This is a genomic window from Tranquillimonas alkanivorans, assembly GCF_900115595.1.
In the GTDB taxonomy this organism is placed as follows: domain Bacteria; phylum Pseudomonadota; class Alphaproteobacteria; order Rhodobacterales; family Rhodobacteraceae; genus Tranquillimonas; species Tranquillimonas alkanivorans.
In genome coordinates this window covers 278,113-333,538 of sequence record NZ_FOXA01000002.1, presented here as the reverse complement: position 1 = coordinate 333,538, position 55,426 = coordinate 278,113, and the positions used below count along the sequence as shown (strand labels likewise).

The 55,426-nt window shown below is 68.2% G+C and carries 52 protein-coding genes and 1 tRNA gene (2 of these 53 running past the window's edge); 25 read left to right on the top strand and 28 right to left on the bottom strand.

What is annotated here, in order from left to right:
* The 4 genes in view from BM162_RS05115 to BM162_RS05100 are tightly spaced (at most 3 nt apart) and all read left to right on the top strand, a layout consistent with a single transcriptional unit that may run on beyond the window.
* Nucleotides 1–317, top strand: the 3' portion of a protein-coding gene (locus BM162_RS05115; protein WP_093418602.1) for a GNAT family N-acetyltransferase. 127 nt of this gene lie to the left of the window's left edge; 317 of the gene's 444 nt are visible here — the last part of the coding sequence; its start codon lies off the left edge, out of view; the stop codon is at nt 315–317.
* Nucleotides 314–1,690, top strand: a complete 1,377-nt coding sequence (locus tag BM162_RS05110) for a DUF2927 domain-containing protein (protein WP_093418599.1) — start codon at nt 314–316, stop codon at nt 1,688–1,690. Before BM162_RS05115 ends, BM162_RS05110 begins: the two co-directional genes overlap by 4 nt.
* Nucleotides 1,687–1,854: a hypothetical protein gene (locus BM162_RS22720; protein WP_093418597.1), complete on the top strand. Its 168-nt coding sequence runs from the start codon at nt 1,687–1,689 to the stop codon at nt 1,852–1,854. The genes BM162_RS05110 and BM162_RS22720 overlap by 4 nt, the downstream gene beginning before the upstream one ends.
* A 3-nt stretch (nt 1,855–1,857) precedes the next feature.
* A complete protein-coding gene (locus tag BM162_RS05100) occupies nt 1,858–3,045 on the top strand; it encodes a vWA domain-containing protein (RefSeq protein ID WP_093418594.1) in 1,188 nt (395 codons plus the stop codon).
* On the opposite strand, the gene BM162_RS22715 is transcribed toward BM162_RS05100, so the two are convergent.
* Both BM162_RS22715 and BM162_RS05095 read right to left on the bottom strand, forming a co-directional pair.
* Nucleotides 3,042–3,215 carry a hypothetical protein gene (locus BM162_RS22715; RefSeq protein ID WP_177215064.1) on the bottom strand — a complete coding sequence of 58 codons (174 nt, stop codon included), beginning with the start codon at nt 3,213–3,215 and terminating at the stop codon, nt 3,042–3,044. The genes BM162_RS05100 and BM162_RS22715 overlap by 4 nt on opposite strands.
* A gap of 182 nt (nt 3,216–3,397) precedes the next feature.
* Complete coding sequence (locus BM162_RS05095; protein WP_177215062.1) at nt 3,398–3,907, bottom strand: DUF421 domain-containing protein; 510 nt, start codon at nt 3,905–3,907, stop codon at nt 3,398–3,400.
* An 87-nt stretch (nt 3,908–3,994) separates the two neighbouring features.
* On the opposite strand from BM162_RS05095, the gene BM162_RS05090 reads away from it, so the two are divergent.
* Nucleotides 3,995–4,681 carry a M48 family metallopeptidase gene (locus BM162_RS05090; protein ID WP_093418589.1) on the top strand — a complete coding sequence of 229 codons (687 nt, stop codon included), beginning with the start codon at nt 3,995–3,997 and terminating at the stop codon, nt 4,679–4,681.
* A gap of 55 nt (nt 4,682–4,736) precedes the next feature.
* Here the strand turns inward: BM162_RS05090 and BM162_RS05085 are convergent, their stop codons facing one another.
* The 3 genes from BM162_RS05085 to BM162_RS22710 all read right to left on the bottom strand — a co-directional run bounded on the left by BM162_RS05085 (nt 4,737) and on the right by BM162_RS22710 (nt 6,744).
* Nucleotides 4,737–5,279 carry an RSP_2648 family PIN domain-containing protein gene (locus BM162_RS05085; RefSeq protein ID WP_093418587.1) on the bottom strand — a complete coding sequence of 181 codons (543 nt, stop codon included), beginning with the start codon at nt 5,277–5,279 and terminating at the stop codon, nt 4,737–4,739.
* A complete protein-coding gene (locus BM162_RS05080) occupies nt 5,276–6,469 on the bottom strand; it encodes an RSP_2647 family RNA methyltransferase (RefSeq protein ID WP_093418584.1) in 1,194 nt (397 codons plus the stop codon). Before BM162_RS05080 ends, BM162_RS05085 begins: the two co-directional genes overlap by 4 nt.
* 113 nt (nt 6,470–6,582) lie before the next feature.
* On the bottom strand, nt 6,583–6,744 hold the full coding sequence (locus BM162_RS22710) for an RSP_7527 family protein (RefSeq protein ID WP_177215060.1): 162 nt from the start codon (nt 6,742–6,744) through the stop codon (nt 6,583–6,585).
* 210 nt (nt 6,745–6,954) lie between these two features.
* Between BM162_RS22710 and edd the strand changes: the two genes are divergently transcribed.
* The gene (gene edd, locus BM162_RS05075) at nt 6,955–8,760 is read left to right on the top strand and encodes a phosphogluconate dehydratase (protein ID WP_093418582.1); all 1,806 of its coding nucleotides are present in this window, start codon (nt 6,955–6,957) and stop codon (nt 8,758–8,760) included.
* A 109-nt stretch (nt 8,761–8,869) separates the two neighbouring features.
* The gene (locus BM162_RS05070) at nt 8,870–9,511 is read left to right on the top strand and encodes a bifunctional 4-hydroxy-2-oxoglutarate aldolase/2-dehydro-3-deoxy-phosphogluconate aldolase (RefSeq protein ID WP_093418579.1); all 642 of its coding nucleotides are present in this window, start codon (nt 8,870–8,872) and stop codon (nt 9,509–9,511) included.
* Here the strand turns inward: BM162_RS05070 and BM162_RS05065 are convergent.
* Both BM162_RS05065 and BM162_RS05060 read right to left on the bottom strand, forming a co-directional pair.
* Nucleotides 9,502–9,771, bottom strand: a complete 270-nt coding sequence (locus tag BM162_RS05065) for a hypothetical protein (protein WP_093418577.1) — start codon at nt 9,769–9,771, stop codon at nt 9,502–9,504. The genes BM162_RS05070 and BM162_RS05065 overlap by 10 nt on opposite strands.
* A gap of 16 nt (nt 9,772–9,787) precedes the next feature.
* Nucleotides 9,788–12,580, bottom strand: a complete 2,793-nt coding sequence (locus BM162_RS05060; protein ID WP_093418574.1) for a [protein-PII] uridylyltransferase family protein — start codon at nt 12,578–12,580, stop codon at nt 9,788–9,790.
* A 97-nt stretch (nt 12,581–12,677) separates the two neighbouring features.
* Here BM162_RS05060 and BM162_RS05055 point away from each other — a divergent pair, with 97 nt between their 5' ends.
* The 4 genes from BM162_RS05055 (at nt 12,678) to BM162_RS05040 (ending at nt 15,122) form a co-directional block, all read left to right on the top strand.
* Nucleotides 12,678–13,148 (top strand): YbaK/EbsC family protein, encoded by a 471-nt coding sequence (locus tag BM162_RS05055; protein ID WP_093418571.1) that lies wholly within the window; start codon nt 12,678–12,680, stop codon nt 13,146–13,148.
* A 115-nt stretch (nt 13,149–13,263) separates the two neighbouring features.
* A complete protein-coding gene (locus tag BM162_RS05050; protein ID WP_093418568.1) occupies nt 13,264–13,683 on the top strand; it encodes a DUF2852 domain-containing protein in 420 nt (139 codons plus the stop codon).
* 66 nt (nt 13,684–13,749) lie between these two features.
* Nucleotides 13,750–14,202 (top strand): RDD family protein, encoded by a 453-nt coding sequence (locus tag BM162_RS05045; RefSeq protein ID WP_093418565.1) that lies wholly within the window; start codon nt 13,750–13,752, stop codon nt 14,200–14,202.
* Nucleotides 14,203–14,288: 86 nt separating this feature from the next.
* The gene (locus BM162_RS05040; protein ID WP_093418562.1) at nt 14,289–15,122 is read left to right on the top strand and encodes an arginyltransferase; all 834 of its coding nucleotides are present in this window, start codon (nt 14,289–14,291) and stop codon (nt 15,120–15,122) included.
* Between the two features lie 174 nt (nt 15,123–15,296).
* On the opposite strand, the gene BM162_RS05035 is transcribed toward BM162_RS05040, so the two are convergent.
* The 3 genes from BM162_RS05035 to BM162_RS05025 form a co-directional block, all read right to left on the bottom strand.
* On the bottom strand, nt 15,297–17,651 hold the full coding sequence (locus tag BM162_RS05035) for a TRAP transporter large permease (RefSeq protein WP_093418560.1): 2,355 nt from the start codon (nt 17,649–17,651) through the stop codon (nt 15,297–15,299).
* Between the two features lie 15 nt (nt 17,652–17,666).
* A complete protein-coding gene (locus BM162_RS05030; protein WP_093418557.1) occupies nt 17,667–18,557 on the bottom strand; it encodes a TRAP transporter small permease subunit in 891 nt (296 codons plus the stop codon).
* Nucleotides 18,558–18,643: 86 nt separating this feature from the next.
* Entirely contained in the window at nt 18,644–19,729 is a 1,086-nt protein-coding gene (locus tag BM162_RS05025) for a TRAP transporter substrate-binding protein (RefSeq protein WP_093418555.1), read from the bottom strand.
* A gap of 209 nt (nt 19,730–19,938) precedes the next feature.
* Between BM162_RS05025 and BM162_RS05020 the strand changes: the two genes are divergently transcribed.
* The 4 genes from BM162_RS05020 (at nt 19,939) to BM162_RS05005 (ending at nt 24,801) form a co-directional block, all read left to right on the top strand.
* Nucleotides 19,939–21,366 carry a cache domain-containing protein gene (locus BM162_RS05020; RefSeq protein WP_439332816.1) on the top strand — a complete coding sequence of 476 codons (1,428 nt, stop codon included), beginning with the start codon at nt 19,939–19,941 and terminating at the stop codon, nt 21,364–21,366.
* A 73-nt stretch (nt 21,367–21,439) separates the two neighbouring features.
* Nucleotides 21,440–22,087, top strand: a complete 648-nt coding sequence (locus BM162_RS05015) for a response regulator transcription factor (RefSeq protein ID WP_093418552.1) — start codon at nt 21,440–21,442, stop codon at nt 22,085–22,087.
* A 96-nt stretch (nt 22,088–22,183) separates the two neighbouring features.
* A complete protein-coding gene (locus BM162_RS05010; protein WP_093418550.1) occupies nt 22,184–23,101 on the top strand; it encodes a calcium/sodium antiporter in 918 nt (305 codons plus the stop codon).
* Between the two features lie 59 nt (nt 23,102–23,160).
* A complete protein-coding gene (locus BM162_RS05005) occupies nt 23,161–24,801 on the top strand; it encodes a glycoside hydrolase family 13 protein (protein WP_342741142.1) in 1,641 nt (546 codons plus the stop codon).
* Here the strand turns inward: BM162_RS05005 and BM162_RS22705 are convergent.
* Nucleotides 24,771–24,920, bottom strand: a complete 150-nt coding sequence (locus BM162_RS22705; RefSeq protein ID WP_177215058.1) for a hypothetical protein — start codon at nt 24,918–24,920, stop codon at nt 24,771–24,773. The two genes, BM162_RS05005 and BM162_RS22705, sit on opposite strands and share 31 nt — an antisense overlap.
* Nucleotides 24,921–25,359: 439 nt before the next feature.
* Between BM162_RS22705 and BM162_RS05000 the strand changes: the two genes are divergently transcribed.
* Complete coding sequence (locus BM162_RS05000) at nt 25,360–27,114, top strand: acetolactate synthase 3 large subunit (protein WP_093418696.1); 1,755 nt, start codon at nt 25,360–25,362, stop codon at nt 27,112–27,114.
* A 62-nt stretch (nt 27,115–27,176) separates the two neighbouring features.
* Nucleotides 27,177–27,740, top strand: a complete 564-nt coding sequence (gene ilvN / locus BM162_RS04995; RefSeq protein WP_093418547.1) for an acetolactate synthase small subunit — start codon at nt 27,177–27,179, stop codon at nt 27,738–27,740.
* Between the two features lie 35 nt (nt 27,741–27,775).
* Here ilvN and BM162_RS04990 read toward each other — a convergent pair whose 3' ends face one another.
* The 6 genes from BM162_RS04990 to pdxH all read right to left on the bottom strand — a co-directional run bounded on the left by BM162_RS04990 (nt 27,776) and on the right by pdxH (nt 34,382).
* Nucleotides 27,776–28,036 (bottom strand): EF-hand domain-containing protein, encoded by a 261-nt coding sequence (locus BM162_RS04990; protein WP_093418544.1) that lies wholly within the window; start codon nt 28,034–28,036, stop codon nt 27,776–27,778.
* A gap of 389 nt (nt 28,037–28,425) precedes the next feature.
* Nucleotides 28,426–32,097: a vitamin B12-dependent ribonucleotide reductase gene (locus BM162_RS04985; RefSeq protein ID WP_093418540.1), complete on the bottom strand. Its 3,672-nt coding sequence runs from the start codon at nt 32,095–32,097 to the stop codon at nt 28,426–28,428.
* Nucleotides 32,098–32,549: 452 nt separating this feature from the next.
* Nucleotides 32,550–32,626 (bottom strand) — tRNA-Pro (locus BM162_RS04980).
* Between the two features lie 41 nt (nt 32,627–32,667).
* Entirely contained in the window at nt 32,668–33,144 is a 477-nt protein-coding gene (locus BM162_RS04975; RefSeq protein WP_093418537.1) for a DUF192 domain-containing protein, read from the bottom strand.
* Nucleotides 33,117–33,647, bottom strand: a complete 531-nt coding sequence (locus tag BM162_RS04970) for a cold-shock protein (RefSeq protein ID WP_093418693.1) — start codon at nt 33,645–33,647, stop codon at nt 33,117–33,119. Before BM162_RS04970 ends, BM162_RS04975 begins: the two co-directional genes overlap by 28 nt.
* 132 nt (nt 33,648–33,779) lie before the next feature.
* Nucleotides 33,780–34,382, bottom strand: coding sequence for a pyridoxamine 5'-phosphate oxidase (gene pdxH, locus BM162_RS04965; RefSeq protein ID WP_093418535.1), 603 nt, complete (start codon nt 34,380–34,382; stop codon nt 33,780–33,782).
* Between the two features lie 102 nt (nt 34,383–34,484).
* Here pdxH and fabI point away from each other — a divergent pair, with 102 nt between their 5' ends.
* On the top strand, nt 34,485–35,291 hold the full coding sequence (fabI, locus tag BM162_RS04960; protein ID WP_093418532.1) for an enoyl-ACP reductase FabI: 807 nt from the start codon (nt 34,485–34,487) through the stop codon (nt 35,289–35,291).
* A 5-nt stretch (nt 35,292–35,296) separates the two neighbouring features.
* Nucleotides 35,297–35,821, top strand: a complete 525-nt coding sequence (gene gpt / locus BM162_RS04955; protein WP_093418530.1) for a xanthine phosphoribosyltransferase — start codon at nt 35,297–35,299, stop codon at nt 35,819–35,821.
* A gap of 36 nt (nt 35,822–35,857) precedes the next feature.
* Here the strand turns inward: gpt and BM162_RS04950 are convergent, their stop codons facing one another.
* Together BM162_RS04950 and BM162_RS04945 are read right to left on the bottom strand one after the other, a co-directional pair.
* A complete protein-coding gene (locus BM162_RS04950) occupies nt 35,858–37,867 on the bottom strand; it encodes a PhoX family protein (protein ID WP_093418528.1) in 2,010 nt (669 codons plus the stop codon).
* A 148-nt stretch (nt 37,868–38,015) separates the two neighbouring features.
* The gene (locus BM162_RS04945; protein WP_093418526.1) at nt 38,016–38,888 is read right to left on the bottom strand and encodes an NAD(P)-dependent oxidoreductase; all 873 of its coding nucleotides are present in this window, start codon (nt 38,886–38,888) and stop codon (nt 38,016–38,018) included.
* A 77-nt stretch (nt 38,889–38,965) separates the two neighbouring features.
* On the opposite strand from BM162_RS04945, the gene BM162_RS04940 reads away from it, so the two are divergent.
* Nucleotides 38,966–41,425, top strand: a complete 2,460-nt coding sequence (locus BM162_RS04940; protein WP_093418524.1) for a penicillin acylase family protein — start codon at nt 38,966–38,968, stop codon at nt 41,423–41,425.
* Nucleotides 41,426–41,517: 92 nt separating this feature from the next.
* On the opposite strand, the gene ispG is transcribed toward BM162_RS04940, so the two are convergent.
* The 4 genes from ispG to BM162_RS04920 all read right to left on the bottom strand — a co-directional run bounded on the left by ispG (nt 41,518) and on the right by BM162_RS04920 (nt 46,079).
* Nucleotides 41,518–42,651, bottom strand: coding sequence for a flavodoxin-dependent (E)-4-hydroxy-3-methylbut-2-enyl-diphosphate synthase (gene ispG, locus BM162_RS04935; RefSeq protein WP_093418521.1), 1,134 nt, complete (start codon nt 42,649–42,651; stop codon nt 41,518–41,520).
* A gap of 75 nt (nt 42,652–42,726) precedes the next feature.
* Nucleotides 42,727–44,004: a helix-turn-helix domain-containing protein gene (locus BM162_RS04930; RefSeq protein ID WP_093418519.1), complete on the bottom strand. Its 1,278-nt coding sequence runs from the start codon at nt 44,002–44,004 to the stop codon at nt 42,727–42,729.
* Between the two features lie 112 nt (nt 44,005–44,116).
* Complete coding sequence (gene hemA, locus BM162_RS04925; RefSeq protein ID WP_093418516.1) at nt 44,117–45,340, bottom strand: 5-aminolevulinate synthase; 1,224 nt, start codon at nt 45,338–45,340, stop codon at nt 44,117–44,119.
* Between the two features lie 154 nt (nt 45,341–45,494).
* Nucleotides 45,495–46,079, bottom strand: a complete 585-nt coding sequence (locus BM162_RS04920; RefSeq protein ID WP_093418514.1) for a hypothetical protein — start codon at nt 46,077–46,079, stop codon at nt 45,495–45,497.
* A gap of 89 nt (nt 46,080–46,168) precedes the next feature.
* Between BM162_RS04920 and BM162_RS04915 the strand changes: the two genes are divergently transcribed.
* The 3 genes from BM162_RS04915 (at nt 46,169) to BM162_RS04905 (ending at nt 48,999) form a co-directional block, all read left to right on the top strand.
* A complete protein-coding gene (locus BM162_RS04915) occupies nt 46,169–47,542 on the top strand; it encodes a M20/M25/M40 family metallo-hydrolase (protein WP_093418511.1) in 1,374 nt (457 codons plus the stop codon).
* A gap of 72 nt (nt 47,543–47,614) precedes the next feature.
* Entirely contained in the window at nt 47,615–48,553 is a 939-nt protein-coding gene (locus tag BM162_RS04910) for a nucleoside hydrolase (protein WP_093418509.1), read from the top strand.
* Complete coding sequence (locus BM162_RS04905; protein ID WP_093418506.1) at nt 48,550–48,999, top strand: GNAT family N-acetyltransferase; 450 nt, start codon at nt 48,550–48,552, stop codon at nt 48,997–48,999. Before BM162_RS04910 ends, BM162_RS04905 begins: the two co-directional genes overlap by 4 nt.
* Here the strand turns inward: BM162_RS04905 and BM162_RS04900 are convergent.
* A complete protein-coding gene (locus BM162_RS04900; RefSeq protein WP_093418504.1) occupies nt 48,996–49,535 on the bottom strand; it encodes a CBS domain-containing protein in 540 nt (179 codons plus the stop codon). The two genes, BM162_RS04905 and BM162_RS04900, sit on opposite strands and share 4 nt — an antisense overlap.
* 133 nt (nt 49,536–49,668) lie before the next feature.
* Between BM162_RS04900 and BM162_RS04895 the strand changes: the two genes are divergently transcribed.
* Complete coding sequence (locus BM162_RS04895) at nt 49,669–51,084, top strand: protein adenylyltransferase SelO (RefSeq protein ID WP_093418501.1); 1,416 nt, start codon at nt 49,669–49,671, stop codon at nt 51,082–51,084.
* On the opposite strand, the gene BM162_RS04890 is transcribed toward BM162_RS04895, so the two are convergent.
* The 4 genes from BM162_RS04890 to BM162_RS04875 form a co-directional block, all read right to left on the bottom strand.
* The gene (locus BM162_RS04890; protein ID WP_093418690.1) at nt 51,063–51,965 is read right to left on the bottom strand and encodes a DMT family transporter; all 903 of its coding nucleotides are present in this window, start codon (nt 51,963–51,965) and stop codon (nt 51,063–51,065) included. The two genes, BM162_RS04895 and BM162_RS04890, sit on opposite strands and share 22 nt — an antisense overlap.
* A gap of 179 nt (nt 51,966–52,144) precedes the next feature.
* Nucleotides 52,145–53,110, bottom strand: a complete 966-nt coding sequence (locus tag BM162_RS04885; RefSeq protein WP_093418499.1) for a DUF3179 domain-containing protein — start codon at nt 53,108–53,110, stop codon at nt 52,145–52,147.
* An 89-nt stretch (nt 53,111–53,199) separates the two neighbouring features.
* Entirely contained in the window at nt 53,200–53,745 is a 546-nt protein-coding gene (locus BM162_RS04880) for a peptidylprolyl isomerase (protein WP_093418496.1), read from the bottom strand.
* Nucleotides 53,738–54,244 (bottom strand): peptidylprolyl isomerase, encoded by a 507-nt coding sequence (locus BM162_RS04875; RefSeq protein WP_093418493.1) that lies wholly within the window; start codon nt 54,242–54,244, stop codon nt 53,738–53,740. The genes BM162_RS04880 and BM162_RS04875 overlap by 8 nt, the downstream gene beginning before the upstream one ends.
* Nucleotides 54,245–54,771: 527 nt before the next feature.
* Here BM162_RS04875 and BM162_RS04870 point away from each other — a divergent pair.
* Nucleotides 54,772–55,426, top strand: the 5' portion of a protein-coding gene (locus BM162_RS04870; RefSeq protein ID WP_093418490.1) for a phosphoglycerate kinase. The gene runs 524 nt beyond the window's last position; the window shows 655 of its 1,179 coding nt (coding positions 1–655); its start codon is at nt 54,772–54,774; its stop codon lies beyond the right edge, outside the window.

Genomic DNA, 55,426 nt, shown 5'->3' with positions numbered 1-55,426 from the left:
TTCTCGCCAACGACACGAACGACTACCACGGCCTGATCGCCGAGCAGGACGGCCGGCCCGTCGGGCTCGCGCACTACCTTTTCCACCGCCACGGATGGAAGGCCGAAAGCGTGTGCTACCTTCAGGATCTCTACGCCGACCCGCAGGTGCGCGGCCAAGGCGTGGGCCGCGCACTGATCGAGGGCGTCTACGCCGCCGCCGATGCCGCCGGGGCGCCAGGCGTCTATTGGCTCACGCAGGACTTCAACGAACCGGCGCGTCGGCTGTATGATCGCGTCGGCCGCCTCACCCCGTTCATCAAGTACGAGCGCCCATGACCCTTCGCTCCGCCGCCTTCCTGTGCGCAGCCCTCCTCGCCGCCTGCGCCCCGGCCGGCGCGCCCGAGGTGGCCGAGCGGCGGGCGATGTATACCGGCGACCTGCCGCCGATGAGGGTGTTCCCGGCCGCGCGCGCCACCGCGCCTGCCCGCTCGAACGCCGCCATCGCCGAGGACTTCCTCGACCTGACGTTCCAGCTTGAAAGCGGGCGTGCCCTGCCCGTCTTCACCCGCTTCGAGGGGCCGATCACGGTGCGTGCCACCGGCGACTTGCCGCCCAGCCTGTCGCCCGACCTCGACCGGCTGATCACCCGGCTGCGGCGCGAAGCGGGGCTCGACATCCGGCGGGTCGACGCCGGCCGCCGCGCCTCGATTACGGTCGAGGCCGTGCCGCGGGCCGAGCTTCAGCGCGCGGTGCCGCAGGCCGCCTGCTTCGTGGTGCCCCGCCTGCAAAGCTGGGACGAGTTCCGGCGCGAACGGCGCGGCGCGCGGGTCGACTGGACCACGCTGCGCGCGCGCGACCGCATGGCGGTCTTCATCCCCGCCGACGTCAGCCCGCAAGAGGTGCGCGACTGCCTGCACGAAGAGGTCGCGCAGGCGCTCGGCCCGCTCAACGACCTGTACCGGCTGACCGACAGCGTGTTCAACGACGACAACTTCCACACCGTGCTGACCGGCTTCGACATGCTGATCCTTCGCGCCACCTACGCGCCCGAGCTGCACTCCGGGATGAGCCGGGCGCAGGTGGCGCGGGCGCTGCCCGGTGTGCTGACCCGACTGAACCCGAACGGCCGCTCCGGCGGGCGCGAGGCGCGTGGCCCCACCCCCCGCGCCTGGATCGACGCGATCGAAACCGCGCTCGGCCCCTCCACGTCCGAGCCGCGCCGCCGCGCCGCCGCGCGCGAGGCCGTCGAGATCGCCCGCGACCGCGGCTGGCGCGACAACCGGCTCGCCTTCAGCCTGTTCGCGCTGGGGCGCCTGTCGCTGGGAGCCGAGCCCGAAACAGCGCTCGCCGCCTTCCTCCAGGCCGGCGGCCTCTATGCCCGGACGCCGCAGACCGAGGTGCACGAGGCTCACGTCGCCATGCAGCTTGCCGCGTTCGCCCTGTCCTCCGGGCAGGCCACCGCCGCCATCGACATCGTCGACGCCAACACCGATGCCGTGGCGCGGGCCGAGAATGCCGCGCTGCTCGCCTCGCTCCTGATGATCAAGGTCGAGGCGCTCGAGCTCATCGGCCGCACCGCCGAGGCGCGCGCTCTGAGGCGCGAGGCGCTCGGTTGGGCGCGTTACGGCTTCGGCCCGGATGCCGAGGTGCGCGCGCGCATCGGCGAAATCACCGCACTCAATCCCCGCAACCGCAGGAGACCCTCTTGATCGTACTCCTCTTCGCCGCCATCGGCGCCGTCTGGGGCGCCCTTCTCGCCCGCCGCCGCGGCGGCAAACCTCTCGACATGGCGCAGTACGGCGGCGGCATGGCGATCCTCGGCGCGCTGATCGGCCTGTTCGTCACCATCTTCATCACCCGCGCGGTGTCCTGACCGGTGTTCCTGCGCTTCTTCGATAATCTGCGGTCGGCCGGCGTGCCGGTCAGCCTGCGCGAGTACCTGACCTTCCTCGAAGGCGTGCGCGCGGGGCTCGTGACCTATGACGTCGAGGGGTTCTACTACCTCGCCCGCGCCGCGATGGTGAAGGACGAGCGCAACATCGACCGCTTCGACCGGGCCTTCGCGCAAAGCTTCAAAGGGCTCGAGGCGATCACGCTCGACCAGGTGCTGGACGCGGTGGACCTTCCGCGCGACTGGCTCGAGAAGATGGCAGAGAAGCACCTGAGCGCCGCCGAAAAGGCCGAGATCGAGGCGCTCGGCGGCTTTGACAATCTGATGGAGACGCTGCGCGAGCGGCTTGAGGAACAGAAGGGCCGCCACCAAGGCGGGAACAAGTGGATCGGCACCGCCGGCACATCGCCCTTCGGCGCCTACGGCTACAATCCCGAGGGCGTGCGCATCGGGCAGGACGAAAGCCGCCACCGCCGCGCCGTGAAGGTTTGGGACAAGCGCGAGTTCCGCGACTTCGACGACACGGTCGAAATCGGCACGCGCAACATCAAGGTCGCGCTGAAACGGTTGCGGAGCTGGGCGCGCGACGGCGCGCGCGAAGAACTGGACCTAGGCGGGACGATCCGCGCCACGGCCGAGCATGGCTATCTCGACGTCAAGACCCGCCCCGAGCGGCGCAATGCCGTGAAGGTGCTGCTGTTTCTCGACGTGGGCGGCAGCATGGATCCGCACGTGAAGGTGGTGGAGGAGCTGTTCTCGGCCGCGCGGGCCGAGTTCAAGCACCTCGAACACTTCTATTTCCACAATTGCCTGTACGAGGGCGTCTGGCGCGACAACCGCCGCCGCTGGGACGCGCAGACCCCGACATGGGAGGTGCTGCGCACCTTCGGTCCGGACTACAAGTGCATCTTCGTCGGCGACGCCTCGATGTCACCTTACGAGGTGGCGATGCCAGGAGGCGCGAACGAGCACTGGAACGAAGAGGCGGGTCAGGTCTGGCTAGGCCGTGCGCTGGAACACTGGCCGTCCTGCCTGTGGATCAACCCGGTGCCCGAAAAGTACTGGCCCTATACCCAGTCGATCGAAATGATCCGCCAGATACTGGGTGAGGATCGCATGGTGCCCATGACGCTCGACGGGATCGAGCGGGGGATGCGCCTGCTCGGACGCTAAGCGGCGCCGCGCCGGTCCTCCTGCCGGTCACTCTGGGCCAGCCGTTCGAGAAGTACGTCGAACTGGTCCGGCGCCTTCTTGTCGGTCGCGGGTTGCTCGGCACCGGCGCCGTTGAAGGCGCGCCGCATTGCCTCGCGGATCAGTTCGCCGTCATCAAGTTCTTCGTACATCGTCGCTCACCTCTGCTCGCCGGGTCAAACGTCAGTGGCCCCGGTTGGTTGCACTTTTTTGGGTCGGCTTCACGCGAATGCGACATTTTTGCAAAGCAAGATTTGCAACACACTGTCACGCAGGCCTTGAGAAGGCGTTAAGCCACGGAACGGCCTCAAGAAGATTCTCACGCGCCGCGCGGTCACGGGTGTCGGCGCACACCCTCCAGCAGCACGTCTTCCACCGGACCGCTTCCGGTCATTACGCTGATGTCACCGGTCGTCTCGAACACCACCGCACGCACCTCGGACAGCGTCTTCACGTTCTGCGCGCGCAGCTTCGAATACACATCCCCGCGCGTCAGCCGCGCGGCCCGCAGCGCATCTTCGCGGATCTCGCCATGCTCCATAACCAGGATGGGGGCGTTGTCGATGGCATTCTTCGCCGGCGCCAGAAACGTCCTGAGCGTGACCGAAAGCCCTTGGATCAGGAACAGCGCCACCAGCGCGGCGACGCCGGTCCAGAACGGCGTGTCGGGCAAGAGCACCGTGCTGGCGATGGTCGAGCCGATGGCGACCGTGACCACGAAGTCGACGGCCGACATCTTCGAGAAGCTGCGCAGCCCCAGAAGCCGCACCAGCAAGATGGTGGCCGGCACCACCACCAGCGTGTCGAGGAACGGCAGGATCATCGCGCCGACGGAACTGTTCATCTCGGTTCTCCGGACAGGGGTCGGAAAAGGGACGCGGGCGACGCGGATGCGGTTCCCAAACGCCGGCCTGCGCCCCATATTCGGGGTATGCTGAAGGTTCTGCCGATCCTGCTCGCCATCCTCTACGCGCTCGCCATGTACCGCTTCTCGGTCTGGCGCACGAAGAGGGAACTCGATGCGCGCTCGACCGAGCTCGCCGATCCGCGCCTGCGCGAGTTGTGCGATCGGATGGCCAAGGCGCTGGACCTCGCCCGGATCAAGGTTCACATCTACGAGATCGACCCCGTCAACGGGCTCGCCGCACCCGACGGACGCATCTTCATCACGCGCGGATTCTACCGGAAATACCGCAACGGCGACGTCAGCGCCGAGGAGATGGCCAGCGTTATCGCGCACGAGCTCGGCCATGTCGCGCTCGGCCATTCGCGCCGACGCATGATCGATTTCTCGGGCCAGAACGCTCTGCGCACCGCGTTGGCCATGGTCCTCGGCCGGATCATTCCGGGCATCGGCGTCTGGATCGCGAGCGGCCTGACCTCGCTGCTCGCCGCGCGGCTGTCGCGCTCGGACGAGTACGAGGCCGACGCCTATGCCTCGGCGCTACTTACGAAGGCCGGGATCGGCACGGCAGCGCAGAAATCGCTTTTCGGCAAGCTTGAGGCGCTGACGCAAAGCCGCTCGGGCGCGGTCCCGGCGTGGCTGATGAGCCACCCAAAGACCGCCGACCGCGTCGCCGCGATCGAGAAGCTCGAAGCGAAATGGCTGGCCACCTGACGCGATTCTTCATCGAAGGATCACGCCGGCGAATTTTCGTCGAAAACCTGCTGGATCAGGCCGCCAGCGCCTTGCCCAGCCGAGGCAGGCGCGCCCGCTTGAGCAGCTTGCGCAGGTCGAGCGGCTCACCCGACAGTCGGCACGCCTCGGCGTGAACGGCTGCGACGGCCGCCTCCACCTGCTCGGGATGCTCCAGCCACAGCGCCATCAGGAAGCCGTCCGGGTCCGCCCGCTCCAGCCCCTCCTCGGCCAGGATGTGCCGGGGAAAGTCGCGCGCGTTCATCGTCAGGATCACGTCCGCCGAGCCCGCGATGGCAGCGGCCAGCACGTGCACGTCGTGCCGGTCGGGCAGCCACAGCCGCGACAGGTCCCTCTCTCGCGGCTGCACCGCCGCGCCGGGCCAGGCCGCCGACAGCGCCGCGATCTCGCCGCGCGCCACCGTCTCGCCCTCCGGCCCCAGCTTCACCGCCGCGCGCGCCCATTCCTCGAGGATGCGGGGCGACCAGAGCGGCCGGAACAGGCCCGCCCGCGCCACGCCCAGCACGATCTCGCGCAGGACGGTGGGATAAAGCACGTTGGCGTCGATGAGGACCTTCACGACAGCAGGCGGAAGGTCAGCGCCTTCAGATACCCGCTCTCGGCCAGATGCGGATGCTGCGGATGGTCCGGCCCGGCAAAGCCCGTCCGGATCAGCTGCGCCTGCCGCCCGCCCCGGCCGATTCCGCGGATGCAGGCGGTGCGGAACTTTGCAAGGTCCGCGGCGTGCGAGCATGAACAAAGCGTAAGGTACCCGCCCGACGCCACCAGCGGCGCCGCCAGCCGCGCCACGCGCTCATAGGCACGCAGCCCCGCGTCCAGCGCGGGCTTGGCCGGCGCGAAAGCCGGCGGATCACAGACCACCACGTCGAAGCGCTCCCCCGCCTCGCCCAGTTGGCTTAAGGCGTCGAAGGCATCGGCCTTCATCGTGGTGAAGCGCGCCTCGCTCCCGGAGGCCCGCGCCCCCGCCTCGGCCAGGTCCAGCGCCGCCGCCGAGCCGTCCACCGCCAGCGCCGAAACCGCTCCACCGGCCAGCCCGGCCAGTGCGAAGCCGCCCACGTGGCTGAACACGTCCAGAACCCGCGCGCCCCGCGACAGCCGTGCCACGAAGGCATGGTTCGGCCGCTGGTCGAAGAACAGGCCGGTCTTCTGCCCGCCTGTCAGGTCGGCCATGTAGACGGCCCCGTTCATCGGCACACCCACCGGCCCGTTCACGCCGCCGCGCAAAACGACGGTCTCGTCCTCCAGCCCCTCGAGCCCCCGCGCCCGTCCGGTGCCGTTCTTGATCAGCGTGGTGCAGCCCGTCACCTCGGCCACCGCCTCGGCCAGCGGCTCGATCAGCATCTCGGCCCAGGCGGCGTTCGGCTGGATCACGCAGGCGTCGCCAAACCGGTCGATCACGACGCCGGGCAGCCCGTCTGCCTCGGCATGGACCAGCCGATAGAACGGCGCCTCGTAGAGCCGCGCGCGCATCTCCAGCGCCGCCGCGAGCCGCCCGGCCAGCCACGCACGACCGATCTCGGCCTCCGTGTCACAGTCGAGCATCCGCGCGATGATCTTCGAGTTCGGGTTGACCGCGACCAGCCCCAGCGGCTGCCGGTCGGCATCCTCCAGCACCGCCACGGTGCCGGGGGCGAGCGCCTTGGTGCGTCGGTCGGTGACAAGCTGGTCGGCGAAGACCCACGGCGCGCCGTGGCGCAGCGGGCGCGGGTCGATCTTGGGGCGAAGGCGGACGGTGGGGCGCGTGTTCATGCGCCGCCTCCTACCCTGTTCCGCGGGGGCCGGGAAGCCCGCGCGGCGGCGCAAAAAAGAAACTCCCGGCCGGGACCGGGAGTTTTCTGTCCACTCACGATGGAGGGGAAGGATCAGGCCGTGCGGCGGGCGCCGATCAGCGAGATGTGCGACAGCCGCTCCGAGATCCAGCGGCGCGCGGCGCGCAGGCCCTGGGCGGTCGCCTGCGCACGCAGCACGCGGGCCTGGCGTTCGATCTCGTACAGGTCGAGGGGTTCGATACGGTTCTCGGTCATGTCTTTGTCCTTGCCTTCGAATTTCTTCGGACCGCCGTGCGGCCCGTTCGAGCGGACACCTAGTCGCTGCAGCGCAGCACAACCACGCACAAAGTGGAAACCCCGCCATGCACCAGAGGAAACCCCCGCGCCGCCCGCTGGACCGATAGCGCTAACGACCCTATGGTCCGCCGCAACGCAGATCCCGCCACTCGCCACGAGGATACAGCCATGACGCTCAACGCCACCATCGCCGCCGTGACCGAGCGGATCGTCGAGCGCAGCCGCGACACCCGCGCCACCTATCTCGACCGCATGGCCCGCGCGGCCGAGGACGGCCCGCGCCGCGCGCACCTGAGCTGCGGCAACCAGGCCCACGCCTATGCCGGCGCGGGTCCCGACCAGGACGCGCTGGCCACCGAACGCGCGCCGAACCTCGGCATCGTGACCGCCTATAACGACATGCTCTCGGCCCACGCCCCCTATGAACGTTTCCCCGACCTGATCCGCGCCGCCGCCCGCGCCAACGGCGCCACGGCGCAGGTCGCAGGCGGCGTCCCCGCCATGTGCGACGGGGTCACCCAGGGCCAGGTGGGCATGGAGCTCTCGCTCTTCTCCCGCGACGTGATCGCGCTGGCCACCGGCGTGGCGCTGTCGCACAACGTCTTCGACTCGGCCGTCTATCTCGGCGTCTGCGACAAGATCGTGCCGGGGCTGGTGATCGCGGCGGCCACCTTCGGCTATATCCCCGGCGTCTTCCTGCCCGCGGGGCCCATGACCAGTGGTCTGCCCAACGACGAGAAGTCGCGCATCCGCCAGCAATTCGCCGCCGGCGAGATCGGCCGAGACGAGCTGATGAAGGCCGAGATGGCGTCCTATCACGGCCCGGGCACCTGCACCTTCTACGGCACCGCCAACTCGAACCAGATGCTGATGGAGTTCATGGGCCTGCACCTGCCCGGCGCCTCTTTCGTCAACCCCGGCACGCCGCTGCGCGACGCGCTGACCGAGGCCGGGGCAAAGCGCGCGCTCGAGATCACGGCGCTCGGCAACGACTACCGCCCGGTCTCCGAGATCCTCGACGAGAAGGCCTTCGTGAACGGCATCGTCGGGCTCATGGCCACGGGCGGCTCGACGAACCTCGTCCTGCACCTGCCGGCCATGGCCCGGGCGGCGGGCGTGATCCTCGACATCCAGGACTTCGCCGACATCTCCGAGGTCACTCCGCTGATGGCCAAGGTCTATCCCAACGGGCTGGCCGACGTGAACCACTTCCACGCCGCCGGCGGGCTGGGCTACATGATCGGCGAACTGCTGGGCGCGGGCCTGCTGCACCCCGACACCAGGACCGTCGCCGGCGACGGCCTGTCGCTCTACACCAGGGAGCCGAAGCTTGAGGGCGACAGCCTCGTCTGGGCCGACTGCCCGGGCACCAGCCATAACGACAAGATCCTGCGTCCCGCCACCAACCCGTTCCAGGCCACCGGCGGACTGAAGGACCTGCAAGGCAACCTAGGCCGGGCGGTGATGAAGGTCTCCGCCGTCGCCCGCGACCGGCAGGTGGTCGAGGCCAAGGCGCGCGTCTTCCAGGATCAGGAAGAGGTCAAGGCCGCCTTCAAGCGCGGCGAGTTCACCGAGGACACGGTGGTCGTCGTCCGCTTCCAGGGCCCCAAGGCCAACGGCATGCCGGAACTGCACTCGCTGACCCCCACCCTCGCGGTGCTACAGGACCGGGGCCTGAAGGTCGCGCTGCTGACCGACGGGCGGATGTCCGGCGCCTCGGGCAAGGTCCCCGCCGCCATCCACCTCGCCCCCGAGGCCGCCGATGGCGGGCCCATCGCGCGGGTGCGCGACGGCGACCTGATCCGGGTCGACGCGGTTGCGGGCCGCATCGAGGTGCTGGCCGAGGGCTTCGAAGCGCGTGACCCCGCCATCGCCGATTTGTCGAACAACGGCCACGGCGTCGGCCGCGAGCTGTTCGAGGTCTTCCGCCAGAACGTGGGCCTGGCCAGCCAGGGCGCGGGAGTGGTGGTTTGACAGCTGTCAACTCTCGACGCCCGAGCGCCTTGGTGTTTCCTCTTGCCCAAAATACTCTCGCCGAAGGCGGCCCCGCCCCCTCGGCCGCCGCAACGATTGGAGTGACGACATGACCCCGCAAAACGCCTCCGCCCGCGCGCTCGAGATCGCGCGCCTCGCCCCCGTGATCCCCGTGCTGGTGATCGACGACGCCTCGAAGGCGCGCCCCTTGGCCCAGGCGCTGGTCAAGGGCGGCCTGCCCGCGCTCGAGGTCACGCTGCGCACGCCCGCCGCGCTCGACGCGATCCGCGAGATGGCGCAGGTCGAGGGCGGCGTCGTGGGCGCGGGCACGCTGCTGACCCCCGACGACGTGAAGGCCGCGAAGGAGGCCGGCGCGACCTTCGGCGTCTCGCCCGGAGCGACGGACCTCCTGCTCGACGCGTGTGAGGACATGGAGCTTCCGCTCCTGCCCGGCGCGGCCACATCGAGCGAGGCGATGAAGCTGCTGGAACGCGGTTACACGATGCTGAAGTTCTTCCCGGCGGAAGCCTCGGGCGGCGCACCGGCGCTGAAGTCGATCGCGGGGCCGCTGCCGCGCATCTCGTTCTGCCCCACCGGCGGGGTCAGCCTGAAGAATGCGCCCGACTACCTGTCGCTGCCCAACGTCGTCTGCGTCGGCGGCAGCTGGGTCGCGCCCGCCGACAAGGTGCAGTCCGGCGACTGGGACGGAATCGAGATGCTAGCGCGCGAGGCCGCTGCGCTTCAGCGCTGAGAGCGCGCCCGGTGCCCGCCGCGCCGCCCGGTGCGCGCGGGCATCTCCAGCCCCTCGCGCAGGACCTGCGTCATCGGATGGCCCCGGGGCGCGCCGTGGCGATCGAGCAGCGCCCGGATGGCGGCGCGCGCATCCGCCTCGGGGGGTAGCGACAGCGCCCAGTCCAGAAAGATCGACCGGCACTCGGCCTCGGTCACCGCCTCCATCCGGAATGCCTCGCGGATCAGGCCCTTGGGATCTTGGGGATCGCTCTCTCTCATGGTGCCTTCCCGGTCCCTAGGCCCCGTTCACGCCCAGAACGCGGGCGACCGTCTCGGCCGCGCGCGCGGCGGTGTCGTCCATCTTCCCGCTCAGCGCCTCCGGGCTCTCGGCTTCTGCATTCCGGGTCAGGAAAGCCGCCGCTCCCGCGCCCATCTGGTCGTTCTTCAGCGCCTCCCGGGTGATCAGCCGCGTCGCGGCATGGACCTCCCACAGCAGGGCGTGCGCCGCCGTCAGCGTCGCGGCGTCTTCCTCCGACACCAGCCCCTCGCCGCGCCCTGCCGCAAGCTGCTCGGCCGGATCGCGCACCGGCGCGCCCGCCAGCAGCGCGAGGGCCGAGGCCGCGAGCTCGATATCCTGCAACCGCCCCGGCCCCTGCTTGGCTTCCCACGGCGCGCCGCCGGGCTTGGCGGCCAGCAGCCGCTCGCGCATCTCGGCCGTGTCCGAAAGAACCCGGTCGCGGTCGCGCGGCGCCGTGAGAACCTGCCCCCGGAAGCGCTCGATCTCGTCGCAAAGCTCGGCGCTGCCCGCGACGGGGCGGGCGCGGGTCAGCGCCAGATGCTCCCACGTCCAGGCCTCGTTCTCCTGGTAGTTCCGGAACGACTGGAGCGAGGTCGCCACCGGTCCTTGCCGCCCCGAGGGCCGCAGGCGCATGTCCACCTCGTAAAGCTTGCCCTGCGCCATGGGGGCCGACAGCGCGGTGACCAGGGCCTGCGTCAGCCGCGCATAGTAGGGCCGCACGCCCAGGGGTCTGCGCCCCTCCGACGATTCGGCGTCGCCGGCGTCGTAGATCACGATCAGGTCGAGGTCCGAGCAGGCGTTCAGCTTGCGCGCGCCCATCGCACCCATCCCAAGCACGGCGGCCCCGCGGCCCGGCGGAGGCCCGTGGCGCTCGGCGAAATCGGCGACCACCACGGGATGCACTGCCTCGAGCACCGCGCCGGCCAGGTCGGCGTATTGCGCCCCCGACTCCGCGCCGTCGATCAGCCCGCGCAGGTGATGCACGCCGATGCGGAAATGCCAGTCCTTCGCCCAGGCCCGCGCGGCGTCGAGCTTCTCCTCGTAATCCTCGGCCGCCTTCATGCGCTCGACCAGTTCCCTGGTCAGCGCCGCCTCGCCCGGCCATTCGGCGAAGAAGTCGCCGCCGATCACCGCCTCGAACACCCCGGCATTGCGGCTGAGGTAACGGGCGAGGTCGGGCGCGGTGTCGGCCACGTCGATCACCAGGTCGACAAGCTGCGGGTTGGCCTCGAACAGCGAGAACACCTGCACCCCCGCCGGAAGCCCATGCAAGAAGCCATCGAGGTGCAGCAGCGCCTTGTCCGGTTGCGTCGCCTTCTGCAACTTTTCCAGCAGCACCGGCTTCAGCCGCTCGAAGATCGTCTGCGCCCGCTGCGACCGCAAAGCCGGATAGCTCGGCCAGCGCGCCACGATCTCGGCCTGGCTCTCGGTCAGCTCGGGCGTCGACTCGGGCGAGACGTTGCCCGTCCCGGGCGCGAAGAAATCCTCGGTCAGGTCCGCCACCCGCTCCAGCCGCTCGGCCAGGCCGGCGCGCAGGTCCCCGACGCTTTGCCCCGTGAAGGCGGCCAGCCGCTCGAAGCCCTCGTCGTCCTTGGGCAGAAGGTGCGTCTGCTGGTCGTTGACCATCTGCAGCCGGTGCTCGATCTCGCGATGCGCGCGATAGTCGTCGGTCAGCTGCCGCGTCACCTCCTCGGGCACCCAGCCGGACCCGGCCAGCCGCGCCAGCGCCTCGACCGTGCCGCGCACGCGCAGGCTTTCGTCGCGGCCCCCGGCGATGATCTGGCGGGTCTGGGTGAAGAACTCGATCTCGCGGATGCCGCCGCGGCCCAGCTTCATGTCGTGCCCTTCCAGCACAAGCGGCCCGCCCAGACCCTTGTGACTGCGGATGCGCAGGCGCATGTCGTGCGCGTCCTGGATGGCCCAGAAATCGAGGTGCCGCCGCCAGACGAAGGGCCTGAGCCGCTCAAGATATGCCTCTCCCGCCGCGATGTCCCCGGCGCAGGGCCGCGCCTTCACGTGCGCCGCGCGTTCCCACGTGCGGCCCAGGCTTTCGTAGTACCGCTCGGCCGCCTCCATCGCCAGGCACACGGGCGTGGTCGAGGGATCGGGCCGCAGCCGCAGGTCGGTGCGGAAGACATAGCCACCCGGCCCCGTCTCGGTCAGCGTCGCAGCCATCTTCCGCGTCGCGCGGATGAAGCCCGTGCGCACGTCGAGGTAATCGTCCGGCGCGAAGCGGTCCTGGTCGAACAGGCAGATCAGGTCGATGTCCGAGGAATAGTTCAGCTCGAACGCGCCCATCTTGCCCATGGCGAGCACCGTCATGCCGCAATTCTCCGGCACGTCGCCCGCGCCAAGGTCGGGTATCTTGCCGCGCCCCACCTGTTCGGCCAGCGCGGTGGCAAGCGCCTTGTTCACGGCGAGGTCGGCGAAGCGGGCCAGCGCGCCCGTCACCTCCTCCAGCGTCCAGACCCCGCCGAGGTCGGCCAGCGCCGCCAGCAGCGCCACCCGCCGCTTCGCCGTGCGCAGCCCCTCGGGCACCGCCTTGTCCTCGAGCCCCGCCGCCGTGTCCATGACACCGGCCAGCGCATCCTCCGGCTCGCCCGCAAGCGCCTCGGCCAGCCACTCGGCCTCGCGCTCGATCAGCGTCTTGAGATACGGCGCGCACCCGGCGGTGCCGCGCAGCAGGCCCGCCAGCTCGGGCGGCAGGCCGGGCACTGCGGCAGCGCCCTCCTCGCCTCGGTCGCGGTCGAAGGGGTCGGGAGAGCGGGTCAGTCGGCTGGCGAAGGTCATGCGGGGACATGAGCCCCGGAGCGCACGGCCGTCAAGCGCCCTTGCGCCCCGCCCCACGTCTTGCCAGACCGGCACCAAAGCAAGGGGGACTGCATAAATGTCGAAAAGCCTCGCCCGCGTGAAGCGGGCCCTCGCCGATGCCGGGATCGCCAGCGACGTGCTCGAGATGGGAGCCGAGACCCGCACCGCCGCCCAAGCGGCCGAGGCCGCTGGCTGCGACATCGACCAGATCGCCAAGTCGATCATCTTCAAGGGGCTGGAAAGCGGCGAGGCCGTCCTGTTCCTCACCGCCGGCGGCAACCGCGTGGACGATGCGAAGGCGGCAGCGGCAGCGGGCGAGCCGCTGGGCAAGGCCGACGCGGCGCTGGTCAGGGCACAGACCGGCTTTGCCATCGGCGGGGTCGCGCCGCTGGGCCACACATCTCCGATGCGCGCCTTCTGCGACCTGCGGCTGACCGAGTTCGCGCGGATCTGGGCCGCCGGCGGCACACCCCGGCACATCTTTCCGCTGACCCCGCACCAACTTCTGCGCGTGACGAATGCGCAAGTAATTGATTTCACGGGTTGAATCGGAGGATGTAAAAAACATTCACATTCATCCTTGAAGGCGGGCGAAGGGCTTCCGATCTAGGGGATGTGAAAGCAATTCACATCGACCGATCAACACGAACCCGGAGAGAGCAATGACCGCCTATGCCTACCCCGCCACCGCGCCGCGCCTGTCGTGGCTTCGGCGTGCCGAGGCCTGGATGGACGACAGGGGCAAGGGTGCCTGGATCGCCGCCATGGTGCTCGGGTTCATCGTCTTCTGGCCCCTGGGGCTCGCCCTTCTGGCCTACATGATCTGGAGCAAACGCATGTTCAACGAAAACTGCGGCATGAAACGCGCCCGCCACGCCCACCACGCCTTCAAGTCGACCGGCAATTCGGCCTTCGACGCGTACAAGGCCGAAACGCTGCGCCGGCTCGAGGAAGAGCAGGACGCCTTCGAAAGCTTCCTCAAGCGCCTGCGCGATGCCAAGGACAAGGCCGAGTTCGACCAGTTCATGGCCGAACGCTCGAAAAAGGCCCGGAATGGCGACGAGGCCCCGACCGAGGCCTGAGCCGGACAGGCGGCCCGCCCCGCGGCGGGCCGCGCCCACCCCGACGAAGCGGTGAGACAGATGACGATGCTCGACGACACCTATCCCGGCCTTCCCGACCCCGAGCGCGAGGCCGAATTCTACGCCGACGTGCCGATGAAGCGGTTCTTTGCCTGGCTCGTCGACGTGGTGCTTATCACGCTGCTCACGGCGCTTCTGGTGCCGCTGACGCTGTTCACGGCGCTCTTCTACCTGCCGCTGCTCTATTTCGTCGTCTCGTTCCTGTACCGCACGGTGACGCTGGCGCGCGGGTCGGCCACGCCGGGCATGCGGCTGACGGCGATCGAGATCCGCGACCGCGCGGGCCGGCCGCTCGACCTAATGGGAGGCTTCCTGCACACGACGGGCTACGCGATTTCCTGGGCGGTCTTCCCGCTTCAGCTGATCTCGGGCGGCCTGATGCTCGGCACCTCGCGCGCGCAGGGGTTGACCGACCACGTGCTCGGCACCGCCGCGATCAACCGCGCCGCGCGGTACTGACGGAAACTCTCTGCCGAGCCGGGTCACAGGTCTTGGCGGAGCCCCGGGTCGTTGCTACCTTTCGCGGCGGAACACCTGGGATCCTCATGCGCCACACCCTTCCCATCGCGCCGCAGTTCTACGTGACGGCACCGCAACCCTGTCCCTACCTCGAGGGACGGATGGAGCGGAAGCTGTTCACTGCGCTGCAGGGCGAATACGCCGAAACGCTGAACGATGCGCTGTCGAAGCAGGGCTTCCGGCGCAGCCAGAACGTGCTCTACCGGCCCTCCTGCGCCGAGTGCTCGGCGTGTCTGTCGGCGCGTATCCGGGTCGCGGATTTCGAGCCGAACAAGACCCAGCGCCGTCTCCTGCGCCGCAACCGTGGCCTGCGCCGGCGCACGACCTCGCCCTGGGCCACCGAGGAGCAGTACGCGCTGTTTCGGACCTATCTCGACCGGCGCCACGCCGATGGCGGGATGGCCGACATGGACATCTTCGAGTTCGCCGCGATGATCGAGGAGACGCCGATCCGCTCGCGCGTGATCGAGTACGCCCGGCGGGACGAGGATGGCCACGGCGAGGATCTGACGGCGGTCTGCCTGACCGACGTGCTCGATGACGGGCTGTCGATGGTCTACTCGTTCTATGACCCCGACCGCCCGAGGGACTCGTTGGGCACCTACATCATCCTCGACCATATCGAGATCGCGCGCGAGGCCGGGCTGCCCTACGTCTATCTCGGATACTGGGTGCCGGGGAGTCCGAAGATGGGTTACAAGGCGCGCTTCAACTCGGTCGAGGTCTATCACCGCGGCCGCTGGCAGGGCTTGGGCGATCCAGATTCGTACACGGCCGAAACACACCCGCTCTCGACCGACCCGATTGCCGAGCAGGTGGCCAAGATCAGCCTGCCCGACACCCGCCCCACCCGGGGCTGAGCGCGGGTGCGCCGCGCACCCCCTGCATCTTCGGCCCCGAGTTATCCTCGCCGAAGGCCCCGAGTTATCCTCGCCGAAGGCCCCGATTTTTCGGCGAAAAATCGGCACCCGCGCCGCAGGCGCGGCCCCCGCTCTGACGGAAGCGGGGGCCCGAAGGCCCCCGCGCAGTCTTTGTCAGTTCGGCATCAGGTCCGGGATGATGGTGACCACCCCCGGCACGAACCACAGCAGCGCGAGCCCCAGCACCTGGATCAGCACGAAGGGAATGATCCCGCGGTAGATGTGGCCGGTCGTCACGCTCGGCGGTGCGACGCCGCGCAGGTAGAAGAGCGCGAAGCCGAAGGGCGGTGTCAGGAACGACGTCTGCAGGTTCACGGCGATCATGATTGTCACCCATTTCGGATCCATCGTGCCGCCGTAGATGACCGGCCCGACGATCGGGATCACGATGTAGATGATCTCGAGGAAGTCGAGCACGAAGCCCAGGATGAACAGCACCAGCATCACGATCAGGAACACCACCCACTCGCGGTCGAAGGACCGCAGGAACGACTGGATGTATTCCTCACCCCCGAACGAGATCACGACGAGGTTGAGAAGCTGCGAGCCGATGAGGATGGTGAACACCATGCTCGTGACCTTCGCCGTCTCGCGCACGATGGGCTTGAGCACGCCGCTCGCGAATAGCACCCAGCACGAGTAGAGGATGCCGAAGATCGCGAAAAGGTAGCTCGCCTGAGCCACGATGAAAGCGACCCATTGCTGGAACGTCGTCTCGCCCGAGGCGACGCGCAGATCGAAGTTCACGCCCACGAGCAGCATGATCACGATGGCGAAGGCGGTGTAGAGGATGATGTTCCCCGACCGCCCCTGGTCCTGCCGCTTGCGATAGGCGGCGAGCATGATCGCGCCGCCCGCCCCAAGCGCCGCCGCCGGCGTGGGGTTCGTGATGCCACCCAGGATCGAGCCCAGCACGGCGACGATCAGCACCAGCGGCGGGAAGACCACCCGCAGCAGGTCGTTCTGCCCCAGGAGTCCGGCCGCGTACCGGCAGCCGTAAAGCGCCAGCAGCGTCGGGATCGCCAGGATCAGCACGGTCGTGCCCGGCGTCGTGGTCGGTGCGATGAACAGCAGGTCGAACAGCAATGCCAGCGCCACGCCCACGGCCCCGACGATCAGCGGCCGCGGCTCGGCGCTTGGCGAGACGCCGCGCGCCGTGGTCAGCACCAGCGCGAGCAGCAGGAAGGCCACCGCGATGCCCGTGCCGATGGGCGCGCGCGTCGCGATCTTCTCGGCCTGCGCCGCGGCGACCTGCTCGTCCGTCAGTTCTTCGCTTTCGGCGAAGCCGCCGGCTTCCTGGATCGCCTCCTGCTCGGCCACGGCGCGGTCCCACGCCAGCTGGCCGTGCAGTTCGATCATCGACTCCTGGCACTGCGGCGAGACGTTAGTCCGCAGCGAGGCGGTGTCTCCGGCCTCGGAGTAGCGGGCAACGGTCACGTCCTGGCTGCCGACGAGCCCAACGGCGCCCGACAGCACGACGGCGGCGATCAGCGCGGCGGGCACGGCCAGGAACCAGGTCAGCGCCTCGTTGCGGGTGACGACTTCACCAGTCGCCTCTTCGCTCAGCACCGGGGGGGCCTTGCGCGGGTTCAGAACTGCGTAACCCAAGGCATAGGCCGCGTAGAGGCCGGCCAACAGGATGCCCGGCAGCAGCGCCGCCTGGAACAGCGTGCCGACCGAGACGACCGCAGCCTCGCCCAGATAGGTCAGCGCGTCCGAGCAGCCCGCCGCCACGGCCCGCGTCTCCTGCGCGGTGGAATAGATGTCGCCCGCCAGCGTGCCCAGAAGGACGATGACGATCGAGGGCGGGATGATCTGGCCCAGCGTGCCCGACGCGGCGATAACGCCGGTGGACAGCTCGGGCGAGTAGCCGTTGCGCAGCATGGTGGGCAGCGACAGCAGGCCCATGGTCACGACCGTGGCACCGACGATGCCGGTCGAGGCCGCGAGGAACGCGCCCACCACCACAACCGACACGGCCAGGCCGCCCGGCAGCGGGCCGAAGACCCGCGCCATCGTGGTCAGCAGGTCGTTGGCGATCTTCGAGCGTTCCAGCGTGATGCCCATGAGCACGAACATCAGCACCGCCAGCAGCGTCTCGATCGACTGGCCGGCGAAGACGCGCTCGTTCATCCGGTTGACGATGAAGCTGATGTTGCGGTCCAGCGCGAGCTCCCAGCCGCCCTGAAACACCGGCTCGGCGTAGCGCGGCAGGTCCGGGAAGCGGAACTTCGAAATGTCGAGCGGGTTGACCCCCGAGTTCACGAGGTCGCGGTAGGCCTGGCTGGTCTCGTCCACCGCCTGGTGAACCAAGAGCCCCGCGCTATCGAGCGCCGCGATGATCCCGAACGAGATGACGGCCGCACCGCCGATGGCGAAAGCCACCGGAAAGCCCGACAGGATGCCTCCGAAGAGGCAGAGAAAGACGATGATCAGGCCGAGTTCGACCCCGTCCAAACCGAAAAGCATATGTCCCCTGCCCCTTTAGTGTGTGCCTTCGTAGGCTTCCTCGCCCGCGCCTAGGGTATCGCGGTCGAGGTATTTGCCTTCGCTCTCCGGGCCTTCCTTCCACTCGAGATACGAGCGGTAGAAGAAGGCGACGGCCTGGAGGAAGACCATGGCGGTGAAGGCGACCATCAGCACCTTGAACAGGAAGTAGCCGTTGAAGCCATTGGGCGAAAAGCCCACCGTTTCCACGTTCCAGCGGATGATCGACGCCTTGCGCATCAGAAGTTCCAGCGAGTCGCTAGCGGATACCTTCGGCGTGATCAGGTGGCGCCACATGAAGTACCAGGCGTAAAGCCAGATCAGGATTGCCGCCGGCATCATGAACAGAAGCGAGCCGGCCATGTCGATCACGCGCTTGGTGCGGAAGCTCACTGCCGAATACACGAGATCGACGCGCACGTGGCCGCGCTGCACGAAGGTGTAGGTGCAGCACAGCGCCACGACCATCGCGTTGTAGAGCTTGAGTTCCTCGGACCACCACGACACGTCGAGGCTGAGCGACGACCCGAACCCGAGCGAGATCTGCGACGCCGCGAAGACGCGCTGCATGAACACGATCACGATCTGCTGCAGCACCATGATCAGGCCGGCCCAGGCGAAGAAGCGACCCACGCCGTTGGCGAACCCTTCGAGCACGCGCACGCAGCCCCACATGAAAGCGTTCTTCCAGATGCCGATGCCGGTCACGATCAGGAACGTCGTGAGCACGACGAAGAACATCTCGGCCGAGGCACCGTGATAGATGAAGCGCATCAGCGCCTCGCCGTTCGACCAGTCCAGCCACAGGCCCGGATGCGTGACTGCATAGATCACGTTCCAGAAGGACATGGCGATGTTGGCGAAGAACCAGAGGATGAAGTCAAGCATGCACGCCCCCAGAGTGTCGTGAGGCCGGAGCCGGCAAAGCCGGCCCCGGCCGTGGGCGCCTTTCGCGGCGCCTGGTGTTCAGCGGATCAGCGGCCGATGACGCGGTCGCGCTGCGTGGTGTACGTGCCTTCCGAACGGTCGATCCAGCTGGCCGAGTTCTGCAGCGACGTCATGTAGCTGTCATAGGTCCGCTTGTAGAGGTCGTCGCCCATGTACTGCTGGTAGACCTCGTTGGCGGCCTGGCCGAACGCGTCCCAGACGGGCTCGGGGAACTCGGCGAGCTGCACGCCGCTGGCCTGCAGACGCTGGAGCGCCGACGCGTTGTTGGCCAGGAACAGCGACAGCGTCCACAGGTTCGACGCGGTCGAGACCTCCTGAATGATGGTCTGCTGCGCCGGCGTGAGGCTCTCGAACACCTCGAGGTTGGTCGCCAGCGTCAGGCCCGGCCCCGGCTCGTGGAAACCGGCGGGGTAGTAGATCTTGGTGATCTCCTGGAAGCCCGCCTTCTCGTCGGCCCAGGGGCCGATCCACTCGGTGCCGTCGATCGCGCCCGAGGACAGCGCCTGGTACACTTCGCCGCCGGGCAGGTTCTGCACCGACGCGCCCAGCTTCGACAGCACCTCGCCGCCCTGACCGGGCATGCGGAAGCGCAGGCCCTGGAAGTCCTGCGGGCTTTCGATGCGCTTGTTGAACCAGCCGCCGGACTGCGCGCCCGTGTTGCCGGCCAGGAACGGCTTCATGTTGAAGATCGTGCCCAGCTCGTGGTGCAGCTCCATGCCGCCGTCGTGGTAGTACCAGTTGTTCAGTTCCATCGCCGTCATGCCGAAGGGCAGCGAGGCGAAGAACTGGTAGGCCGGGTGCTGGCCGGTGAAGTAGTAGTCCACGCCGTGGTACATGTCGGCCTGGCCCGACGCGACCGCGTCGAAGACCTCGAACGCGCCGACGAGTTCGCCGGCCGCCTTCAGGTCGACCGTGAGTTGGCCGTCGGTGGCGGCGGTGATCTTGTCGGCGCAGTATTGCGCGCTGTCATGCACACCCGCCAGGCCGCGCGACCAGGTGGTCACCAGCGTCAGCGTGCGGCGGCCCTGCGCGTAAACCGGCGCGGCCAGCGTCGACGCGGCGGCGGCCGAGCCACCCAGCGCAGACGTTCTCAGAAACGAACGGCGATCCATACATATCCTCCCATGCATAACGCCCGCCTCTTCGGGCGTTCCGTCATCAGTGGGCGCACATTAGCGACGCGATGTGCGGGAATAAATACCGGATACTGCGTATAACGGGCGCTGTTGCTCATGTCCTTGCGGCAGCTTCGGCACCCTGCGCCTTCCCTTGCCCCGGCCGCGGCTTCGGGCAATGGTTGGCACGGGCAGGACCGGCACGCATGATCCCATCGACACTTCTGCGGATGCTTCGCACGGGACGGGGCTATCGGCTGCGCTTCGCGCTGATGGCCGCGGTGCCGCTCGTGCTTGCGGTGGGGGCGATATCGCTGCTGGTCGCCCAGCAGTCCCGCGCGCTGGCCGAGCGCGAGATCGCGGCGCTCGAACGTCAGCTGATCGAGGCGAAGAAGGACGAGCTGAAGAACTACATTTCGATCGCGCGCACGGCCTATGCCTCGATCTACGGCAACGCACCCCCGGACGACGCGGCGGCGAAGACGCGGGTCATGCAGATCCTCGCCGCCATGATCTTCGGGCAAGACGGGTATTTCTTCGTCTTCGACTACGACGGCACGAATCTCGTCGCGCCGCGCCAGACCCACCTGATCAACCGCAACTGGGCGGGGCTGACCGACAGCGAGGGCACGCCCATCACCGACCGCTTCATCGAGCTTGCCCGCTCGGGCGGCGGCTATCACCAGCATCTTTGGTGGAAGCCCTCGACCGGCGAGGAGGCGGCGATGATCTCGTACGTCGTGGGGCTTCAGGACTGGCGGTGGGCGGTGGGGACCGGCATCTTCATCGACGACGTGCTCGACACCGTCGCCGCCGCGCGCGCCGAGGTCGAGGCGCGTATCCAGCGGGTGTTCCATTACATCGGGGGGATCACGTTGGCGGCACTGTTGCTGGTGTTCCTGTCCGGCCTGCTGCTGAACCTGCGCGAACGCAGCGTGGCAGACGCCAAGCTGAAGGAGCTGACGCAGCGGATCTTCGACACCCAGGAGGAAGAGCGTGGCCGTGTCGCGCGCGAACTGCACGATTCCATCTCGCAGATCCTCGTGGGCGCACGGTACGCGCTGGAGCTGGCCCGGCGGCGGCTGGCGCTGGGGCACGAGAAGTCGGGCGAAAGCCTGGACAAGAGCATCGCCAGCCTGAACACCGCCATACAAGAGGTCCGGCGCATCAGCCGCGACCTGCGCCCCGGCGTGCTGGACGACCTCGGGCTCGGCCCGGCCCTGCAGGCGCTGACCGATGATTTCGGCCAGCGCACCGGCATCGACGTGGACGTCGAGACGGTCGTCTTCCGCAACCGCTTGGACGAGGAAGCCCGCATCGCGCTTTACCGCATCGCGCAGGAGGCACTTACCAACGTCGAGCGCCATGCCGAGGCCAACCACGTCTCGGTCACCATCAAGGGGCACCGCCGCGGCGCGCTTCTGCGCGTAGCCGATGACGGCAGGGGCATGACCTGGCCCCTGCCCGAGAAAGAGGGGCGTGGCGGGCTCGGCCTGCGCAACATGCAGGAACGGGTCGAGCAGCTGGGCGGGACCTTGCGTGTACTGTCGTCGCGCTCGGGTACGGTGATCGAGGCCGAGGTGCCGCTGACCCACATGCTCCAGCCCGAGAAGCGGCAGGAGCGCTCGGCATGACGCCCGCCGTCTGGTCCCCCGGCGCCGTCTGCGGTAGACCGGGACCTCCCGCGAAGACAGCAGCGCCCGGACCATGACAGCACGCCCCACCCGAGTTGCGGTCGTCGACGACCATCCCATGGTCGCCGAGGGCATCCAGTCGATCCTCGAAACCTACGACGACATCGAGGTCGTGGGCGTCGTGTCGTGCGGGCAGGACGCCGTGGACCGGGTGACCGAGCTGGCGCCGGACGTGATGCTGCTGGACCTTAACATGCCTGGCCTCGGCGGCCTGTCGGCGACCGAGATCATCCTTGAACGCCGGCCTGCGACACGCATCCTGATCCTGTCGATGCACGACAGCCCAGAATACATCTCGACCGCACTCAGCCACGGGGCGCGCGGCTATGTGCTCAAGGACGTGCCGACGGACGAGATCAAGACCGCCATCGACGCGGTGATGCAGGGGCAGGAATACCTGTGCACCGGCGCGAAGCGATCGCTCAAGCCGCGCATCGCCGACGGGCGCGAGCCGCTGACGTCGCGCGAGCAGACGATCCTGCTGGAGCTGGCTCAGGGCCGGTCGAACAAGGACGTGGCCGCCGCGCTCGACATCTCGGTCCGCACGGTCGAGACGCACCGGAAGAACATCAAGCGCAAGCTCGGCATCTCCTCGACCGCCGGACTGACCCGCTATGCCCTCGAGCACGGGGTGCTTCAGGGAACCGGCCGCGGACTCTGACGCTGAGGGAATATTCGCATGGGGCGAGCGGCGGGATCTTGTCGCAGGCCCCGCGCGTATTCAACTGTGCGCGAACGGCTCATGTTGGGGACATACATGACGATCCTGTTTCTCGTGCTCGGCTTCGCCGGGCTTTTCTTCGGCGGTGACTGGCTGGTGCGCGGCGCGGCGGGCATCGCGGGCCGCGTGGGCATCTCGCCGCTGGTGATCGGCCTGACGGTCGTGGGCTTCGGCACCTCGACGCCCGAACTGCTGGTGTCGGTGCAGGCCGCGCTCGAGGGACTGTCGGGTGTGGCCATCGGCAACGTCGTGGGCTCGAACCTTGCCAACATCCTGCTGATCCTGGGCCTCAGCGCCGTCGTCGCCCCCCTCACCCCCGACCATGGCGAGCTCCGGCGTGACCTCATAGTGATGACTCTGGCCGCGCTCGCCCTGCCGTTGATCTTCCTCAGCGGCTCGGTCGGGTTGATCGAGGGGCTGGTGCTGGTGGGCGCGCTGGCCGTCTACCTCTGGCTCTGCCTGCGCGCCCCCGGTCCCGTGGCCGCGGAGACCGAGCTGCCGCACGCGCCGGTCTGGAAATCCGTCGGCTTCGCGCTGCTCGGCCTTGTCGCCGTGCTGGTGGGCGCGCGGCTCCTGGTGGACGCGGCGGTCGAGATCGCGCGCGGGCTCGGCGTGTCCGAGGCGCTGATCGGCCTGACCATCGTCGCCGTCGGCACGTCGCTGCCCGAACTCGCGACGTCGCTCATGGCCGCGATCCGGGGCCAGCGCGACATCGCCATCGGCAACGTCGTCGGCTCGAACATCTTCAACATCCTCGGCATCCTGGGCGTCACCGCGATCATCGCGCCGATCCCGGTGGACGCGCGTTTCCTGTCGGTGGACGCGCCCGTGCTCATCGCGATCACGCTGGCGCTGGTCGCGCTGGTCGTCTTTGCCGGGCGCATCGGGCGGCTGTCCGGGATCGCGATGCTGGCCATTTACGCCATCTACATCTTCGCCACCCGGACCTTGTGAGGGGCTCGCGTCGTTTAGCGCACGACGCATCGCCAATCTGAGACACGCGGAGACGCCACATGCACATGCCGAACAAGTGGTGGACCGACAAGGTCGGCTACCAGATCTATCCCCGCAGCTTCTGCGACTCGAACGGCGACGGGATCGGGGACATCCCCGGCATCATCTCGAAGCTCGACCATCTCGAGGATCTGGGCATCGGCTTCATCTGGCTGTCGCCCGTCTATCGCTCGCCCATGGTCGACAACGGCTACGACATCTCGGACTACCGCGACATCGCGCCCGAGTTCGGCACGCTCGATGACTTCGATCGGCTGCTGGCCGAGGCCGAGGAGCGCGACATCGGCATCGTCATGGACCTCGTCGTCAACCACTCCTCGGACAGGCACGCCTGGTTCGAGGCCGCCAAGCAGTCCCGCCACGCGCCCGAGCACGACTTCTACATCTGGGCGGACCCGGCCGAGGACGGCGGCCCGCCCGACCATCGCCACGCCTATTTCGGCGGCCCCGCCTGGACGCTCGTGCCCGAGTGCGGACGCTACTATTTCCACCTGTTCTCGCCCGCGCAGCCCGATCTGAACTGGGCCAATCCAAAGCTCAGGCAGGAAATCTACGACATGATGCGCTGGTGGTTCGACCGCGGCATCAAGGGCTTCCGGATGGACGTGATCGACCTGATCGGCAAGGACCTCGCCACCGGTGAGATCGAGGAAGGCCCCCACCTGCACACCTATCTGCAGGAGATGCACCGCGAGGTTCTGGCGGGCCGCGACATCGTCACCATCGGCGAGTCGTGGAACGTGACGACCGAGACCGCGCTCAACTACTCCGGGCGGGACCGCAACGAGCTCGACATGGTGTTCCAGTTCGAACACATCGTGCAGGGCTGGGACGACACGCTGGGCAAGTGGCGGCCCAAGCCATTCGACCTGCCGGGCTTCAAGTCCGTCTTCGCGCGCTGGCAGGAGGCGCTGGCCAACGACGGCTGGAACTCGATCTTCCTGTCGAACCACGACCTGCCCCGGCAGGTCTCGCGCTATGGCGACGACGGGAAATACCGCGTCCAGTCTGCCAAGATGCTCGCCACGGTCATGCACCTGATGAAAGGGACGCCCTTCGTCTATCAGGGCGAGGAAATCGGGATGACCAACGCGAAGTTCACCCGCATCGACCAGTTCCGCGACCTCGAGACTCTCAACTTCTATGCCGAGCAGACGGCGGCGGGCATGTCCTCGGAAGAGTTCATCGCCGGCGCGAACGCCAACGGTCGCGACAACGGGCGCACGCCGATGCAGTGGACGCCGGGGCCGCAGGCGGGCTTCACCACCGGCGAGCCGTGGATCGAGGTGAACCCGAACCACGAAGAGATCAACGTCGAGACGGACCGCGCCCGCCGCGACAGCGTGCTCAACCACTACCGCCAGCTCATTCAGCTCAGGAAGGATCACACGGTCATCGTTCACGGCCGCTACGTGCCGCACCTGAGCGACGACCCCCGCGTCTTCGCCTACACGCGGGAGGCCGAGGGCAAGAAGCTGGCCGTACTCGCCAACTTCACCGGCGACGAGGTTGAGGTTGACGTGCCCGACGGCCTGGCCGTCTCGGGCGAGGGCCTGATCGGCACCGGGTACCGGCGCGACTCGATTGAGGGCCGCGTGACGCTGTCGCCCTACGAATCCGTGGCGGTCATCTCGGCCTGAACCAGGCTGGTGGTCGGCGTGCCGTGCGCCGCCACCAGGAACCCGGCGGCGATCAGCGCCGCCAGCAGCGCCGCGCGGACCAGCGGCAGGCGGCTGTAGGGCTTGAGGGATCGCACCATGTCTCGGCCTCCTCCTGACGGGAACTGAACCGAACGGTTCAAGATTACCACCGCCGCGCTCCGCATCAAAGCGCAGAACCGCCCGCCGCCTGCGCGTCACCTGTGCGATGGCGCGCAAATTTGCGTGACGCACGGCGGCGTGACCCCCAGCGGACCAAATATTGAAACTTTGTTACGCGCAGGCGCGCCCATGCGACACTTTTGGCTCGCATTCCGGTTGACGCCCCCTGCGCCCGCGCCTAAACGTGTTTCCCACGACAAGGAGCCAAAGGCATGAACACCCTTCCGGTAATCGTAGGAGAATGGCGCATGGGCCGGTAACGGCGGACCCTGACGGTCGACCATGCGCCCCCGCCTGAAAACCGGGGGCTTTTTCATGCGCGATGGCGCGCGAGTGATGTCCAGGCGCGAAGATGCGCCGAGATGCGGAGAGAAGACGATGAAAGGTCAGATGACCGGCGCGAAGATGGTGGTTCAGGCGCTCAAGGATCAGGGAGTCGATGTCGTGTTCGGCTATCCCGGCGGCGCCGTGCTTCCCATCTATGACGAGATCTTCCAGCAGAACGACATCCGCCACGTCCTTGTACGCCACGAACAGGGCGCCGTGCACGCGGCCGAGGGCTATGCCCGCTCGACCGGCAAGCCGGGCGTCGCGCTGGTGACCTCGGGCCCCGGCGCCACGAACGCCGTCACCGGCCTGACCGACGCGCTGATGGATTCGATCCCGATCATCGTACTGACCGGCCAGGTGCCGACCTTCATGATCGGCAACGACGCCTTTCAGGAGGCCGACACCGTCGGCATCACCCGCCCCTGCACCAAGCACAACTGGCTGGTGAAGGACACCGACAGCCTGTCGGACGTGATGCACCAGGCCTTCCACGTCGCAAGCTCGGGCCGCCCCGGCCCGGTGCTCGTCGATATCCCGAAGGACGTGCAGTTCGCCTCGGGCACCTACATCCCGCCGCAGAAGGCGAAGACCTCGCACTACCGGCCCAAGGTGAAGGGCGACCTCGAGAAGATCGAGGAGCTGGCCGATGCCATCGCCACCGCCGAGCGCCCGGTCTTCTATACCGGCGGCGGCGTCATCAACTCGGGGCCCGCAGCCAGCCAGCTCTTGCGCGAGCTGGTCGAGGCGACGGGCTTCCCCATCACCTCGACGCTGATGGGCCTGGGCGCCTACCCGGCCTCGGGCGACAAGTGGCTGGGGATGCTGGGGATGCACGGCCTCTACGAGGCCAACCTGGCGATGCACGACTGCGACCTGATGATCAATATCGGCGCGCGCTTCGACGACCGCATCACCGGACGCGTGCAGGACTTTTCGCCCAGGTCCCGCAAGGCGCACATCGATATCGACCCCTCGTCGATCAACAAGGTGATCCACGCCGACATCCCGATCATCGGCGACGTGGCGCACGTGCTCGAGGATCTGCTGCGCGTCTGGAAGGCGAAGGGCCGCAAGACCAACGCCAAGGCGCTGGCCAAGTGGTGGAACCGGATCGAGGAGTGGCGCAAGGTCGACTGCCTGTCGTTCAAGCAGACCGGCAAGGCCATCAAGCCGCAATACGCGCTCCAGCGGCTGGAGGCGCTGACCAAGGACCACGACCGCTATGTCTGCACCGAGGTCGGCCAGCACCAGATGTGGGCCGCGCAGTACATGGGCTTCGAGGCGCCCAACCGCTGGATGACCTCCGGCGGCCTGGGCACCATGGGCTATGGCCACCCCGCGTCGATCGGCGTGCAGATGGCGCATCCCGACAGCCTGGTGATAAACGTCGCGGGCGAGGCGTCGTGGCTGATGAACATGCAGGAGCTGGGCACCGCGGTGCAGTACCGCCTGCCGGTCAAGCAGTTCATCCTCAACAACGAGCGGCTCGGCATGGTGCGCCAGTGGCAGGAACTGCTGCACGGCGAGCGCTATTCCCATTCCTGGTCCGAGGCGCTGCCCGACTTCGTGAAGCTGGCCGAGGCCTTCGGCGCCAAGGGCTTCATGGTCAGCGACCCCGCCGACCTGGACGACGCGATCATGGAGATGATCCGCCACGACGGGCCGGTGGTCTTCGACTGCCTGGTCGAGAAGCACGAGAACTGCTTCCCGATGATCCCGTCGGGCGAGCCGCACAACAAGATGCTGCTGGGCGAGGCGTCCACGTCGGACGCCATCGGCGCCAAGGGCGCGGTGCTGGTGTGAGACTTGCGCGGGGGCACCCTGCCCCCGCATCGACATTCTCGAGATAACGAAGAAGAGGAACCATGCCTCCGCTCAAGATCAAGAAAGGGTCGAGCCGGCACTCGGCCTATGACCTTCGGGACCCGAACGCCGAAATCGTGGAGACGCACACGCTCGCCGTGATCGTGGACAACGAGGCCGGCGTGCTGGCGCGCGTGATCGGGCTGTTCTCGGGGCGCGGCTACAACATCGACAGCCTGACGGTGGCCGAGGTGGACCACACCGGGCACCTCAGCCGCATCACCATCGTCACCACCGGCACCCCGGCGGTGATCGAACAGATCAAGGCGCAGCTCGGCCGCATCGTGCCGGTGCACGAGGTGCACGACCTGACGGTCGAGGGCCCCTCGGTCGAGCGGGAACTGGCGCTGTTCAAGGTGTCGGGCGTGGGCGACAAGCGGGTCGAGGCGCTGCGGCTGGCCGACATCTTCCGCGCCAATGCCGTCGATTCGACGTTGTCGAGCTTCGTTTTCGAAGTCACCGGCACGTCGGAAAAGATCGACGCCTTCGCCGACCTGATGCGCCCTCTGGGCCTGGTCGAGATGGCCCGCACCGGCGTCGTCGCCGTGTCGCGCGGGACCGAGTAAGGGTCGGGCCCCGCGCGTGGCGGGGCCCTGCCGGATCAGCCGGCGTCTTCCTCACTGGGCAGCATCCCGTCGGCCTCGGCCGTCGCCCACTCCTCGGCATCGACCGTTCCGTCACCGTTGGCGTCCATCGTCATATAGGTCTCCTCGGTGACGTCGGGGTAGACCGCGATGACCTCCTCATAGGTGTACTGGCCGTCGCCATCAGCATCGACGGCGGTGGCATCCTGCGCCTGCACGGCGGTCGCGGCGAAGGCCAGCAGAAGCGCGGGCGTGGCGATAAGGGTCGCGTTTTTCATCGGTTTCTCCGTTCGTTTCTGATTTTCCCGCCCGTCATGCGGGCGGATGGCGGCACTCGACCCCAAGCCGCGCACGTTGTCAGTCCCTCACACATACCGGCCCCGGATGCCGGCTATGTTCCGCCATCTCACGCGACACCGACGCGCCATGCTCCGCGCAGGCGCGCGGCGGCACCGACCGCCGGCAACTCCGGGCCGGTGCGGGACATGACTTCGCGCGCCGCACTGCCGAGCCCCTCTCCCGCGCCCGGCGGCGGGAACCCGCGCGCGAAGAAAAAGGGCGCCCGAAGGCGCCCCAGTGATCCGTCGATCAGGCTCGTTCTGATTCACTGCTCGATGTTCTGCCTGCGGCCCGATCGACCGCGGGGCGGGCGCACCCGCCCCGGAACTCAGCTACACCCGGTCGTCGAACCGCAGGTGTTGCACTTCATGCAGGTGCCGTTGCGCACCAGCGTGTAGTTGCCGCACTCGCCGCAGGGGTCGCCTTCGTAGCCCTGCATCCGGGCCTTCGTGCGCGCGTCGATGGTGACCGAGCCGGTCGAGGTCGTGGTCGCCGCGCTCTCGGTCGCCTCGGGGATCAGCGTCTGGAGCGCCTTCACCGGGTCCGAGCCGCCGAACGCCGCGCCGCCCGCGTTGCCGCCCTGCAGCACCACGAGTTCCTGCGGCACGCGGTTGCGGAGATAGCCGGTCGAGGCCACCTGCTTAAGCACGTCGAGCGGCGAGTGGCTTTGACCGCGGGCGTCCGAGACATCGTACTTGCCCTCGTTCTCGCCCCGGCCAAGGTCGTCGAAGGACGTCCCGTCGGGCTTCACGTGCGCCAGGTCGGTGCGGTCGAGATACGATACCGCCAGTTCCCGGAAGATGTAGTCGAGGATCGAGGTCGCGTTCTTGATCGTCTCGTTGCCCTGCACCATGCCGGCGGGTTCGAACTTGGTGAAAGTGAAGGCCTCGACGAACTCTTCGAGCGGGACGCCGTATTGAAGGCCGACCGACACCGCGATGGCGAAGTTGTTCATCATCGCCCGGAAGCCGGCGCCTTCCTTGTGCATGTCGATGAAGATCTCACCCAGCCGGCCGTCTTTGTACTCGCCGGTGCGGAGGTAGACCTTGTGGCCGCCGACGACTGCCTTCTGGGTGTACCCCCGGCGGCGCTCCGGCATCTTCTCGCGGCCTGCCGCGATCTCCTTGACGATGACCTTCTCGACGATCTTCTCGGCCAGCACCTGCGCCTTCTCGGCCTGCGAACCGGTGGCGAGGATTTCCTCGGCCTCTTCGTCGTCCTCGACGAGCGCGGCGGCCAGCGGCTGGCTCAGCTTCGAGCCGTCGCGGTAGAGCGCGTTGGCCTTCACGCCGAGCGACCAGGAGAGCTCATAGGCGCTCTGGCAATCCTCGATGGTGGCGTCATTGGGCATGTTGATCGTCTTCGAGATCGCGCCCGAGATGAACGACTGCGCCGCGGCCATCATGTGGATGTGGCTGTTCACGCTCAGGAAGCGCTTGCCCTTCTTGCCGCAGGGGTTGGCGCAGTCGAAGACGTGGTAGTGCTTCGGATCGAGGTGCGGCGCCCCTTCCAGCGTCATGGTCCCGCAGACGTGGTCGTTGGCGGCCTCGATGTCCTTCTTCGAGAAGCCGAGGTGGCGCAGCAGGTCGAAGCTCGGATCGACCAGTTTCTCGGCTGGGATGCCCAGCGTCTTGGTGCAGAACTCCTCGCCCAGGGTCCACTGGTTGAAGACGAAGCGGATGTCGAAAGCCGAGGGCAGCGCGGCCTCGATCTTGTCGATCTGCTCTTGCCCGAAGCCGTGCCCGACCAGCGCGGCGTGGGTGATGCCGGGCGCGTTGCCCAGCGTGCCGTGACCCACGGCGTAGGCGACGATCTCCTCGACCTGCGCCGAGGTGTAGCCCAGGTTTTCCAGCGCGGCGGGGACCGAGCGGTTGATGATCTTGAAGTAGCCGCCGCCGGCCAGCTTCTTGAACTTCACCAGCGCGAAGTCGGGCTCGATGCCGGTGGTGTCGCAGTCCATCACCAGGCCGATCGTGCCCGTGGGCGCGATGACCGAGACCTGCGCGTTACGGTAGCCGTGCTTCTGGCCCAGCTCCAGCGCCTCGTCCCAGGCGGCGGTGGCCAGTTGCACCAGCTTCGGCTCGGGGCAGTTGCCGTGATCCAGCGGCACCGGCGGCACGGCCAGCCCCTCGTAGCCTTCGGACAGGCCATGGGCGGCGGTGCGGTGGTTGCGGATAACGCGCAGCATGTGCTCGGCGTTGCGCTGGTAGCCATCGAAGGCGCCGAGTTCGCCTGCGATCTCGGCCGAGGTGGCGTAGGACACGCCGGTCATGATTGCCGTCAGCGCACCGCAGAGCGCGCGGCCGCCGTCGCTGTCATAGCCCAGCCCCATGTTCATCAGCAGGCCGCCGATGTTGGCATAGCCCAGCCCCAGCGTGCGGAAGTCGTAGGAAAGCTGCGCGATTTCCTGCGACGGGAACTGCGCCATCGTGACCGATATCTCGAGCGTCAGCGTCCACAGCCGGGTGGCGTGCATGTAGGCTTCCGCGTCGAACGCGCCGTCCTTCCAGAAGGTCAGCAGGTTCATCGAGGCCAGGTTGCAGGCCGTGTCGTCGAGGAACATGTATTCCGAGCACGGGTTCGAGCCGCGGATCGCGCCGTCCTCGGGGCAGGTGTGCCAGGCGTTGACGGTGTCATGGAACTGGATGCCCGGATCGGCGCAGGCCCAGGCGGCGTGGCCGATCTGCTCCCACAGGTCGCGGGCCTTGATCGTCTTGGCGACCGAGCCGTCGGTGCGGCGTAGCAGCTCCCAGTCCGCGTCGTCCTTGACGGCCTTCAGGAAGGCGTCGGTGACGCGGATCGAATTATTCGAGTTCTGGCCCGAGACGCTGGCATAGGCTTCGCTGTCCCAGTCGGTGTCGTAGGTCGGAAACTCGATCGAGCCGTAGCCCTGCCGCGCGTAGTCGAGCACGCGCTTGATGTAGGTCTCGGGGATCGCGACCTTCTTGGCGTCCTTGATGGCGGCCTTGAGGCTGTCGTTCAGCTTCGGGTCATAGGCGGCGTCGACCGCGCCGTCGAAGGCGCGGATGGCGGCGAAGATGCCGTTGAGCTTCTGCTCGTGCATCTTCGAGCCGGCGACGAGGCTCGCGACCTTCTGCTCTTCCTTGACCTTCCAGTTGATGAATTCCTCGATGTCCGGGTGATCGGCATCGACGATGACCATCTTGGCAGCGCGGCGCGTCGTGCCGCCCGACTTGATCGCGCCCGCCGCGCGGTCGCCGATCTTGAGGAAGCCCATCAGACCCGACGACTTGCCGCCGCCCGAGAGCTTTTCGCCCTCGGCGCGCAGCGACGAGAAGTTGGTGCCGGTGCCCGAGCCGTACTTGAACAGGCGCGCCTCGCGCACCCAGAGGTCCATGATGCCGCCGTCGGAGACCAGGTCGTCCTTCACCGACTGGATGAAGCAGGCATGCGGCTGCGGGTGCTCATAGGCCGACTTCGACTTGGTGAGCTTGCCGGTCTTGTAGTCGACGTAGTAGTGTCCCTGCCCCGGACCGTCGATGCCATAGGCCCAGTGCAGGCCGGTGTTGAACCATTGCGGGCTGTTCGGTGCGGCCATCTGCTTGGCCAGCATGAAGCGCATCTCGTCGAAATAGGACTGCGCGTCCTCCTCGGTCGAGAAGTATCCGCCCTTCCAGCCCCAGTAGGCCCAGGCGCCGGCGAGACGATCAAAGACCTGCTTGGCCGAGTTCTCGCCGCCGAAGCGCTGGTCCTCGGGCAGTTCGGCAAGCGCCTCCTCGTCGGGGACCGAGCGCCACAGGAATTCGGGAACGTCCTTCTCGCGCACCTTCTTCAGGCGGGCCGGAACGCCGGCCTTGCGGAAGTACTTCTGCGCGATCACGTCGCTGGCGACCTGGCTCCAGCTGCGCGGGACCTCGACGCTGTCGTTGCGGAACACGATCGTCCCGTCGGGATTGCGAATCTCGGACACCGTCGTGGTGAAGTCGAGTTCCGCGTATGCGTCGGCCCCGGCCTTCGTGAAATTGCGCTCAATCTTCATATGTCCCGTCGCCTTCTCGTTTGCCCGGTTCACGGAGCTCTACTTCAATCCAGTCACCCACGGCGAACCCGCATGGTTAACGGCTGCTTAGGCGCGGGCCTTGCATCCCCTGCCGCAGCAGGTCTTTTCCGTTTTCCAGTGCTGGCGCGGCTAGAACTAAATCTAGTGCAGCTCCGCGGTGCAGGCACAAGGTGGCGTAGGTAGGGGCCAAGGGTCAACGCAAAATCGGCGCTTATCCACCGGAAAAACCGCTTGATCCACAGCCTCTGCCATAGCGTCACTCTGCGCCCGCGATTCCCGCGAAAGAGGCTCCGAAGCCTGCCGCGCGAATTCTTCGTTAAGCACCAACGACCTAGCCACCAAAGGCGCGAATCTGGCTGACCCGAAAGAGGAGCGGCACTACATCTAGTGGGAGAAGTGGATGCCAACGCCACTGCGGCGGAGCTGCAACATGGTCGGGGCGGCGAGATTCGAACTCACGACCTTCGGTACCCAAAACCGACGCGCTACCAGGCTGCGCTACGCCCCGACGTGCGCCTCATATCCGTGGCGCGTGACGAAGGAAAGCCCCTACTGTCCGCAGGGCCAGGCGGCGGCGTCCCCGAAGGCGGGATGCCGCATCTCGGTCCCCGGCACGATGCCCATCGCGCCCGCCATGCCGCCGTTGATCTCGAGCACCGCGAGCACCCCCTCGCCCCCGTCGATCCCGGTCAGGTCGTGGGGCACCGCGTTCTCGTGCACGCGGGTGACGGTGCCCGTGTCGTCCACGAAAATCATGTCGAGCGGGATCAGCGTGTTCTTCATCCAGAATCGCGCCCGCTGCGGCGCGTCATAGACGAAAAGCATGCCGGCGCTGCGCGGCAGGTTATCGCGGTGCATCAAGCCCTGCGCCCGCTCTTGCGGCTCGTCGGCAAGCTCGACGTTGAAGCGTGCCTGCCCCCAATCGCCGCGAAGCTCGACCGCCGTCTCCGAGCACGCCGCCCACAGCGCCCCCGGCCAAGCCGCCAGAGCGCATACGCTCAGTCCCCGTGCGAACCCGATTCCCATGTCGTCACCTGTACTGCCATCTTGCCACGCTTGCCGTCCGTCACCCGGATCGCCACCGCCTCGCCCGGCTGAAGGTCGGCCAGTCCCGAGCGGCGCAGAACCTCGATGTGCACGAACACGTCCTCGGGCTTGCCGAAGACATTGGCAAATCCGAAGCCCTTGGTCTTGTCGAACCACTTCACGCGCGCCGGTTCAAGCGGACCGGCATCGGACAGGTCTATCGCCTGCTCCAATCGGTCGGTCTGTTCGCCAAGCCCCGCCGGCTCGGGCGCGCAAATCTCGAGTACCTCGACCGCCTGCGCCCCGCGCGGCGTTTGCTGGACCACGATCGTGATGCGCGAGTTGTCGGCGACCGAGCTCTGCCCGAAATTCCGTAACACGTTGGCGTGCAGAAGGATGTCTCCGCCGCCGTCCTCGGCCACGACGAAGCCGAACCCCTTGGCAGGATCGAACCACTTCACGCGGCCTTCTAGGGTCTGTTTGCCATCGGTTTCTTCAGACATCGACAAACGCCGGTCGCCCGGCGTCTCCACTTGGTTTACGCGGTTTCGGTTGGAAAGCTACGCGGGCCTTCCGCCCGCAACTCGTAAATCAAGTCGCGCAGTTGGAACTGTGACACTGCGCCCCGGATTGTGTCACGGAAAAAGTCGCTGCCTTTCCCACGACGCCGCACCATCGGGCCGCACCCATTTCTCCCGATCATGTAGGCGGAACGCGCCGTCCGACCAGAACTCGAATTCCATGGGGCGAATACGGAATCCACCCCAGAACGGCGGGCGCGGCGGATCCTCGCCGTGTTCGGCGCGCGCGGCCTCGACCGCGGCCATCAGATCGGCACGGCTTCCCAGCGGGCGCGACTGTTGCGACGCCCACGCGCCCAGCCGACTGTCGAGCGGGCGCGAGGCATAGTAGGCGTCGGCGGCGGCGCCGTCCTCTTTCTCGACGGTGCCGCGCACGCGCACCTGCCGGCGCAGCGTCTTCCAGTGCAGTACGAACGCGGCCATGCCCGAGGCGATCAGCTCGCGGCCCTTGGCGCTGTCGTAGTTGGTGTAGAAGACGAAGGCGTCGTCCTCGATCTCCTTGAGAAGAACGACCCGGACGTTCGGCAGGCCGCTCTCGTCCACGGTCGCCAGCGACATGGCATTGGGGTCCGACGGCTCGGTCTGCGCGGCTTCGTCCATCCACGCGCGCGTCAGGGCGAACGGATCGTCCGCGCCGAAAATGCTGCCGTTCCCCATCGTCCTCCCCGTCGGTTTACCCAGGGTCCACGCCCTTGATGCCGTGCCCGCAATCGCCTAAACGACGCCAACTGTAAAGACCAGCGGGTACGAGGAGGCTGAATGTCGACGCAATTGATGGCCGGCAAGCGGGGCCTCATCATGGGGCTCGCCAACGACAAGTCGATCGCCTGGGGCATCGCGAAGGCCTGCGCCGAACAGGGCGCCGAGCTTGCCTTTTCGTACCAGGGCGACCAGCTTCTCAAGCGCGTGAAGCCGCTGGCCGAACAAGTCGGCTCGGACTTCATGGTGCCCTGCGACGTGGGCGACAGCGCCTCGCTCGACGCGCTGTTCCAGGAGATCGAGGCGCGCTGGGGCACGCTCGACTTCGTGGTGCACGCCATCGGCTTTTCCGACAAGTCCGAGCTGCGCGGCCGCTACGTCGACACCAGCCCCGAGAACTTCCGCATGTCGATGGACATCTCGGTCTATTCCTTCACGGCGGTCATGCAGCGGGCCGAGAAGCTGATGAAGAACGGCGGCTCGGCGCTGACGCTGACTTATTACGGGGCCGAGAAGGTCATGCCGCACTACAACGTCATGGGCGTGGCCAAGGCCGCGCTCGAGGCTTCGGTGCGCTATTTGGCCGAAGACCTGGGCAAGGACGGTATCCGCGTGAACGCGATCAGCGCGGGCACGATCAAGACGCTGGCCGCCAGCGGCATCGGCGACTTCCGCTACATCATGAAGTGGAACGAGAACAACGCGCCGCTGCGCCGGACCGTCACCCAGGAAGAGGTCGGCAAGTCGGCGCTCTACCTGCTGTCCGACCTCGGCAGCGCCACCACGGGCGAAGTCCTGCACGTCGACGCCGGCTACCACGTCGTCGGCATGAAGGCCGTGGACGCCCCCGACATCACCAAAGGCTGACGACCATGAGCGACGAGCGCCTGCCCAACGGCAACCGCCTGCCCCACGAAAAGGGCTTCCACGTAAGCTGGGACCAGATCCATCGCGACAGCCGGGCGCTGGCCTGGCGGCTGGACGGCGAGGGCCCCGACGGCGGCGCGTGGCGCGCGGTCGTCGCCATCACCCGCGGCGGCATGGCCCCCGCGATGATCGTGAGCCGCGAACTGGGCATCCGCACCGTCGACACGATCAGCGTCAAAAGCTACGACCACCAGGCGCAATCGCCGGCGAAGGTCCTCAAGGCGCCGGACGCCGAGCTGATGGGCGACGGCACCGGCATCCTCGTGGTCGACGACCTGGTCGACAGCGGCAAGACACTGGAGCTTGTGCGCGCGCTCTATCCCAACGCGCACCTCGCCACGGTCTATGCCAAGCCCAAGGGCCGGCCGATGGTGGACACGTACATCACCGAAGTCAGCCAGGACACCTGGATCTTCTTCCCGTGGGACATGGCGCTGCAGTACGTCGAGCCCTACCGCGGCCGCGACTGAGCGGAAGGCGGGCGCCAAAGCGCCCGCCCGTGAAAGTCAGCCGATCGGGCCGCCGTCCTGCTTCGTGATCACCACGACCGACGGGCGCGGCGGCGTCCCCTCTTGGAAATCCGGCCAGCGCGTCGACGGATCCTCGAAGGTGGAAACGCGCCCGAACTCGGGCCATTCCTGTCCGCCGTCGCCCGGATGCTGTACCGCCAGGAAGAGCGAGCGCTGGTCCTCGGTGAACCACGGGCCGCACATCTCGGCGCCCACCGGCACGCGGAAGAAGTGCCGCGAGGTGCCGCGCGCCTCTCCCTCGGTCTCGAGCGCCCACAGTCCGTCGGCCCGACCGCTGTCTTCATAGTTGTTGCCGTCGGTCGCGATCCAGAGCCGGCCGTTGGCGTCGATGGCGCAGTTGTCGGGCATCCCGAACCAGCCGTCCTCGGATGTCGCGGCCGAGAAGGTGGCGCCGACCTCGGCCACGCTCGGGTCGCCGCACTGCACCAGGATATCCCACTGCATCGTGTCGGCGGCGAAGTCGCCGTCGGGCGCGGTGAGCTCGATGATGTGGCCGAACACGTTCTCGGGCCGCGGGTTGGCCGCGTTCTCGTCCCCCGGCTTCCTGCGCGTGTTGTTGGTCAGCATGACGTAGATCTTGCCGGTGTTCGGGTCGGGTTCCACGTCCTCGGGCCGGTCCATCGGCGTGGCTTCAAGAAAGTCGGCCGCGCGACGCGTCTGGATCAGCACATCGCCCTGGCTGTCGAAGCCATTCTCCTCGGTCAGCGGTCCCTCGCCATAGACCAGCGGCATCCACGTCATCGTGCCGTCATCGCTGAAGCGCGCCACCGAAAGCGTTCCCGTGTCCAGAAGGTCCGGATTCGGGTTCTCGGGGTCGTAGGCATCGCCGCTCACGTAACGGTAGAGGTAATCGAAGCGCTCGTCGTCGCCCATGAACACCGCGATGCGGCCGTCGGGGTTCACGACGTTCATCGCCCCCTCGTGCTTGAAGCGCCCAAGCGCCGTCCGCTTGATCGGGGTGGAGTTCGGATCCTTCGGGTCAACCTCAACGATCCACCCGAAACGATTGGATTCGTTTGGTTCCTTGGAGATATCGAAGCGGTCGTAGAACTTGCCCCACGCGTACCAGTTGCCGGGAACGCCGTAGCGGGCGTTCAGGATGGTGGCGGGATCGTCCTCCAGCCCCTCCTGCTCGGCCGCTTCCTGGTCACCGCCCCAAAAGTAACCGTTGAAGTTCTCCTCGGCCATCAGCCAGGTGCCCCAGGGGGTGATGCCGCCGGCGCAGTTGTTGAACGTTCCGTTCACGTTGGTGCCCGACGCGTCGGCGTTCGTCTGCATCTTCGCGTGACCGGCGGCAGGACCCGAGATGGTCATCGGCGTATCGGCGGTGATGCGGCGATTGTAGGTGCTGTCGGGCACCACGCTCCACTTCCCGTCCTCGCCGCGCACGATCTCGACGACCGAGCCGCCATGCGCCGCCTTCTCGATGTCCACGATTTCCTGCGTGGTCGAGGCGAAGGCCGCCTCGCCGTCCTGCACGCCGAGGCCAGGGAACATGAGCTCCTCGTTGGTGTACTCGTGATGCACGACGAGCAGCAGGCGGTTCGGGTCGTCCGGCGCGTCAGGGTGCGGCACCGTGCCGAGGAAGTCGTTGTTGTAGCCGAACTGCATGCCCTGCGCCTCGGCCGTCTGGTTCGCCGGGTCGAAGTCCGGCGCGCCGGGCATTACGGGGTCGCCCCAGCGGATCAGGATGTCGGCGTCGTAGCCGTCGGCCACCACATGGTTGTCGCTGACGCCGGCTTCAATCTCCGGGAAGTCGAAACGGCCCATGCCCTGCGCGCGCGCCTGGCTAGCCGCCATCGCCAGCGGACTGACCGTGGCCGCGATGGCCGTGAAGCCGAGCGCACCCTTCATCACCTCGCGGCGATTGAACCGGGTCGAGATGACCTCGCCGATGGTCGGCGCGTTCGACCGGTTGCGGCCGGCGTCCTCGGACGCATCGGCCCTTTGCGACCGGTTCACCGGGTCGAATATCGTGAATTTCATGGGAACGCTCCTCCTTGGCTGGGGTAAACCTCGCTGTGATCGAGGCTAGCCGAGGATGCCCCTGCGTCGGAAACGGAATGGCGACGATTGACCTACTGTCGAGTCAATCGGCACAATTCCGCTTACGCTGCGTCACTCGCGCCGCCGGTCACCCGGCCGCGCGCAGGCGCTTGATCAGCGAAGAGGTGTCCCAGCGCCCCCCGCCCATCTTCTGGATGTCCTTGTAGAACTGATCGACGAGCGCCGTGAAAGGCAGGGACGCGCCGCACTCGTCGGCGGCGTCGAGACAGATGCCAAGGTCCTTGCGCATCCAGTCGACGGCGAAGCCGTGCTCGAACTCGTCGTCGAGCATCGTCTCGTGCCGGTTCACCATCTGCCACGATCCCGCGGCCCCCTGACTGATCACCTCGACGACGGCCCGACCGTCGAGACCGGACTTTTCGGCGAAGTGCAGCGCCTCGGAGAGCCCCTGAACGAGGCCGGCGATGGCGATCTGGTTGCACATCTTGGTCATCTGCCCCGCGCCGCTTTCGCCGATGCGGCGGCAGATGCGCGCATACGCCTGGATGACCGGCTCGGCGGCGTCGTAATGCGCCTGCGCGCCGCCGCACATCACCGACAGCACGCCGTTCTCGGCCCCTGCCTGCCCGCCCGAAATCGGGGCGTCGACAAAGCCCAGCCCCTTCTCGTCGGCGTGTCCAGCCAGTTCGCGCGTGGCCGCCGCCGAAACGGTCGTGTGATCGACGAACACCGCGCCCTCGGACATCCCGGCAAAGGCCCCGTCCTCGCCCAGGCAAACGGCGCGCAGGTCGTCGTCATTGCCGACGCAGGCCATCACGAACCCGGCATCCTTGGCGGCCTCGCGCGGGGTGGCGGCGTGGCAGCCGCCATGCGCTTCGACCCAAGCGTGCGCCTTTTCGCCGGTGCGGTTATAGACGGTGACGTCGTGACCGGCCTTGGCAAGGTGACCCGCCATTGGGTAGCCCATCACGCCCAATCCCAGAAATGCTACCTTCGCCACGGCTTTCCTCCTCCGACCAAATCGCCTAATCACAGGCTCTGTCTAAACCCTCCGCCCCAAGGGTCAACCGAGGCGTCATGGCCAAAACCTTCCGCTGGCTTCTGCGCATCTTCACCGGGATCAGCGCACTGATCCTGCTGGCGCTGGTCTTCACCTACTGGTTCGCGGCGCGCTCGCTGCCGGACTACGACGCCACGCTCGCCGTGGATGAAATCGCCGCGCCGGTCGAGATCGTGCGCGACAACGCCGACGTGCCCCACATCTTCGGCGACAGCGACGAGGACGTGTTCTTCGGGCTGGGCTTCGCGCACGCGCAGGACCGGCTGTGGCAGATGACGATGATGCGGCGCACGGCGCAAGGCCGGCTGTCCGAGATCTTCGGCCGCCGTACCGTGCGCATAGACGACCTGCTGCGCCGGCTCGACATCTACAACCTCGCCGTCCGCTCGCTGGAGGCGCAGTCGCCCGAAACGCGGGCGGCGCTTCAGGCGTATTCCGACGGGGTGAACGCCTGGCTCGAGAAGGTGAACGAGGGTGCGCGGGGGCGGGGCGCGCCGGAGTTCTGGGTCTTCCCGCCCGAGATCGCGCCGTGGCAACCCGCCGACAGCCTGGCCATCGTCAAGCTGATGGGGCTGCAACTGTCGAGCCACCTGGAGACCGAGGTGCTACGCGCGCGCGCCTCGCTGCTGTTGCCCGACGAACGGGTGCGCGACCTGATGCCCGAGGCGCCCGGCCCCGGCGTGGCCGCCCTGCCCGAGTACGCGAGCCTATTCCCGCAGGTTCCGACCTTCACCGCCAGCGCCGAGGCCGAGCCCGACCCGCTGTCGCCGTTCAAGCCTCGCGCCTTCGCCGGCGCGTCGAACGCTTGGGCCGCTGCGCCGGATCGCTCGGCGGCGGGCGGCACGCTTCTGGCCAACGACCCGCACCTTGGCTTCACCGCCCCTGCGATCTGGTACCTGGCGCGACTGGAGCTCGAGTCCGGCGGCGTGATCGGCGGGACCATCCCGGGCATGCCGCTGGTGCTGGTGGGCCGCAGCGCGGACCTGGGCTGGGGACTGACCTCGTCCTACATGGACGACCTCGACGTCTATATCGAGCAGGTAAACCCGGACGATCCCGAGCAGGTGAAAACGCCCGACGGCTGGGCCGACCTGCGCACGCGCACCTCCATCATCCGCATCAAGGACGAGGACCCGATCACGCTGACCATGCGCTGGTCCGAGAACGGGCCCATCCTGCCCGCGCGGCACTACGATCTGGGCGCGATCACGCCGCCGGGGCACGTCGCCTCGATCGCGTGGACGGTCCTGTCGCCCAACGACACGTCGATGGAGGCCGGGCTGAAGCTGATGCGCGCGAAGTCCGTCGAAGACGGCATCGTGGCCATGGAAGGCTATGTCGCCCCCAGCCAGAACCTGACGCTGGTGGACCGCGAAAGCGTCGCGATGAAGACCGTGGGCGCGATGCCCCTGCGCGACGGCCGGCACCAGACCGAGGGGCGCATGCCCACGCCGGGCTGGTTGCGCGTCAACCGCTGGCAGGGCCGCGCGGCCTACGAGGCGAACCCGGAGTTCCTCGAACCCGCAGGCGGCATCGTCGGCAACACCAACAACAAGATCGTCGAGCGGCCGTTTCCGCTGCACGTCTCGCACGACTGGGGCGACAGCCAGCGGATCCAGCGCTGGCGCCGCCTGATGCAGAACCGCGAGGTGCATACCCGCGAGAGCTTCATCGAGGCACAGCTCGACACCGTGTCGCCCACGGCGCGGGGCTTGCTGCCGCTGATCGCGCGCGATCTGTGGTTCACGGGCGAGGCCGCGCCCGAAGGCACGCCGGAGCGGATGCGCCAGCGCGCGCTGGACCTGCTGGCCGAGTGGAACGGCGAGATGAACGAGCACATGCCAGAGCCGCTGATCTATGCCGCCTGGCTGCGGGAGCTACAGGAGCGGCTGATCCGCGACGAGATCGGGCCACTGGCCGACGAGTTCTCCCACCCCGAGCCGCTGTTCCTCGAGCGCGTGTTCCGCAACACCGGCGGCGCGGGCGTCTGGTGCGACGTGCTGCAATCGGACCCGGTCGAGACCTGCCAGGACATGGCCCGGATGGCGCTTGACGACGCGCTGGTCTGGATCGCCGAGCATCACGGGAGGTCGCTGGAATCCCTGCGCTGGGGCGACGCGCACGAGGCGACGCATGACCACCCGGTGCTGGGCGAGATTCCGGTGCTGAAATGGTTCGTCAACGTCCGCCAATCGACCTCGGGCGGAGACAACACGCTGCTGCGCGGCCGCACCAAGGGGACGGAGCCCCGGCCCTTCCTGAACGTCCACGGCGCGGGCTATCGCGGGGTGTACGACTTCGCCGACCCGGACTCGTCGGTGTTCATCATCTCCACCGGACAATCGGGCCACCCGCTGTCGCGGCACTACGACGACCTGGGTGAGCTTTGGCGGCGGGGCGAATACATCCCGATGTCGCTGGACCCGGAGCTGGCGCGCGCGGCGGCGGTGGGCGTGACGCGGCTGGTGCCGCGCTAGGGCCGGCGCCCGGCGCACGTCGCCGAGGCCGCCGGATAAAGGGCGCAGCGCCGCCGCACTTTGTCAGGACTGAAGGGGACGCGACCGCGGCGTCACTCGGCCGCCTGATCGGCGGCGGCGCGCTCGACCTCGATCTCTTCGGCGCGCTTCTCGACCTGCTCGACAATGTGGTCGATCATCTGGTCGTTCGACATCTTGTGGCTCTGCTTGCCGGCCAGATAGACCATGCCCGACCCCGCACCGCCGCCGGTGAAGCCCACGTCGGTCATCAGCGCCTCGCCCGGGCCGTTCACCACGCAGCCGATGATCGACAGGCTCATCGGCGTCTTGATGTGGGCCAGCCGATCTTCCAGCGTCGCGACGGTCGCGATCACGTCGAACCCCTGCCGCGCGCAGGACGGACACGAGATGATGTTCACGCCCCGGTGCCGCAGCCCCAGCGACTTGAGGATCTCGTAGCCCACGCGCACCTCTTCGACCGGGTCGGCCGAGAGCGAGACGCGGATCGTGTCGCCGATGCCCATCCACAGCAGGTTTCCCAGGCCGATGGCGGACTTGATGGTGCCCGACATCAGCCCTCCGGCCTCGGTGATGCCGAGGTGGATCGGGGCGTCCGTCGCCTCGGCGATCCCCTGGTAGGCGGCGGCGGCGAGGAAGACGTCCGAGGCCTTCACGCTGATCTTGAACTCGTGGAAGTCGTTGTCCTGCAGGATCTTGATGTGATCCAGACCGGACTCGACCATCGCCTCGGGGCACGGCTCGCCGTACTTCTCGAGCAGGTCGCGCTCCAGCGAGCCCGCGTTCACGCCGATGCGGATCGAGCAGCCGTGGTCCTTGGCGGCACGGATCACTTCCTTCACCCGCGTGTCGTCACCGATGTTGCCCGGATTGATGCGCAGGCAGGCCGCGCCCGCCTCGGCCGCCTCGATCGCGCGCTTATAGTGGAAGTGGATGTCCGCGACGATCGGAACCGGCGAATGGGCGCAGATCTCTTTCAGCGCGCGCGTCGCGTCTTGGTCGGGGGCCGAGACGCGAACGATGTCGGCGCCGGCCTCGGCGCAGGCCTCGATCTGGCGCAGCGTCGCGAGCGCGTCGCCCGAGTCCGTGTTCGTCATCGTCTGGACCGAAATAGGCGCGTCGCCGCCCACGGCGACATTGCCGACCATGATCTTGCGGGACTCGCGGCGGTATATGTTGCGCCACGGACGGACGTGATTGATCGCCATGCGGACGGGCCTTCCTGCCTTGCGAGATTCAGGGGGTAACTAGGCGAGACAACGGCGCGTGGCAACGCGCCCGCGTCATTCCGCCGGGGGCGCCGACGGCTCTTTCAGGTCCAGCTCGGCCACATAGGTGCGCAGATCGGAGTCGCTGGACAGGTCCGCGATCTCGTACGTCTCGCGCAGCGCATCGGCGGCGAGGCTGATGTTGCTCGTCACCCGGCCGTCCGGCCCCGCCGGGCCATACGTCTCGCCGTTGACCGCGAAGTACAGCGCGCCGGATTCGCCCGTGCGCAGCGTCGCGGGCTCCTCGGTCGCGGGCAGTTCGAACGTATCGCCGGGTTCGAGGATTTTCTCCAGCAGCACCGTCCCCTCGGCCGAGCGGACGCGCACCCAGGACGGGCGCACGGCGAACAGCACAACGTCCGGCACCGTCTCCTCGACCACCTGCGGGGTCTCGGGTCCGTCGCCCAGGGCTTCGGCGATCAGCGCCTCGACCGCTTCGTTGGCCGGCGCGATGGGCACGCTCGGCACGGGCGGCGCGTCGCGCGTGGCAAGGTCGCGGCCACGCTCGTACGACGTCGGGCTGTCGGGCCCCAGCGCGCCGACCGTCGAGGGGTCGAGCGCCGCGATCGGCCCGTCGCGCGCGGTCAGAACCGGCACCTCCAGCGCCTGCGGGCGGTAGAGACGGTCGAACGCCTCGGCCGGCTTGGGATCGACGCCCGCCACCTCCTCGCCCTCGGCGGGCGGGGTGGCCTGGGCCAACGGGTCTAGGTCGGCGGCCAGGACCGGGGCCTGCTCGACCGGGACGAACTGGACCTTCTGCACCTCTTTCAGCACGGCCATGCCGCCGTACCCGATCACCCCGATCAGAGCCAGCAGCACAAGGCTCGACCCGATGGCGCCGGGCTCGATCCGCGACAGGAAAGCGTCGCCCGGAGGCGTGAACGAGATGCGGGGCTCGATGAAAGGATCGCGCGCCTCGCCGCCACCCTGAAGCGGACGCGGCTCGTTAGGGCGCTTCGAAGAGGCCGCCTGCGACATCCCGTGCGCGGTGGCGAAGCCCGACTCGGCGCAGAACACTTTCCACGCCCATTCCGAATCCAGCCCGAGATAGCGGGAATAGGACCGCACGTAGCCGGCGATGAAGCCCGGTGTCTCGAAGGCCGAGGGATCGCAGTTCTCGATCGCGGCGATGTAAGTCGCCTTAATCTTCAGTTCGCGCTGAACGTCGAGAAGCGATTTGCCCAGAGTCGCCCGCTCGCCCCGCATGACGTCGCCGAGGCGTAGATCGAAGTCGTCGAACCCCCGCAGGTGATCCTGCTCATCGGATTCGGGCTGTCTGGAGCGCCCGATCATGTGCCCTGCCCCGTGATCACTGCCGTCTGTCCCCGTTCGCCGCGATTCGCATCGCGATCATAGTTAGCGACAGCTTATCACACCGACCTGCCGCTGCACACGGAGAAGTGGATCAGGCAGAGAGCTCGGCGCGATTCAGCGCACAATGCGACCACAGCACGTCCAGCGCGCGCACCAGCGCATCCATCTCGCGCGGGCCGTGGACGGGCGACGGCGTGAAGCGCAGCCGCTCGGTCCCGCGGGGCACGGTCGGGAAGTTGATGGGCTGCACATAGATGCCGTGATCCTCCAGCAGCATGTCCGACAGCTGCTTGCAGTGCACCGGATCGCCGACATGGACCGGCACGATGTGGCTGCCGTGGTCGATCAGCGGCAGACCCAGGCCCTTGAGCCGCGTCTTGAGGATCTTCGCCTGCGTCTGGTGCGCGTCGCGCAGCGCCTGGTCGGTCTTCAGATGCGCGACCGAGGCCGCCGCGCCCGCCGCCACCGCGGGCGGCAGCGAGGTGGTGAAGATGAAGCCCGGCGCATAGGAGCGGATCGCGTCGCACATCTTGGCGGTGCCGGCGATGTAGCCGCCCATCACGCCATAGGCCTTGGCCAGCGTGCCGTTGATGATGTCGATGCGGCCCATCAAGTTGTCGCGCTCGGCCACGCCCGCGCCGCGCGGGCCGTACATGCCGACGGCGTGCACCTCGTCGATATAGGTCAGCGCGCCGAACTCGTCGGCCAGGTCGCAGATCGCCTCGATCGGGCCGAAATCGCCATCCATCGAATAGATCGACTCGAACGCGATGAGCTTCGGTGCCTTCGGATCGTCGGCCTCAAGCATCTCACGCAGGTGCGCCACGTCGTTGTGGCGGAAGATGCGCTTGGCCCCGCCGTTGCGGCGGATGCCCTCGATCATCGAGGCGTGGTTGAGCTCGTCGGAATAGATGATGAGCCCGGGAAACAGCTTCGGCAGGGTCGAGAGCGTCGCGTCGTTGGCAATGTAGGCCGAGGTGAAAAGCAGTGCGGCCTCTTTTCGGTGGAGATCGGCGAGTTCCGCCTCGAGCCGCTTGTGATAGACGGTCGTGCCCGAAATGTTGCGCGTCCCGCCGGAGCCTGCGCCAGTGGCGTCGATCGCCTCGTGCATGGCGGCCAGAACGACCGGATGCTGGCCCATGCCGAGATAGTCGTTGCCGCACCACACGGTCACCGGCCGCTCGGTGCCGTCGGTCCGGCGCCAGGTGGCGTGCGGGAAGGCGCCCTTCTGCCGCTCGATGTCGATGAAGGTGCGGTAGCGCCCTTCCTCGTGCAGCTTTTGCAGGGCCTGGTCGATCCTCGCCGCGTAGTCCACCGTCACTCTCCTTGCCTTCGCCCGGGGCTCCGCGGCCCCGGTTGATCCGTCCTGCCGTGCTCCGGCGTTCGATCCTGGCGCCTAGATAATGGACGCCGGCCCCGGAAAACAGGAACAAATTGCCGCGACCTGTGCATGGCGGCCATGATCTGGATCAATCGCTGATGGCAACCACACAATCTGCCGCCCCCGCCTCGGCTCGGCACCGCGCAATCGCTGTGCCGGTCGCGTCCGGCCCGTCGGCAACGGCGTACTTGCCGGTCGAGGGCGAGATCGCCAGCGCCTTGGGTGCATCGGCCGGCACGTAGCTGTCGAAGAACGCCGCCGTCGCGGGCGAAGACAGCGTAAGCGGGCGCGGCTCGTATCCGCGCGGCACAACGCGCGCGGCCACCTCGCATCCGCCCGACTGCGCCGCGGCCTCGCACGCCGACAATGCGGCGCGGTCGGCGGCGTCGGTGTCGTGATAGGCAACCGCACTCTGCAGGCTCTCCGAAACCAGGCCGTCGGCGGGCGAATACGCAATGGTCGCGTAATAGTGCATCGGCTGGCCCATCTGCTCTTCGAACAACGGGATCAGCCGGCGCACGATGTCGCGCTCGGTCTCGTCCAGGCGCGAAGAGATTTGCAAGCCCGTGCGCTCCGGCGGGAAAAGCTGCGCGCGCGCCTCGGACCCGTCCACCCCCTGCGCCGAGGCGGCCCCCGCCGCCACGCAGAAAACCGCCGCCACGAGCTGCCGCATGCCTGTTCCCCCTCTTCCGTCGCCGCGCGCCCGCTGGACAGTGGACGGCGGGCTGTTAGTGTCGCGCGCGCACCAAGGAAGGACCCCCGATGACGCTTCAAGCCGTTCTCGATCATATAGACGAAGACCTGCCCAAGGCCACCGACCGGCTGATGGAACTGCTTCGAATCCCGTCGATTTCGACCGATCCCGCCTATTCCGGCGACTGCGATCGCGCGGCCGACTGGCTGGTCGAGGACCTTCACAGCATCGGTGCGAAAGCCGAGAAGCGCGTCACGCCGGGACGCCCGATGGTCGTGGGCCACCTGCCCGGCGAAGGCACGCCGATCCTGTTCTACGGGCATTACGACGTGCAGCCGGTGGACCCTCTCGAGCTGTGGAACCGCGACCCGTTCGATCCGGCCATCGAGGAGACGGAGAACGGCAAGGTGATCCGCGGGCGCGGGGCGTCGGACGACAAGGGCCAGCTGATGACCTTCGTCGAGGCCGTGCGCGCCTGGAAGGCGGCGGGCGGCACCCTGCCCCCGACCGTCTTCCTGTTCGAGGGCGAGGAAGAGTCGGGTTCGCCTTCGCTGGTGCCGTTCCTTCAGGAAAACGCCGAGGAGCTGACCGCGAGCCTCGCCCTGATCTGCGACACCTCGATGGTCGCGCCGGGGGTGCCGTCGATCTCGTCGCAGCTGCGCGGGATGCTCAAGGACGAGTTCACGCTGCACGGGCCGAAGATGGACCTGCACTCGGGTCACTACGGCGGCCCGGCACTCAACCCGCTGCGCGAGATCGCGAAGATCGTCGCCTCCTTCCACGACGAAACGGGCCGCGTGACGGTCCCGCACTTCTATGACGGCGTGCACGAGGTGCCGAAGGACCAGCTGCGCCAGTGGGAGGCCTCGGGCTTCGACGAGCGCGACTACCTCGAAAGCGTCGGCATGAGACGTCCGCACGGCGAGCAGGGCTATTCCACGCTGGAACAGCAATGGGCGCGCCCGACGCTCGAGATCAACGGCATGTGGGGCGGCTATACCGGCGCGGGCAGCAAGACCGTGATCCCGGCCGAGGCGCACTGCAAAATCACCTGCCGCCTGGTGGGCGACATGGACCCGGACGCGGTGCGCAAGAACCTTCGCGCCCAGGTCGAGGCGCAGCTTCCCGCTGACGCACGCGTGACCTGGGACACCGACATCGACGGCGCCCCGGCGGCCGTGATGAACACCGACCGGCCCGAGTTCGAGAAGGCGCGCGCGGCGCTCTCGGACGAGTGGAACCGCGAGGCCGTGTTCGCCGGCATGGGCGGCTCGATCCCGATCGCCGGGCACTTCAAGGAGATCCTCGGCATGGACGCGATGCTGATCGGCTTCGCCAACGAGGACGACCGCATCCACAGCCCGAACGAGAAGTACGACATGACGAGCTTCCACAAGGGCATTCGCAGCTGGGCGCGCATCCTCGACGCGCTGAGCAGGTAAGGCACGTGCTCCACGCTTCCTCTGGTCTCGCGAAGAGCGCCCCGAGGAAGCGATGAGCGGCAGGAGAAACGCATGGCGCGCAAGATCATCATCGACACCGACCCCGGGCAGGACGACGCCGTCGCCATCCTGCTCGCCCTCGCCAGCCCCGACGAGCTGGACGTCCTCGGCATCACCGCCGTCGCCGGCAACGTGCCGCTCGAACTGACGGCGAAGAACGCCCGCATCGTCTGCGAACTGGCGGGCAAGACCGGCGTGAAGGTCTTCGCCGGCTGCGACGCGCCGCTGAAGCGCCCCCTGGTCACCGCCGAGCACGTGCACGGCAAGACCGGGCTCGACGGCCCTACCCTGCCCGACCCCGAGATGCCGCTCCAGGACCAGCACGCCGTCGATTTCATCATCGACACGCTGCGCACCGAGCCGGTCGGGACCGTGACGCTCTGCCCGCTCGGACCACTGACCAACGTTGCCGCCGCCTTCCAGCGCGCCCCAGACATCGTCGAGCGGGTGCAGGAAATCGTGCTGATGGGCGGCGCGTATTTCGAGGTCGGCAACATCACGCCCGCGGCCGAGTTCAACATCTACGTCGACCCGGAAGCCGCTGACATCGTGTTCAAATCCGGCGTGCCGCTGGTGGTCATGCCGCTCGACGTCACGCACAAGGCGCTGGTCACCAAGGCCCGCAACGACGCCTTCCGAAACCTCGGCTCGCCCGTGGGCGTTGCCGTGGCCGAGATGACCGATTTCTTCGAACGCTTCGACAAGGAGAAATACGGCTCGGAGGGTGCGCCGCTGCACGACCCCTGCGTGACGGCGTATCTTCTGCGGTCCGACCTGTTCTCGGGCCGCCACATCAACGTCGAGATCGAGACGGTCTCGGACCTCACCCGCGGCATGACCGTCGCCGACTGGTGGGGCGTGACAGATCGCGCGAAGAATGCCACCTTTATCGGCGACCTTGACGCCGACGGCTTCTTCACCCTCCTGACCGAAAGGCTGGCCCGCCTGTGAGTGTAACCCTCACCCTTGCGCAGGACGACGACCTCGACCGGCTCACCCGGCTGGTCGGCGCCTACCACGCCCATGCCGGCATCGAGCAGGACGCCGAGGCGACCCGCGCCGCGCTCGAGCCGCTCCTGGGCGGTACGCCGCACGGCGTCGCCTACCTGATCGGTCCGCCGAAAAGCCCGGTGGGCTACATCGTCATCTCGTTCGGCTGGTCGGTGACGCGCGGGGGGCTGACCGGCACCGTGGACGAGTTCTTCATCCGCGAAGGCGTGCGCGGACGCGGCATGGGCTCCGAGGCTCTGTCGCGCCTGATGCCCGCCCTCGCCCGCCACGGGCTCAAGGCGCTGCACCTCGAGGTCCCGCAGGACGCGCCGCGCGCCCACGCTCTCTACAAGCGGCTGGGGTTCCGCGCCCGCGACGGCCGGCTGCCGCTGACGCGCATGTTCTAGAGAACGACGCCCAGCACCACGACCATCAGCAGGGTATAGACCATCACCCCGCCGCCGATCAGCGCGGTGGGGAAGTTCCGGCTGAGCGTCGCCTTCCCGATCTGCGTCGCCTGGTGCATCAGGTCCGGCCAGGTGAAGCTGACGAAGTCGCCCTGGGTGAACACCGCCTTGATGCGCCCCTCGCCGTCCACGACCGGCAGCCGGCGGAAGCGTTCGTTCGACATGATGCGCAGCCAGTCGACCACGTCGTCGTCCTCGTGCGCGAGCCGGGGGTCGCGGGTCATCACCTCGCCCAGCTGCGTCATCTTGGCGTCGCGCCCCTCGTTGACGATCTTTCGCATCACGTCGCGCTCGGTCATCACGCCCTGCACCTTGTCGTCGGCGTCCACGATGATCACCGAGCCGTAGTTTCGCTCGGTCATGGCCGCCACGGCTTCGGCGACGGTGGCGTCGGCCGAAAATGTCAGGGGCCGGGGCTTGGTCTTGAACTCGGCGCGGTCCTTGATCCGGTTGCCGTTGCGGGCTTCGGGTCGCATGTTCGTCCTCCTCGGCGGTTGCGGATGCCGATGGAAGTTAGGCCCGCTGACGGAGCGGCAACTCGCGTTTGCGTGATCCGCGGCTGGCACACGGCGCCTCGGCCCCCTACGTCAGGGACGAAGGAGAGCGCGCATGACCGTCCATTTCGACTTCGACAACAGCTATGCCCGGCTGCCCGAACGCTTCTACGTACGACAGCCGCCCGCGCCGGTGCGCGCGCCGGGGCTGATCCGGGTGAACCGCGACCTTGCCCGGCACCTGCGAATCGACGCCGATGCGCTGGAAAGCCCCGATGGTCTCGCCGTGCTGGCGGGCAACGCGGTGCCCAATGGGGCCGACCCGCTGGCGCAGGCCTATGCCGGCCACCAGTTCGGCGGCTGGGTGCCGCAACTGGGCGACGGCCGTGCGCTGCTTCTGGGCGAGGTCGTGGATGTCGACGGCGTTCGCCGCGACATCCAGCTCAAGGGCTCGGGCCCCACGCCGTTTTCGCGCCGGGGCGACGGACGCGCGTGGCTCGGCCCCGTCCTGCGCGAATACGTGGTGTCCGAGGCGATGCACGTTCTCGGCATCCCCACCACCCGCGCCCTGGCCGCCGTGACCACGGGCGAGGCGGTGATCCGCGAGATGAACCTGCCCGGCGCGGTGCTGACCCGCGTGGCCCGCAGCCACATCCGCGTGGGCACCTTCCAGTTCTTCGCCGCGCGGCAGGACACCGACGCCCTGCGCGCCCTGACGGACCACGTCCTCGCGCGCCATTACCCGCAGGCCGACGGCGCGCTCGGCCTTCTGAACGCGGTGATCGACGCGCAGGCCGAGCTTGTGGCGCAGTGGCTGGGCGTGGGCTTCATCCACGGCGTGATGAACACCGACAACATGAGCGTCGCGGGCGAGACCATCGACTACGGCCCCTGCGCCTTCATGGACGCCTACCACCCGGAGAAGGTGTTCTCGTCCATCGATCGCTTCGGCCGCTACGCCTATGCCCGCCAGCCCGACATCGCGGTGTGGAACCTCGCGCAGTTCGCCACCTGCCTTCTGCCGCTCATCGACGACGACCGCGACGCGGCGGTCGAGACGGCGACGCAGGCGGTGCACCGCTTCCCCGATGTCTTCGCCGCCGCGTGGCTGCGCGTCTTCCGCGCCAAGCTGGGCCTGGCCGGAGAGGAAGACGGCGATGCCGAGCTGATCCAGGCGCTGCTCGACCGCATGGCGGCCACCGGCGCGGACTTCACCAACACCTTCGCCGCGCTCACCGACGGCACCGCCCGCGACGCCTTTCCCGACCCCGCCGCGTTCGATGGCTGGGCCGAGGCGTGGCAAGCCCGCCGCGCCCGCGGCGCGGACGACGCCGCCATGCGCCGGGCGAACCCGCGAATCATCCCGCGCAACCACCGCATCGAACAGGCGATCGAGGCGGCGGTGGGCGGCGATCTCGCCCCCTTCCACCGGCTGACCGAAGCGCTGACCGACCCGACGCGCGACGACGCCGAACTGGCGCAGCCACCCAGTGCGGACGAGGAGGTGCGTCAGACCTTCTGCGGCACCTGAGGGTCCCGGCGCGGGCGGTTGATCAGCACCAGCCCAATCGCCACCAGCGCCAGCGCGCCTAGCAACCCCGCACCGATCTCCTCGCCCAGAAGCAACCAGCCGAGGCCCGCGCCGAAGACGGGCGAGAGGAAGCTGAACGACGCCACGCCCGAGGCCGGGTAGCGCGAGATCAGCCACATCCAGAACAGGAAGCCCGCCGTCACCACCACGACGACCTGGAAGCCCAGCCCCGCCAGGTGCACCGGCGCCAGGTCCCGCACCAGCGGGCCGAAGAACGGCGCGGCGATCAGCAAGATCGGGGCCGAGACCAGGACCTGCCACAGAAGCTGCATCTCGGGCCGCGCCGCGCTCAGCCGTGTCGCCCGCGCCGTCAGCGCAATGCCGGCCCAGCCTAACGCGCCGCCAAGGGCACACAGGTCGCCCGCCAGCGACCCCTGCCCGCCCGACGGCCGGTCGAGGATGGCCCAGGCCACGCCGGCGAAGGCCAGCGCCAGCCCCGCCGCCTTCATGCCGCCGATCCGTTCGCCCGGCAGCAGCGCATGCGCGGCCAGCGCCAGCCAGACCGGCATCGAGTAGAACAGCACGCTCGCCCGCGCCACAGTCGTCAGGTCGAGCGCGATGAACAGCATCAGGAACTCGACCGAGAAGCACAGCCCGATCAGCAGCCCCGGCCCGGCCTGCGAGAAATCCCGCGGCACGCCTCGAAACACCATCCAGAGCCACAGGCACACGGCCGCCCCGGCCGAGCGCAGGCCAGCGAAGAACACCGGCTGCAGCCCCTCGTTGACCACCTTGATCACGACCTGGTTGAAGCCCAGCACCAGCGCGAATGCCACCAGCGACACGGCCGCGAAGCCGTCGATATGATCCTTCCGCTCCATCCGCGCCACGCACCACCCGGTCTCCCGGAAGTCAAGCGACGGCGCCCCAAGCGCGCCCTTGCGAAACGCCGGCCGCCCCGCGCCGCGCCTGCTCATCTTCGGTCTGGAAATATCCCCGCCGGAGGCACCGCGCCGGGCCGCGGGCCCGGCGCCCCCAAAAGGCGCGGCGCGTCAGCGCCTCATTTCGGCAGCATCCACTCGCCCTGCGGGAACAGCGCGTGGAAGGCAAAGGCGAACAGCACGTCGTGCGGCACGTTTCGGCCCCGCCCGTCGCGTACGCGGATGGTGCCGACTTCGCGCCCCTGCCCGATCGACTGCGCGTCGAGGGCCGAGGCTTGGCCCTCGCTCCACGAGATCGTCACCCCGGCCTCGCGCAGCTCGCCCTCGCGCCGGACGCGGTCGAAGGTCCATGCCCGCTCGCCCACGCGCACCACGCGGGCGAGCGCGGGGATGCCGTGGGGCGGCATCTCGCCGGAATACAGGAAGGGCCGCGCCGCTCCGTCGTAGCCCGCGTAGGGGTTGCGGCCATAGGCGCGCGGCCAGTCCGGCTGCGCCATCACCAAGCCCTCGGGGTTTCGCTCGCGGAACTGCGCCCAGCTTTCCATCCAGGTGGGCAGCAGCCGCAGCTCGCGGCCCGTCATCTCGCCCACGATCCCGCGGCCGAGCGCCTGCTGCCACCAGCTTTCGGTCTCGCGGTCGTACATCACCATGTCCGAGGCGCGCAGCTTGCCGCTCACCCCGAAGGTCAGCGTCCGTCCGTCGAGCCGGCGGTCGAAGGTCAGGCCCGAGTTGCAAAAGGGGCAGTACGTCACCGCGATCGGCAAACCCCCGGCGGTGTCGTTCACGATCTCGTGCCACATGAGATAGCGGATCGGATAGGCGCGAGGCGCCGCGTCGCCCAGCTCGACCGCGATCACCGGCTCGCGGTCCGACAGCCGCCTTTCGGCGGCGACCGGGAGGAAGTCCGGGTCGCTCAGCGCCGGGATGCCGTCCCTGGGCGGGCCGCCCGACACGATCTCGGACCAGTCGCCGACACTGGTAGTGGAGAAGTCGGTGCGCGGCCACTCCGCGCGCCAGCGTTCTGGCTCGGCGGCGGCGGCGGTGGCGAGCGCAAGGGCACAGGCGAGCGCGAGGGCGAGGCGCATGGTCGGTCTCCTCCGATTGACCCGAAGGAAGCCTGACACCGCGCCCCGCCCCTGCCCACCCCTGTCACGCGGACGTGACGGGGGTGGGGTCATTCCACGACGCGCACCTCGGACATCACGTCGGGCTGGCCCAGGACCGCGCCGCCGCGCCCCTCGCCGCGCTTTATCTGGTCTACGACGTCCATCCCGCCGGTGACCTCGCCCACGACCGTGTACTCGTTGTTCAGGTGTGGCGCGGGGGCGAACATGATGAAGAACTGCGAATTCGCGCTCGCCGGGTCCTGCGAGCGGGCCATGCCGACGACGCCGCGCTCGAACGAGATGTCCGAGAACTCGGGCGGCAGGTCCGGCATCTCGGACCCGCCGGTGCCGGCCATGCGCATGTCCTGGCCCATCCGCCCGAACTCGACATCGCCGGTCTGCGCCATGAAGCCGTCGATCACGCGGTGGAAGACCACGTCGTCATAGGCACCCTCCTCGGCGAGCGTGGTGATGCGCTCGACGTGCTGGGGGGCCACGTCCTCGAACAGGTCGATGGTGATCGTGCCCTCTGCCTCGCCCGAGACGTCGATCTCGAGCTCGGTGGCGGCGGCGGGGGTGGCGGCGAGCGCGGCGAGCAGAACGAGCTTACGCATCGGCGGCCACCTTCACGCTGATCATCTTGTCGGGGTTCTGGGGCGGCTCGCCGCGGGTGATGGCGTCGACATGCTCCATCCCCTCGATGACGCGGCCGTAGACGGTGTACTGGCCGTTGAGGAAGTGGTTGTCCTTGAAGTTGATGAAGAACTGCGAATTCGCCGAGTTCGGGTTCTGCGAACGCGCCGCGCCGATGGTGCCGCGGTCATGCGGCAGCTTCGAGAACTCCGCCGGCAGGTTCGGCAGGTCCGACCCGCCCGTGCCCGCCATGCGCAGGTTGAAGTCGCCGTCGGCGTTGCCGTGCTTCACGTCGCCTGTCTGGGCCATGAAGCCCTCGATCACGCGGTGGAACACGACGCCGTCATAGGCGCCCGACCGCGCGAGCTCCTTCATGCGCGCGACGTGCTGGGGGGCCACGTCGGGCAGAAGCTCGACGGTGACGGGGCCGTCCTTGAGCTCGATGACGACGGTGTTCTCGGGGTCCTTGATCTCGGCCATTGCGGGCCTCCTTCTTCGTGCGGTCAGCTTGCGGCGCAACGTAGTGCCCGCCGTGCCGGAGGGAAAGGTGAAAGCCCGCGCCAGCGCGTTCCCATCCCGCGCACCGCTGCCGGGCGAGCGCCTGCCCGTGGGATGGCGCAGCGACGGCCGAGCGGCACGGTTTATGGTGGCCAGGTCCGCACTCCATCGGTGCGGGGCGCGCCTGTGGCCAAAGCGCCACCCCGCCCGGACGGGCAGGCGCTCACCCGGCGCCTTCGGCGCTGTCATCCAGCGCACCGGTGCCGGGCGCGCCTGCCCGTGGGGTGGCGCGACAACGCCCGAGCGGCGCGCTTCAATGTGGCCAGGTCCGCACTCCATCGGTGCGGAGCGCGCCGGTGGCCAAAGCGCCAGCCCGCCCGGACGGGCAGGCGCTCGCCCGGCGCCTTCGGCTTGAGGCCGGGCGGGGGACGCGCAACCGCCCGCACGGCATTGACCTGCCCCCGCCAATGCGGTGACTAGAGGCGACCCGAAGTCAAAGGAGCCGCCCAATGGCCTGGAAAAGCCTCGACGAGATGGACCTGAACGGCAAGACCGTGCTTACCCGCGTGGACATCAACGTCCCCGTCGAGGACGGCCGCGTGACCGACGCCACGCGGATCGAGCGGATCGTGCCCACCGTGCGCGACATCCTCGAAAAGGGCGGCAAGCCGGTGCTGCTGGCCCATTTCGGTCGTCCCAAGGGCAAGGTCGTGCCGGAGATGAGCCTGCGCCAGGTGCTGCCCGCGCTCTCGAAGGCGCTCGGCCGCGACGTTCGTTTCGCCGAGCGCGACTTCGCCGCCGCCGTCACGGGGCTGGAGCCGGGCCACGTGTTGCTGCTGGAAAACGTCCGCTTCTTCCCCGGAGAAGAGAAGAACGACCCCGAGTTCGCCAAGGAGCTCGCGGCCCTCGGGGACGTCTATTGCAACGACGCCTTCTCGGCCGCCCACCGCGCCCACGCCTCGACCGAGGCGCTGGCCCACCTGTTGCCCGCCTGCGCCGGCCGGCTTATGGCGGCGGAGCTGAAGGCGCTGGAGGCCGCGCTCGCCCACCCCAAGCGCCCGGTGGTGGCGGTCGTGGGCGGGGCGAAGGTGTCGACCAAGATCGACTTGCTCAGCAACCTCGCGCGCAAGGTGAACACGCTGGTGATCGGCGGCGGCATGGCCA

What these genes read in the sequence shown, in the direction of transcription:
- BM162_RS05110 (WP_093418599.1), top strand. Translation starts at nt 314, where the DNA reads ATGACCCTTCGCTCCGCCGCCTTCCTGTGCGCAGCCCTCCTCGCCGCC.
- BM162_RS22715 (WP_177215064.1), bottom strand. Translation starts at nt 3,215, where the DNA reads ATGTACGAAGAACTTGATGACGGCGAACTGATCCGCGAGGCAATGCGG.
- BM162_RS05095 (WP_177215062.1), bottom strand. Translation starts at nt 3,907, where the DNA reads ATGAACAGTTCCGTCGGCGCGATGATCCTGCCGTTCCTCGACACGCTG.
- BM162_RS05090 (WP_093418589.1), top strand. Translation starts at nt 3,995, where the DNA reads ATGCTGAAGGTTCTGCCGATCCTGCTCGCCATCCTCTACGCGCTCGCC.
- BM162_RS05080 (WP_093418584.1), bottom strand. Translation starts at nt 6,469, where the DNA reads ATGAACACGCGCCCCACCGTCCGCCTTCGCCCCAAGATCGACCCGCGC.
- BM162_RS22710 (WP_177215060.1), bottom strand. Translation starts at nt 6,744, where the DNA reads ATGACCGAGAACCGTATCGAACCCCTCGACCTGTACGAGATCGAACGC.
- edd (WP_093418582.1), top strand. Translation starts at nt 6,955, where the DNA reads ATGACGCTCAACGCCACCATCGCCGCCGTGACCGAGCGGATCGTCGAG.
- BM162_RS05070 (WP_093418579.1), top strand. Translation starts at nt 8,870, where the DNA reads ATGACCCCGCAAAACGCCTCCGCCCGCGCGCTCGAGATCGCGCGCCTC.
- BM162_RS05065 (WP_093418577.1), bottom strand. Translation starts at nt 9,771, where the DNA reads ATGAGAGAGAGCGATCCCCAAGATCCCAAGGGCCTGATCCGCGAGGCA.
- BM162_RS05060 (WP_093418574.1), bottom strand. Translation starts at nt 12,580, where the DNA reads ATGACCTTCGCCAGCCGACTGACCCGCTCTCCCGACCCCTTCGACCGC.
- BM162_RS05055 (WP_093418571.1), top strand. Translation starts at nt 12,678, where the DNA reads ATGTCGAAAAGCCTCGCCCGCGTGAAGCGGGCCCTCGCCGATGCCGGG.
- BM162_RS05050 (WP_093418568.1), top strand. Translation starts at nt 13,264, where the DNA reads ATGACCGCCTATGCCTACCCCGCCACCGCGCCGCGCCTGTCGTGGCTT.
- BM162_RS05045 (WP_093418565.1), top strand. Translation starts at nt 13,750, where the DNA reads ATGCTCGACGACACCTATCCCGGCCTTCCCGACCCCGAGCGCGAGGCC.
- BM162_RS05040 (WP_093418562.1), top strand. Translation starts at nt 14,289, where the DNA reads ATGCGCCACACCCTTCCCATCGCGCCGCAGTTCTACGTGACGGCACCG.
- BM162_RS05035 (WP_093418560.1), bottom strand. Translation starts at nt 17,651, where the DNA reads ATGCTTTTCGGTTTGGACGGGGTCGAACTCGGCCTGATCATCGTCTTT.
- BM162_RS05030 (WP_093418557.1), bottom strand. Translation starts at nt 18,557, where the DNA reads ATGCTTGACTTCATCCTCTGGTTCTTCGCCAACATCGCCATGTCCTTC.
- BM162_RS05025 (WP_093418555.1), bottom strand. Translation starts at nt 19,729, where the DNA reads ATGGATCGCCGTTCGTTTCTGAGAACGTCTGCGCTGGGTGGCTCGGCC.
- BM162_RS05020 (WP_439332816.1), top strand. Translation starts at nt 19,939, where the DNA reads ATGATCCCATCGACACTTCTGCGGATGCTTCGCACGGGACGGGGCTAT.
- BM162_RS05015 (WP_093418552.1), top strand. Translation starts at nt 21,440, where the DNA reads ATGACAGCACGCCCCACCCGAGTTGCGGTCGTCGACGACCATCCCATG.
- BM162_RS05010 (WP_093418550.1), top strand. Translation starts at nt 22,184, where the DNA reads ATGACGATCCTGTTTCTCGTGCTCGGCTTCGCCGGGCTTTTCTTCGGC.
- BM162_RS05005 (WP_342741142.1), top strand. Translation starts at nt 23,161, where the DNA reads ATGCACATGCCGAACAAGTGGTGGACCGACAAGGTCGGCTACCAGATC.
- BM162_RS22705 (WP_177215058.1), bottom strand. Translation starts at nt 24,920, where the DNA reads ATGGTGCGATCCCTCAAGCCCTACAGCCGCCTGCCGCTGGTCCGCGCG.
- BM162_RS05000 (WP_093418696.1), top strand. Translation starts at nt 25,360, where the DNA reads ATGAAAGGTCAGATGACCGGCGCGAAGATGGTGGTTCAGGCGCTCAAG.
- ilvN (WP_093418547.1), top strand. Translation starts at nt 27,177, where the DNA reads ATGCCTCCGCTCAAGATCAAGAAAGGGTCGAGCCGGCACTCGGCCTAT.
- BM162_RS04990 (WP_093418544.1), bottom strand. Translation starts at nt 28,036, where the DNA reads ATGAAAAACGCGACCCTTATCGCCACGCCCGCGCTTCTGCTGGCCTTC.
- BM162_RS04985 (WP_093418540.1), bottom strand. Translation starts at nt 32,097, where the DNA reads ATGAAGATTGAGCGCAATTTCACGAAGGCCGGGGCCGACGCATACGCG.
- BM162_RS04975 (WP_093418537.1), bottom strand. Translation starts at nt 33,144, where the DNA reads ATGGGAATCGGGTTCGCACGGGGACTGAGCGTATGCGCTCTGGCGGCT.
- BM162_RS04970 (WP_093418693.1), bottom strand. Translation starts at nt 33,647, where the DNA reads ATGTCTGAAGAAACCGATGGCAAACAGACCCTAGAAGGCCGCGTGAAG.
- pdxH (WP_093418535.1), bottom strand. Translation starts at nt 34,382, where the DNA reads ATGGGGAACGGCAGCATTTTCGGCGCGGACGATCCGTTCGCCCTGACG.
- fabI (WP_093418532.1), top strand. Translation starts at nt 34,485, where the DNA reads ATGTCGACGCAATTGATGGCCGGCAAGCGGGGCCTCATCATGGGGCTC.
- gpt (WP_093418530.1), top strand. Translation starts at nt 35,297, where the DNA reads ATGAGCGACGAGCGCCTGCCCAACGGCAACCGCCTGCCCCACGAAAAG.
- BM162_RS04950 (WP_093418528.1), bottom strand. Translation starts at nt 37,867, where the DNA reads ATGAAATTCACGATATTCGACCCGGTGAACCGGTCGCAAAGGGCCGAT.
- BM162_RS04940 (WP_093418524.1), top strand. Translation starts at nt 38,966, where the DNA reads ATGGCCAAAACCTTCCGCTGGCTTCTGCGCATCTTCACCGGGATCAGC.
- ispG (WP_093418521.1), bottom strand. Translation starts at nt 42,651, where the DNA reads ATGGCGATCAATCACGTCCGTCCGTGGCGCAACATATACCGCCGCGAG.
- BM162_RS04930 (WP_093418519.1), bottom strand. Translation starts at nt 44,004, where the DNA reads ATGATCGGGCGCTCCAGACAGCCCGAATCCGATGAGCAGGATCACCTG.
- BM162_RS04920 (WP_093418514.1), bottom strand. Translation starts at nt 46,079, where the DNA reads ATGCGGCAGCTCGTGGCGGCGGTTTTCTGCGTGGCGGCGGGGGCCGCC.
- BM162_RS04915 (WP_093418511.1), top strand. Translation starts at nt 46,169, where the DNA reads ATGACGCTTCAAGCCGTTCTCGATCATATAGACGAAGACCTGCCCAAG.
- BM162_RS04910 (WP_093418509.1), top strand. Translation starts at nt 47,615, where the DNA reads ATGGCGCGCAAGATCATCATCGACACCGACCCCGGGCAGGACGACGCC.
- BM162_RS04900 (WP_093418504.1), bottom strand. Translation starts at nt 49,535, where the DNA reads ATGCGACCCGAAGCCCGCAACGGCAACCGGATCAAGGACCGCGCCGAG.
- BM162_RS04895 (WP_093418501.1), top strand. Translation starts at nt 49,669, where the DNA reads ATGACCGTCCATTTCGACTTCGACAACAGCTATGCCCGGCTGCCCGAA.
- BM162_RS04890 (WP_093418690.1), bottom strand. Translation starts at nt 51,965, where the DNA reads ATGGAGCGGAAGGATCATATCGACGGCTTCGCGGCCGTGTCGCTGGTG.
- BM162_RS04885 (WP_093418499.1), bottom strand. Translation starts at nt 53,110, where the DNA reads ATGCGCCTCGCCCTCGCGCTCGCCTGTGCCCTTGCGCTCGCCACCGCC.
- BM162_RS04880 (WP_093418496.1), bottom strand. Translation starts at nt 53,745, where the DNA reads ATGCGTAAGCTCGTTCTGCTCGCCGCGCTCGCCGCCACCCCCGCCGCC.
- BM162_RS04875 (WP_093418493.1), bottom strand. Translation starts at nt 54,244, where the DNA reads ATGGCCGAGATCAAGGACCCCGAGAACACCGTCGTCATCGAGCTCAAG.